This window comes from Paenibacillus sp. VTT E-133291, from assembly GCF_002264395.1.
Lineage (GTDB): Bacteria > Bacillota > Bacilli > Paenibacillales > Paenibacillaceae > Paenibacillus_AQ > Paenibacillus_AQ nitricinens.
In genome coordinates, this window is record NZ_NFVA01000045.1 from 1 (window position 1) to 55,506 (window position 55,506).

Consider the following 55,506-nt stretch of genomic DNA (forward strand, 5'->3'; position numbering starts at 1 on the left):
ATAGTGTGAAACTTATACTTTCTTATATTTGAAGAAACGGCTTAGTCGCCCTTATAAGGACGTCACCCGTTTCTTCAAGAAATATAAGGTTCGGTCAGACGAAAATTAATGATCAAATTTTGATCAAATTACATAATACAATGTTTGACAAAGGTTGAACAGACTTCATTCCTTGCCTTAGCTGCCAAAAATTCTTAGAGACAGCTGTACAAATGTTCTCGACATTTCACTAGCCCAGCCTGCAAGCGGATCAATTGTAAACGTCCGTAGCCCAGGAATAAACAGAATTAATAAAAAGAGGAATACAGCCCATTGTTCAAATTGCTGTAATTTGCCGCGGATCGAACGTGGGGCAATATCTTCCACAATCCGATAGCCATCCAGTGGCGGCAGCGGAATAAGATTGAACAGAAACAGAAAGAAGTTCCATTGAATGAAGGTACCAAAGAATAAGTATACAGCCTCGAGCATGCGATCATTCGAGATATTATCCAGAACTCCAGTTGCCGCAAGTGCACCGTAGATTATAGCACCAATAATTCCTAAGAGCAGGTTACTGATTGGTCCCGCAGCCGACACGATGACTCCCATAAGACGAGGACGACTAAAGTTATCGCGGTTTACCGGAACCGGACGCGCCCAACCGAAGCCAGCAACTAGCAGCAGCAAAATACCAAAGAAATCGAAATGAACAGCAGGGTTAAGCGTCATGCGGCCAAGTAATCTTGCTGTTGGGTCCCCGAACTTATTCGCGAAATAAGCATGACTGAATTCATGTACTGTAAAAGCAATTAAAATTGTAATGAGCAGGAAAGGAAGCTGATCTAAATCTACTCGAATTATACTTTGCAATATATCCATTTTTACCTCTTTCCGGCTGTAAATGCCACCCAATCTTCTTCACGGGATATTTCAATAATCTCAAAGCCAGACGCTTTCAGCGCGTTCGCCACAAGTCCTTCTTTATCTTTATATATACCTGAGGTAATGTAGAGGCCTCCAGACTGAAGCGCGCGGTATACATCATCCGTAAACAATACGATGATTTCCGCCAAAATATTCGCAACTACAATTTGTACAGGTAATGTCACGCCAAGGCTGCCTTCTTGCTCTTGCTTAGCAGGAACGGCTCCTTCTAGTGAGTGACCAGGTCTAGCGGATGGCCACATCTCTCCAGCCGCTGTATCAGCTACACCTTCCCCGCCCAGCAGCGACAGAAGATCGCTCTCTTTTACCGTTATGGACGATTCAAGCTTGTTAAGGGCTACATTCTCCCGTGCACTTTCCACAGCCACCGGATCTAAATCTAAGGCCAATACAGATTTTGCACCTAGCAGCATCGCACCTACAGCCAGAATTCCTGAACCTGTACCGACATCGATAACTTCTTCACCGCCGCTAATATTCTTTTCAAGTGCACGGAGGCACAGAGCTGTTGTAGGGTGAGTCCCAGTACCAAATGCCATGCCAGGGTCGATCTCAATGATGGCTTCATCCGGACTCTCAGGCGTATATTCCTCCCAGGTTGGTTTAATGGTGAGACGCTCCGATACCCGCAGCGGTTTGAAATATTGCTTCCAAGCATGCGCCCATTCGTCTTCATCCACAGTCTTCCAAGAAATCAACGCTTTGCCTGGATCAATCCCGTACTCATGTAATTCGGCTACCCGTGGAGTCAATTCTTCTATAACAGCATCCATATCTGTGGAATCGGCATAATAACCCTTTATGACCGCTTCCCCTTCTGGAATATCATTCAAAGGTTGGTCGTACAATTCACCGTAACGTGTATCCCGTTCTTTATTCAGTGTGCCGGATTCCTCGATAGAAACTCCACCTGCACCAGCTTCATATAAAAAATTCGAAATCATTTCCTGTGCTTCTTCTGTTGTATGTATCGTCACTTCATGCCATAACATCTTTATGTAATCCTCCTAAAAGTTTTGTGAGCATTTGCTTCATTGATTTACTTCGTGCAAAACTGACTTCGAAAGCATAGGCTTAGTTTTGTGAAGCATTTGCTTCATTGATTTACTTCGTGCAAAACTCGCTTCGAAAGCATTCGCTTCATAGTATAACATTTCTTCTTGGTGTAACGCCAAACTACAGCTCAACGATCTGCGACGTCCTCTTTACACCTACAAAAGCAGTTGAGCGAATGATCATCCACCATCCCCGATGCCTGCATAAAAGCATAGCATATTGTAGTACCCACAAACTTCATGCCTTTCTTCTTTAACACCTTACTCATCTCATCAGACCGAGACGTCGAAGCAGGTACATCTGCACGAGTCTTCCAATGATTGATAGTTGGCACACCTCCGATAAAGCTCCAGAGATAATCCGCAAAGCTTCCATATTCCTCGCAAATTTGCAAGTATACACCCGCATTACGAATGATAGAATCAATTTTCAATCGATTTCTAATAATCCCGGCGTCACTCATTAGCTCAGCAATTTTTGCCTCATCGTAATGGACAATCTTTTCCGGATCAAATCCGTCAAAAACCTCTCTGAAACGCGCTCGTTTTTTTAATACCGTGTACCAGCTTAGCCCTGCTTGCATCCCTTCCAGCATAAGTAATTCAAACAGCTTGCGGTCATCGTACAGAGGTTTGCCCCACTCCTCATCATGATAGGCGATATATAGAGGATCATCATTGACCCAAGCACAGCGAGTGACTTCCATCCTGTTTCTCTCCTTTAATTATGCTTATGCATAGCTGAACCTTTACATCATCTATTCACTGTAAACGAAAAAAAGGGAAGAACACAAGGTTCATCCCTAAAAAAGTTACTATTTTCTATAAGCTTACGTATTGCCAACCTCTTAAGGCTGGATCTGCACTCTCGTCTCTTTTTCCGGATCATCAGTGGTGTAGTAGAAGTTATAAATAGAAGCTTCTGTACCTTTAAAATCCTTATAAACATCAATCGCCTTGTTGTTTCCATCGCCAGTGAAATTAACGGTCACGGGCTTACCTAGAATACGTTCTTTCCCCAGTCCGATATGGGTCTGATTAATACCACCAAAGCGAGTATCATCACTTCCAGTTTCTACATAAAGATCGGCTCCCTGCATATAATACGTCCACTTCACAGGGTATCCGCCAAGTTGCTGGATAATTGTCTGTTTCTTTTGAGAGATGTTTGTTAAAAGAAGTGGTATTTTATCATCATTATTTTTGGTAATTTTATAGCTGCCATGCTGGGTCACCTTATATTTAGCAACAAAGGTAATCGGCGTCTCTTTCGTAATTTCAAGATCAACTGGCCGCTCAAAACGAAGCACTGTCAATTCTGGCTCTCCTTCTGGAGATCTCCAGAAATCACCCTCCAGCGACTTGCCTTCTACTTCAAGAGCAGACTTTTTGTAAGGGAAATTGTCGCCTTTCTCTTTACTTCGAATTGTGATTCGAATTTGAGTAGGTGTCAGTACCATTTTCTCCAGCGTGTAGTCAGTTTCGCCCTCTTCTAATGGCAGATTTAATGAGGTATTTATGGTTCCGCTCTCCATCTGCTTTTTACTTAATTGAAGATCGAAAGCCAACGGCCCCTCAACATTTTTCTCTTGCTTCATGTACTGAAGTTTATAAGTGAGCTGACCACTGGAAACATCTTCGGCTTTAAAATATTGCTGTGCGGTATATTCCCCATTTTCTCCTGGTGCACCGAAAGTACCTCCGGGCAGCGAATTTATTAGCGTTCCGTTTTTGTACCCGACAATAGTTGGATTTGTCCATTCTTTTGCTTCTGGCTGATCAAAAATAATCGCTGATGAGAATAACATTTTTTCTTGTCCTTGGGTAAAAGGTTTCACCTCTATGCTGCGCATTCCTTCCTGCCCAATCGGAAAATTCTGTGTCTCCTGCGATCGGATATCCAACGCTAAATCTAACTCCTGTGTGCTAAAGGCTTGCAGATTATCTGCAACTAATTGGACATTCACGTTGTTCTGCTTCGGCGTCCAATCACTTTCAAAATATCCGTTGTAAAGTTGATTTTTTTCATCCCAAAGCACATAACTGAATTCACTAGGATTACTCGCCCCATCTGCGTCCTTCAAGGTCATTCCTTTTACATTCCAAATTTCATTTTCCAAGCGTTTTCCTACATCCATAGTGAATAAGATGACCGTCCGATTCTCATCCACAATAGCTGTATGTAGCTTCAGCGTTACTCCATCCAGCGTCACCGATTGATCCAGTTGTTGTCCGAGATTTTGGGCCAGTGCAGCTTGAACGCCACCTCTCCCATGGAGCATATTATCCCAATTATAATGTACTGCCGCATATACAGGTGCCGCTGCAATAAGCACTGAAAATGAAGCAACCACCGCTATTTTACTCCAGTTTCTCCCTCTATTCTCGCTACCATTGATCATCCGAGCTTGTATGGGAGTCATTGTACTCCCTTCTTGCTCTAAGCGTCCCCACATGCTTTCAAAATCCGGATAAGGCACGCCTTTATCTTCATTTAATCGATGCTCCAGCATATTTTCCAACTTTTTCAAAAGATTCGCCCTCCTTTAGTTCAACTTCAACCCCAGCCTCTTGCAGGATTCTCCTCATTACCGTTAACCCTTTATGCAGCCTTGATTTGGTCGTTCCAAGTGGAATGGACAGCATATCCGAAACTTCAGCCAGAGTGAAATCATGCATATACCTGAGCGTGATCACCATTCTAAGTTTGATAGGAAGCTGACTCATATATTGCGCCCACTCGATTTCCGTCTCACGCTGCTCAATCTGCTGCTCCACAGTTGTTACTACCGTTTTGTTAAAGAAATGCAGATTGTCCGTTATCTTTTGCTGCAAAGAACGCTTCCGTTTCAAATGATTGAGGCAATGGTTAACCGTTATTTTCATAATCCAAGCCTTCAAATGCTCCACGTTCTCACGATTCGTGCGAAATACGGTAATGAACACATCCTGCGTCAAGTCCTCTGCATCCGCCGCGTCATGCAGCATATAGTAGCAGGTTCGATATACATCCTTGTTGTAGGTTTCGAATAACTCCCGGTTAGTCTCCAACTCATGCGCCCTCCTTTCTGTTCTGTGATATCTATATGACAACCAATCTTTGGAAAAGGTTCGTTTTTCCGAGCATAAACTATCGCTACCTTTTTTGACATAAAGGAATTAGATAAGATTATAAACCCTCATCTCAAAAAGTTAGATGTTAGAAGCTAGAAGCTGTCCATAAAAAATAGGAAATACATACAAGCTATTAATTTAATCTTGAATATAAATATTACAGTGACATTTTATAGTCACTTATTGCGAGATTCGCACATCCTTCTTACAACAAAAAACATATTAAATGGAGGAAAGATAATGACTCTTTTAACTACTGGCCCCATAGAAAACAATGTCAATTCAGAAAACAACACCAGACTAACACAACAGGCCACAGTCAAAATTGACAATTGGAGCGGTCAGGATGCATCTACAGTTTTAATTGAAGGCTATTACATGAATGAAGAAAGAGTTCAATATGTCTGTGATCTTCTAAAAGTGATGCCCCATCAAGTGATAACTAGAAACTATTTTGCTGACTTTGATGCCTTCGAGTTTTTTTCACAACCGAAGATTTGCCAACCAACCCCATCCAAATATCATTCTGGGGAAAGGATAGCACGGAGAAACTAGTAGCTCCCCATCGACTGGTATCATCAGAATTATCAGGGTATGTTGGGGCTACTGGCGCTACCGGAGACATCACCAATCATCGATACATGATTCCTGTGTTGATTGTTAACAAAATCGGCTAACTCCAACAAAAAATAGGGTCAGTCTCCCGTAAGTAGGAGATTGACCCTTTTTCTTATATCTCACAAATTACATACAACAGACTAAACAATATTCATAACCTCTCGTGCTTGTGTATCTAAATCCTGGGCTGAAGAGGAAATATTCTTGAAATCATCTAATGCGATTTGAATCTGCTGTTGACTATCTTCTATATTTTCTTGTACCTGGTTTGTTCCTTTGGAGATCTTTTCGATTTCCAGCGTGATCGCATCCACACTATCTTTCACTTGAATGATCGAATCCTGCACCATGGAAGATAGCTTCCTAACTTCTTTTGCCACCACATCAAAACCTCGCCCAAACTCCCCGGCATGTGCCGCTTCAATTGCTGCATTAAGCGCTAAGAGTTGCGTTTGCGAAGCAATATTACGAATCGTTTGTACAATACCCTGAATCGATACCGCTTGTTTCTCCAGATTCGCTAACGTCTGTGTATTTTCGATCGATACTTCGGCAATTTTGTCGACACTCAGTAATAGTTCTTGACTGCGTTCAATCCCTTTCTCAGCTCTTTGATTCAGGTTGTCCGACATCTCTTGCATCCGCTGCACCACAACACTCATGTTATTTTGACGCTCCGTGATATTAGCCGCTATCTTGGATACGCCAATGACCTGTTCATTGTTTTCATCAAAGACTGGCATATATGTAGCTTCCAACCATACCGCATTTCCTTTTGCATCCATCCGTTCGATTTTATCCTGAAAACTTTTCCCTAAAAAAAGATCTTGCCAGAACAACTCATAGCCCGGGCTATTTACAAAATGAGAAAAGCAAAACTCTTTGTGGTGCATCCCATACATCTCTTCTTTGCTATACCCCATCGAACTAGCAAAAACTTCATTCACATAAGCCACTCGTCGATTAAGATCAAACCTGATAATCGCTAAATTTTTTTCTAAAGATCGGACAACAAGCTCATCGGTAACTCCTTGAGAGTGTACCATTCCCATATAATAATTCCTCCTGAATATCAATAAGTTATTCGCGTCATCTTGAAGTATATTTGATCAATTATACGCGCTTATTACGCAGAGAGTAATACATCATTTTTATTAAGCTGAAATTAATTCGTAATTAAAATAGACCAATGACGAGCGGGTATTACTCCTTTCTAATAGTTTGATCCCTGAAATAATCCTAAGTGATGATACTCAGGGAAAACCTCCTTATAATTTCTACCAAATTAAGCCTTTTTCTAGATATTAGAGATTTAGATGTAATAACAAAAACCCCAGCCGTAATTCCAGCCAGGGTTCGAACCAGTGCCTATTCTTTTTATGTACATTTCCTTATTTATTTCTTGGGTCCGTAATCTCCCATTTTGATGCCCCACACCGAATCCTTCTGATGGGCAGCAGCCTCCTTTAAACTTGGAAGTCTTACATCCAGAGGAGAATGCCGTTCCAAATACATCACAAAGGCCTGGCGAAGCCCAATCTCAGCATCCAATTTATTAAGTTCGTTCGGGTGTTTCTCCATCTCCGCTAATTCTACTTCCCAACGGTATAAATCGCTTGCCTCAGATCGTTCCAGCCGAACTTTTTCAGTTAGCTCCCGCAGCTCACGGTAGGCCTGTTTTACTTTTGAAGAGTACAGTTGCTTCTGATTCATAAAAGTTAAGAATGCGATAAGCAGTGCTAAACCTATCCATAAAATAACGTTGTCCATATTCTCCCCCCTGCTTGGGCTATTCTCTTAATTATACACACCAGTACGCAAAAATACCCCACAATGTGAGGTATCTGCCCTAACTTTAGCATCTATTCTTTTTTCATAATTTCATGCAGCTGACGTTTGTCTGCTTCTAGAGCCCGGGCCTGGGCTTCGATATCCTCCAGATCTGCCTCCGCTGCTGAAAACTCTACGTCCTCTGCCTTCGCCTCGTACAGCATTTTCATCTTCTCGGTCTTTGAGAATATTTGCGAGTTCTCTCTATCCATAGTATCGATCGTCTCCCTTCTTATTAAGAAAATTATTATTCAAATCATCCCGCCTGCTTCTTCAATTAAGCGTAATGCCTGATCATAGGACTCCGAATTCAAGATCACCGTAAGTAAAATATCTCTACCCGTCGGTCCTCCATCTCCGCCATGACTCATCCCACTGGCGCTGGTATCAGCAGCAGCTAGTATGCCTGTGTGTGCACGCTCAGCAGTCATGGAGTCCATTCTGGCAACATTGCCTGTCACTGGGTTTACCCCTGAGCTAAAGCTCGTGCCTCCATATCTACTGAAGCGATCAACGGAAATTTCAATGGCCCGAAGTGCACGGAGCTTACGAGCGACACCCTCCGCTTCTTCAGGACTTTTAAAATAAGCCAAAATAGATCTTTCCGACATCTTATCCCCGCTCTCGCTTGAAATTCAGATATCTGTTGCATTCCTTTATATTGTCTTCATTTCACTTCTTTTATGCCCTTTTTTTCTCATACTCCACTTATTTACTGGGAATTCGACATTTTCCTCGATGCTTCCCTGCAATATAGTACTAAAGTTGTATATTCGATTTGAAGTTATAGCTGTAGAATAAATTTAATTTTCATAATTTTTTACATTTTACGCTGAGGAGGAGAACTACTGATACACACTGCAATATAAAAATTCATTTGGGAGGATGAACTTATTTGAAACGTACCTTTAAACACTCTATTCAAAAATTTGGTATTGGGGCGGCGAGCTTCGGACTGGCTGTTTCTGTCCTTTTTCCATCTGCTGCATTTGCGAACTCATCCCTTGAAACATCAACTAACCTAGCTAATAATGTACAGTCTCAAAGTGTGACGCCTCATAACTACGCGGGTGTGCTCAAAGGTTCAGCACCAGTATCCGTGATCGTGGAATTAACTAATAAACCAGTCAGTGTGTATGAAAATGAGGCAAAGACTTCTTCTTTACGATCCTCAGTCTCCTTACAACGCAGTAAAATTATCTCGGAGCATAAAAGCTTTATTTCCTCAGCGCAGAAAATCGATGCCGACATCGGTTTTGAATACAGTGAAATTTTTAACGGATATTCCATTACTCTGCCAGCCAATCAAGTAAACAAGCTGCTAGAGCTTCCGGGCGTTGCGGCTGTTTATCCAAATGATGAAGTACATGCGTTAGCAGACAGTGTTGAGGTAGCAACTTTGCCTGTTACACGTTCCTATTCAGACAGTGGCAATCTTATAGGCGCGGATAAACTACATGCATTAGGTTTCACAGGAGAAGGGGTACAGGTAGCGGTTGTCGATACCGGCATCGATAAAAATCACCCTTTATTAAAGGGTAATTATAAGGGCGGTTACGATGCCTATGATCAGGATAATGATCCGTCAGAAACAGCTCCTGATGCTAACTTCCCTCCAAAAAATGGTAGCCCATATGAAACCTCGCATGGCACTCATGTAGCCGGTACAATATTGGATGTTGCACCTGAGGTGGATTTGTACGCGTATCGCGTACTTGGCCCTTACGGTTCCGGTCCAACAGCGGTTGTAATCGCGGGTATTGAGAAAGCGGTCGCTGATGGAGCCGATATCATTAACCTCTCGCTGGGCTCTGATGTCAACCAAAGCTATTCCGCAAGCTCAATCGCAATAGACAACGCCATAAAATCGGGCGTGAATGTTGTTGTTGCCGCCGGTAACGCTGGACCGGATGTAGGAACATTGGGCGAACCTGCTGGATCTCAACTCGCGCTAAGTGTAGGCGCTTCTACTACCCCAGTGAATACCCCATTCTTTAATATTGGCGATGTTAAAAAAATCCCAGGGACATTAGCCACTTATTCCCCAGATTTAGTTGATAATATCGCTGGTAGTAAGATCGTTTACGCTGGTCTTGGAGCTACTTCCGATTACACAAATTTGGATGTCAAAGATAAGGTAGTCCTTGTCGATCGAGGTGTGCTGAGCTTCGGAGATAAATCTCTAAATGCCAAAGCAGCTGGAGCCAAGCTTGTCCTAATTGCCAATAATGCTGCTGGTGAAATCAGTCCCACCCTCGGTGCGCCCGGGAATTACATTCCTACCTACGGAATTACTCAAGAAGATGGCAAAGAGATAAAAACTCAGATGAAGGCTGCTAAAGATATAATCAGTTACTATATAGCGCTTGAAGTAAATCAGTTAGCTAATTTTAGCTCTATGGGTCCTGGGATGCCGGATTATCTAATCAAACCTGATGTTGTTGCGCCAGGGGTCAATATCAACTCGACGATACCTAGCTGGACTGGGGATTACGAACATGCTTATGGCTTAAAAAGCGGAACCAGTATGGCAACCCCACATGTTGTAGGAGCTGTCGCTTTGCTATTGAGTGAAAACTCTAACCTTAAGCCAAATGAAATTAAAGCACTGCTGATGAACAATGCGGATCCTATCTTCAAGCGTAATGGAGATGCTTACTCTTTGTATCAACAAGGTGCCGGATTAATTAATTTGGAGAAATCAGCAAAAGCTGAATCTATTGCTAAAGTCGGGGAGAGCTTAATTAGTGGTCTTCCAGGTACTGTAGAAATCCCTTATTACACAGGTTCCTTGTCCTTTGGCCTGCTCCCAAAAGGGGCTAGCGTAACGAAATCAGTTTATGTAGAGGACTTTAAAGAGATTGGATCAACCTACACGCTGTCCACCGAATGGCTTACAAAAGCGCCTGGTGACATTAGTATTAATATTGCACCAAAAAGTATTACCTCAGGTGTAGATCATTATGCACAATTTACACTGAAGGTATCTGATACTGCAAAAGAGGGAGCATATGAAGGTATCCTGTTCCTAACCTCTGATACAGAAACTCTTCGCCTTCCCTTTAATGCACTTGTCGGCGATAAATTCAATTTAGAGCCTGTTAATCAGCTTTCTTTTGAAAGTCCACAGATTTCTCCTAATGGCGATGGACGCTCAGACGACACCACCCTTACCTTCTCTGTCAATGAAGAACTGGATGGCATAAGTTTCGTAGCCTCTCCAATAGATGCTCCTGCAACAGTTTTAGGTGAAGTTTATTCTATTGATGAAAAGGTTTATCGTGGCGTATACGAGATTCCAAATTGGAATGGAACTTTAACAGACCTGGAGACTTCCGCCAAGTCTACTTTAGCAGATGGTCACTACTACATCACGCCTGTGCTTCCTAATGGGCAACTGCTCAAGAATCAAAAGATCAAGTTCACAATTGATACGGAGAAGCCAATCGTTTCCGGCATCACACTTGAGGAGTATGAACGTGAGGCGCCAACCGATCCTGGTGCAGCTCAAATCAGCGGTTTTATTGATGATGACCTCATGGCCTATTATATTTCTAATACACAACCTATTGGAAACTGGTTTACCGTGTACGCCGAAGGTAAACATTATGATGGGAATACTTATAAATTTGGCGGTGTGATTGCAAATAACGGTGCTTTTTCCATTGACGTTCCTGTTAACGAGGGACTTAATGAGTACAAAATCTATGTGGTTGATAAAGTAGGTAACGGCGCGGACGACGATGATTATGCTCAGCGACTGCTTTATAGCACAGGAGATGGTATTTTCAATGTAACTCCGTCTCTATCTGCAGCTACCATTGATGAGGGGCAACCGGTAACCATTGATCTTGGGTATTCCGTGACAGATGAGGTTTATGGCTTCTATGGGGCTTCATTCGCTGTCATCTACGATGGTTCTCTCGAAACACCAGCGATCCAGCCAAGCGTACAACTGGCAACGTATCAAGAGGAGAATTTCTATGGTGTTCCACTTACAGAATTCTCAGAAACCTATAAGCTAGGAGACGGCCGCAAACTGACACAGTATAGTGTTAATCTGTCAGGTGGTGCTTATCATGGCTCAGGCTCACTAGGCAAAATAACCTTCAAACCATCTAAAGCGGGAAAATACGACTTGGAGCTGTACGATGTACAGGTCTGGAATGATGCTACAACATCAACGATCCCATCTGGTTTGAGAACGGTAAGCGTAACTGTTAAGACAGCTGAAACGCCGACGCCAACACCTACACCTACACCAACAGAGTCACCAACACCAACTCCGACATCAACATCAACACCATCAACTGATTCGTATGTCCCTACAGCAACCAGTGCTCCCGCTTCTGGAATCGCATTGAAATCTGGGAAGCTAGTAGAGACTGCAGATCCAGTAGGTGGCAAGCCTTCTGCGGTGTTCAACATTTTAGACACTGCACTTGCAAATTCGATCCAGAATGCAAAAGATAAAACTTCTGTACTTGATCTTAGCGATGTAAGCTTCAATAAATATAGCCAAGTTGTTATTTCTCTTACTCCGGCCCAAGCCGAGCAGTTAAAGAAATCGGAGAATGCACTCCGCCTAAACGGTAGTGGGTTCAATGTACTTATTCCAGCGGCGACTCTTCCGGATTTCATCAACAGCAACGGCTTGACCCTTACGATTAGCCTGACAGATGCGGGCAATACAGCAGTTTTAGCAGGTAGCTCAGCAGCAATAAATATCGGTTCTTCTATTCTCACCATCAAAAATGGTTGGACAACCGGAAAGCCGATCATCCTTCAGCTTAATCTAAAAGCCGCCAGTCTACATGATGCTCGAAAGACTGCTGCTTATGTAGAATCAAAAGATCGTAAATGGTCCTACCTGCAACCTGGTTCTATCAATAAAGATGGGATTCTACAGTTTAACGTTACTGGTGATGGTTCTTACAGCGCAGCATCCAGAAATATAAGCTTTAAAGATATTGGCACACACTGGGCTCAAACCGATATCGAGGTCCTTGCTGCCCATAGTATCATTGCTGGCAAAGGAGCCGATGGCAGCTTTAAGCCTGCCGACACCTTAAATCAGGCAGAGCTTCTAACGCTCTTCGACCGTCTACTTGGAAAAGGTGACACTTGGAATACTCGCATCAAGGAAAGCGGATCTCGTGATGTGCTGACCCGCGAGGAAGCAGCTCTTATCATTGCTAAGGCCCTTGGTGCAGATCTTACAGTAGCCAAAACACCTTTAAGCTTTAAGGATGCCGACAGCATCGCTGCGGAAGCACGCAACGCTGTAGCCTATGCTGTAACCAAAGGTTATCTCAAAGGTGTTACTGCAGATAACTTCAATCCACAAGGTACTCTGACTCGTGCACAAGCAGCAACGATTCTGAGCCGTGTGCTCGAGGATCTACGTTCTTCGAACAACCTCTAGTTGCACTTTAAAAGAAAGAATCCCAGCAGGCATTGGCTGCTGGGATTCTTTCGTCTTTAGGTCACATTTCTTCCTTGCCGATCCGATGCCACTATCGGACTGCATAGTCGCTATTCGCCTGAAAAGCACCAATAATAAACACTTTTTTGGGCAATAGCTGCACTGGACGATAAATTCGCTAATAACGCCGTCTGGGTCCGATAACCTGTGCAGATAATTCAAAGTAGATAGTTTGTTAAAAAACCTGGAACACAGCCGGGCTTTACTGAGGTCGGGTTACTGGTGCGGGTGCGGGGTCCTGAAGTTCAGTCGGGTTTGCCGGGTTTGCGGGCTCGTAGATTTTCGCGGCTTCTAGCACCTTCTTAAAGGCGCTACATGAAATTGGTAAGTCGTCTCTACTAACCAAAAAAGCAGAGCAGCGATCCCCAAATAACGAGGGGATCGCTGCTCTGCTTTATTTTTATTTACTCAACTAATTAAATTAGAAATATCAGTCCCCGCGGAACGCACGCTTCACACGATCAAAGAAGGATTGCTCATGCTCATGAGTGTTTTCTCCATTTAGAGCGGCGAACTGTCGCAACAAATCTTTTTGCTCGTCATTCAGCTTGCTAGGAGTCACAACAATGACCCTAACATGCTGGTCGCCTTGGCCAGATCCACGTAGACGTGGAACCCCTTTGCCTTTGAGACGGAAGAAAGTACCGGTCTGTGTTCCTGCAGGAATCTTCAGCTTCACTTTTTCCGTTAAGGTAGGAATCTCAATCTCATCGCCAAGTGCGGCCTGTGCAAACGTAAGTGGAACCTCGCACATAATATCATCGTTCTCACGCACGAAGAAATCATGCGATTTAACACGGATAACAATATACAAGTCTCCAGCAGGACCGCCACGTAAGCCGCCTTCGCCTTCACCAGTCATGCGCAGCTGCGCGCCGTCATCGACACCGGCAGGGATACGCACATGAATCTTACGTTGCTTCTTAACTTTACCCTGTCCGCTACAAGTCGTACATTTTTCTTTAATAATCTTACCAGTACCACTGCAATGCGAACATGGACGACGATTACGCATCTGTCCAAGTGGTGTATTCTGTACGAATTCCTGTTGCCCACTACCATGACAAGTGGAACAAGTCTCTGGTTTAGTACCCGGTTTAGCCCCGGAGCCGTAGCAGGTATCGCAAGTTTCTGTACGTGGGATAGTAATATCGGTTTCTTTACCGAATACCGCTTCCTTGAATTCAATGGTCATGGTGTACTGCAAATCTCCACCGCGCTGTGGTGCGTTAGGATCACGACGTCCGCCGCCGCCAAAGAACATATCAAAGATATCGCCTAGTCCTCCGAAGTCGCCGCCACCGCCGCCTCCGAAGCCGCCCATACCTTGATTAGGATCAATATGGCCATATTGGTCATATCTAGCTCGCTGTTGTCCGTCGCTAAGAACATCGTAAGCTTCTTTTACTTCTTTAAACTTAGCTTCAGCATCATCTGCTTTATTCACGTCTGGGTGATATTGGCGCGCCAATTTCCGGTACGCTTTCTTCACCTCGTCGTCTGAAGCATCTCTACTGAGGCCAAGCACTTCATAATAATCGCGTTTATCTGCCACTGCTTTCACCTCCGTACGTTACATACTCAAATTCCTAATTCTCTGTCAAAGAAACCATTATACGATAAAACCCCAGGCTCTGACCATCCAGTTCCAGCAGATGTTTATTCTTACAATATCAGAAGGCGCATTCGCGAAGAGTGTGCAAACTGATATTACAAAAGGAAAGTCAAAACACGGGATGACCCGGTTTTGACCTTCCCTTCTTAACTATATAAGAATTTATCAGTTACGCCCTATACACTTATCGTTTAAGGTTACCCTTGATTCTTATCTTCGTCAACAACCTCATAATCAGCGTCAACTACATTGTCTTTCTTAGGAGCGCCTTCAGCAGCTCCAGCGCCACCTTCAGCACCTTGCTCTGCTTGAGCAGCTTGTTCGTACAGCTTCATGGACAACTGTTGCACAATCTCAGTCAATGCTTCTGTAGCTGCATTGATTTCTTCAAGATTGTCAGTTTCAAGAGCTGCTTTCACTTTATCTTTAGCTTCATTAGCTTTTTCAACCTCAGAAGCATCTGCTTTATCACCAAGATCTTTGATCACTTTCTCAGTGGAATACACGAGTTGGTCAGCGCTGTTCTTCGCTTCTACCAATTCTTTACGCTTACGGTCTTCCTCAGCGTGAAGCTCGGCATCCTTCATCATTTGTTCTACTTCTGCGTCGCTCAGACCGCTGGAAGAAGTGATAGTGATCTTTTGGCTCTTGTTCGTGCCTTTATCAGTTGCAGACACATTCACGATACCGTTGGCATCAATATCGAAAGAAACTTCGATTTGTGGTACGCCACGTGGTGCTGGTGGAATCTCGTTCAGCATGAAGCGTCCCAATGTTTTGTTGCCATTCGCCATTTGACGCTCACCTTGCAGCACGTGAATCTCTACGCTAGGTTGGTTGTCAGCAAAGGTCGAGAATACTTGAGATTTACTTGTAGGAATCGTAGTGTTACGCTCGATCATCTTCGTAAACACGCCACCTGCAGTTTCAATACCGAGGGAAAGCGGAGTTACGTCGAGCAATACAACGTCTTTTACTTCACCAGTCAATACACCCGCTTGAACAGCAGCACCCAGTGCTACTACTTCATCTGGATTCACACCTTTGTGAGGCTCTTTACCAGTAAGTTTCTTGATAGCATCTTGTACCGCAGGGATACGAGTAGAACCGCCTACCAGAACGATTCTAGTAAGGTCTGCAGGCGTCATGCCAGCATCAGACAAGGCTTGACGAGTAGGTCCCAAAGTACGTTCAACTAGACCAGTAGTCAGCTCATCGAATTTAGCACGAGTAAGGTTGATCTCTAAGTGCTGTGGTACTCCGTCAACAACTGTGATGAACGGAAGAGATACAGTAGTTGTCAGTACGCCTGACAATTCTTTTTTCGCTTTTTCAGCAGCATCTTTCAAACGTTGTACAGCCGATTTATCTTTGCTCAGATCAATGCCTTGCTCTTTCTTAAATTCGGATACAAGGTAATCCATAACCACTTGGTCAAAGTCGTCGCCACCAAGTTTGTTGTCACCGCTTGTAGCTTTTACTTCGAAGAAACCATCGCCCAGTTCAAGGATAGATACGTCGAACGTACCGCCACCAAGGTCATAGACAAGGATCGTTTGATCTTCAGATTTCTCAAGACCGTAAGCCAAAGCTGCAGCAGTTGGCTCGTTCACAATACGTAGAACTTCCAAACCTGCAATTTTGCCTGCATCTTTAGTAGCTTGACGCTGGCTGTCATTGAAATAAGCAGGAACTGTGATAACAGCTTGAGTAACGGTTTGGCCAAGATATGCCTCTGCATCGGATTTCAGCTTTTGCAGAATCATTGCTGAAATTTCTTGTGGAGAGTATTCTTTACCATCGATGCTTTCTTTATGGTTCGTACCAATATGGCGTTTAATCGAGCTGATCGTACGATCAGGGTTAGTAATTGCCTGGCGTTTAGCTGTTTCACCGACGATACGTTCGCCGTCTTTCTTAAAACCTACCACCGAAGGGGTTGTACGCGCGCCCTCTGGGTTTGGAATTACAACGGCTTCGCCGCCTTCCATTACGGCAACGCAAGAGTTCGTGGTTCCTAAGTCAATACCGATAACTTTACTCACAATAATTTGCCTCCTCTAAAGGTATATGGAGCATTCGCTCATTAAAATAATAAAATATTTAAAAATTCGGTTGGTACCGATGGCGGACAGATACTGCCCGTCCTATATATACAGATTACATGCTGACTTTGACCATAGCAGGACGAAGGACTCTATCTTTCAGGAGATATCCCTTTTGGACCTCTTCCGTTACGATACCCTCTTCGTACTCCTCGCTCTCCACCTGCATAATAGCCTGATGGTATTCAGGATTAAAAGGCTGGCCTACTGTTTCCATAGCCGTAAGTCCCTCGGACTTCAATACCCCATCTAGCTGACGGAAAATCATATCAACACCCTTAACGAAAGCTTCGGACTCAGGGCTACTAGGAGTAGTGACTAACGCACGCTCGAAATTGTCCAGTACTGAAAGCAATTCAGTCACGAGCTTGGAGGTGGCATATTGAGCCAACTCTTCTTTCTCCTTCTGAGTACGACGACGGAAGTTATCAAAATCAGCCTGCGCACGCAGCGCACGTCCTTGATATTCGTCAGCGAGATCCTGCAGACGTTTTACCTCCGCACCTGTGCCTGAAGCACCTTCACTAATTTCTTCTGTCGTAAATGAGTTGGTTTCAGAAGCTACATTAGCCTCAAGTTCCTCATTTATCAAATCATCTTTGAATTCATTAGCATCTTGAACTTGTTCCTTTTTCAAGTTGTCTTCACCTCCTTAAAATCATTCACGTAATCAATGTTGACTCTGTTCACTTATACCAGTGTGCCAGCATCGCTGTCAAATCTCGGGATAAAATGCCCAAGATCCCCATCACTCTTGCATATTCCATTCGTGTCGGACCAAGGATACCTATGCTCCCCAGTGCCTGCCCATCAAGAGAATAAGTGGCGGTGATCAGACTGCAGTTAGCGAACGCTTCATGATTGTTCTCCGTCCCTATTCGGACCTGGATACCTGTGCCGCCTGTTGTAGGGGCCAGCATTTTGAGCAATGTAGGCGTCTCTTCCAGCAGATCAAGAATGCTTTTCACCTTATCAACATCCTTGAACTCAGGCTGTGTAAGCATATTCGTGGCTCCACTAAGATAGATACGCTGCTCTTGATCACTTTCCAGCGCAATGTCCAGCACTTGCATTAATTCTTCATAATGTGAGATGTGACGCTGCATTTCCTCGCCAAGCTCGGAATACAGCCGAGTCTTCAGCTTATAGAGTGGTACATTGACCAGCTTACTATTCAGTAGGTTAACCACTTTCTCCATCTCGGAAACGGATATCTCCGGTGGAATGTTCACCGTACGGTTCTCAACTTGACCCGTACTTGTAACAATAATCGCTACAGCGGTTTTATCATCTAGTGGTAACAACTGAAAATGACGCAATGATGTATGAAAAACCTCCGGTCCCAGAAGGATGGAAGTGTAATTCGTCATATTGGAAAGAATCATCGCCGCATGTTGGATTACCTGCTCCATCGCATTCAGCTTCTCGGCAAAAAAAGCGCGGATCGTGCCCATCTCTGCCGTTTCGGCGGAATTCCACGGTACCAGATGATCCACATAATATCGGTATCCTTTATGGGAAGGAATTCTCCCTGCCGATGTATGAGGCTGCTCGAGATAACCCAAATCCTCTAGGTCAGCCATTTCATTTCGAATGGTCGCAGGGCTGTACCCTACATCACCCCGTTTAGAAATGCTGCGAGATCCTACCGGTTCTGCGGATGAAATATAATCATCTACAATTGCATTTAGTATCATTCTCTGGCGATCAGTTAACATGTTATCCCCTCCTATCGGCTGTTGGCTCCGATTCGTTAGCACTCGACTCAGATGAGTGCTAACCACTAATACAAAAATACCAAACTGACATTGACATTGTCAAGTGAGTTCAGCATCTTAAGTACTACTTTGTAGTTTTAAATCATAATCGATTACTCCTGTGCTTCCAATACTCCGTCTGTAGTAATACTGGCAGTATAAGTTGAGCCGTCCCATATTACCGCATTCTGTATAGATTCTGCAACAAATCTTAGTGGAACAAGAATGGTTCCGTTCTGCAGAAAGGATTGACCATGTAAAGCTCTAGCCTTACCATTATATATGACCTCACTGCTGCCCAACTTTAGTTCAAACTCCTTATTGCCCTTCACTCCTGATACGGTTTTGGTTTGGTTATTCCACTCATAAGCTATCCCTAATTTTTCACAAATCGTTCTAATCGGAACATATACAACTCCGTTTATATACTGGGGTTGGACAGAAAAATCCACTTTCTCGTTATCAATATTAATGGTAATAGGTTTATCCGCGGCAAAAGCTTGTATTGGTATTACAAAAATAAGCAACAGAGTTAGCAAATATACCGCAGTTTTGTTTGTACGACTCATCCTAATTCCCTCCATTCGATTAAGTAACCAACATTCAAAGGTTCATCATTACACTTATTCAAAAATATCCCAATCTAAAGTATAAAGTAGCACCATCTTTCTGTCCATTCATATAATCCATTCTACAATAACAGAAAAAACACCCCCAATAGTCGGATAACAGACTAATGGAAGTGCATTATATTCATAATAAGCGACTACACGCTCAGTTCAGCATCTTAAGTACTGCTATTTCATCGCAGGCATGCTGCTTTTTACAATTCACGCAATCTGTCCATACCTTTTCGGGAAAAATCTCTTTCTCCACGACTTCGAATCCATTTCTTAGAAAGAAATCAACGGCGTAGGTTAGTGCCATGACTTTAGGGATTTTCTGGTTTCTGGCTTCCTCCACCAACTTCGCCAAAATCATAGAGCCTATACCTTTTCCCTTACCCTCGTCATTCAAGCCGATCGAGCGAATCTCAACGAGATCATTCCCGAGCTTGAAAAGCGAACCACAGCCTACGAATCTACCCTCAATTTCGGCAATCACAAATTGATCGATCTGGCGAGTCAGCGCCTGCCTGGAACGGGGCAACATGATCCCGCGCTGTGCGTATTCTTCTATCATCAGATACAACGGTTCAACATCTTCTATCACAGCATTTCTGCAAATCACCTGTGCGTCTCCTGCTGGAGACGAATGGCGGATCATTTCCGTTTTGGCAAGCACTTTAATTCACCCCTCTGTTGATAATATGAATAAATATACAACAGAGTGAATTACAATTCAAGGGGTATTTTAAAATTAAGCTTCTGTCAGTGCGCCTACAAATTCCGCGAAAACATCGTTACCAAAAAGGATCCCTTGCTTGCTGAGTCGGTAGGCCCCCTCTTCATGCTCAAGTAAACCCGCATGCAGCATCTTATGCAAGGATTTCGCAAATACATCCTCTATTGAACGCCCAAATTGCGCCTGAAAAGCCTCATTAGAAACACCTTCATGCATACGTAAGCCAACCATCATAAAGTCTTCCATCGCTTCTGCTTCAGTGATTGGGTATGCGTCTAAACGAGGCAGGCCTTTGCGTGTTGCTTCAACGTAAGGATTTACGCCCTTAACATTAATATGACGCTGGCGACCCACATATCCATGTGCACCTGCTCCGAGACCATAATAATCTTCATTGCGCCAGTAAGTGATATTGTGACGACTCTCCATACCTGGTTTTGCGAAGTTACTGATTTCGTATTGGTTATAACCCGCTTCCTTCATAGATGACATCAACAAGAGATACATTTGCAGTTCATCTTCTTCATTAGGAAGAGGAAGTTTGTTCTTATTAAATAGGGTGTGAAAAAGAGTGTTCTCCTCCACCTTCAAGCTGTAAATAGAATAGTGGGGTAAATCTAGCTCGAGCGCCTTACGAATACTTTCGCCCAGCATCTCTACAGTTTGGTTCGGCAAACCAAACATAAGGTCAACCGACAGGTTGTTAAGACCAACTGCACGGGCATTCTCCAAGCTGCGGTATACATCGTCAACATTATGAATCCGGCCAATGCCCGTAAGGAGTTCGTTCTGAAACGCCTGAACACCAAAGCTCACCCGATTCACGCCGCCTTCTTTCATAACCGTCAACTTATCTCTATCCGTAGTTCCAGGATTTGCTTCCATAGAGAACTCGATATCTTTATCCCAGTTTGGGAAATGTGTCCGAACTGATTTTAGAAAATAAGCCATCTCATCCGGCTTCAGTACGGTTGGGGTGCCACCGCCGACAAAGATCGTTTTGATAACACCCGGTGGAGTATTCTTGACGGTCAGCTCCATTTCTCGATCCAAAGCCTCCAGATAATCCATAACCGGCTGATCCTTGAGAACGTAGGAATTAAAATCACAATAAAAGCACTTATTGGTACAAAAAGGAATATGAATGTATACGGCCTCAGGGGGACGGCCATTAGTATTCGTGGTCATTAGCTGTCTCCTTTATATAAAAATATCGTTTGACTAGTGTAATCTAAAAAACAAGAAAAGGGAAGCCTGACGGCTTCCCTCTAAGGGGCGCTCATTTATAAATGATCTCTATTTTAAAATACAAAAAAGTATAAGTTTTACGTTATCCTATATATTTTGTATTTCTCGCAGAAACGGATACCGTCCCTAAAAGGACGGCTAAGCCGTTTCTTCTTAATATATCCGCATTTCCACAAGCTCTGCACGTTCTCCTCCGTTAGTTTCATGAATAACGATCCGAACAGCGTCCGTAAGGACAGGCTTCTCTAAACGCTGTATGTTCTTCCGCCGATGATTGTCTTTGACGCGGAACATGACTTGCCACACGCCATCAATGAGCAACTCTACATCGTAAGCCTTTACTAGTTCAGGAATCACTAGAAATGGCGTTTCATGGTGATGTAAGTTAATAAGATCCTCATTAACATCATCGTTAAAGGTAAAATGAATTTCAGAGACTGAAGCAGCATCCGGCAGACGCGCCTCTAACCACTCCGTTCTACCAGCAGTCATCGGCTCAGAAACCCAGCTATGTGGCCCTGCAAAAGGCCGGACATACCCGTCAGTGACTTTGGATGCAGCATATGCGGATGTTTCAACCGCAAAGCAGAAATGCCTGCGTACAAGCTGTTTCATGCTCCACTCCATCACCGGCTGATCTGGCTGATGATCCTCCAGCGCTGAATCGACTACAGGTTTAACGCCTCGCTCAAATGTAATAACACCTGTGATTGGGGTTTCTGAAATATGCAATTGAATATGCTCATTAGCTCGAATAATAGCGAAGATATTACATTCGCCGATTGAACTCCACTGCTCCTCTTGTACTGGAACATCAATCCATTGCTGATCCCCAGCTTGTAGTATTACAACTTCAACCTGTCTACACTCTGCTGGAACGTAATTTTCCGCACGCCCAGTCGTCCATAGCTCAACGGTCAGCTCTGACTGAGAACTTGCTGACACAAGCAGCTTCAACCCCAGGATATTACCTTCAACCGGAAACAAAATTCCTACGTCATGAGAAAGCTCATAAGCTTCAGCTGGACGATCCAGTAATATGCCTTTCATCGTACTGGACGCATGAATCTCACTATTTCTCGCGAGGTCTAAAGGATCTTCGTTACGCAATCCAATAATCGAAGCATCTTGCTTTAACATCACCTGTTGCAATTCATGTATATGCTGCTTGCGAATTTCACGAGGGGATACACCTTTGATGACGGATAATGCTGCACCTGTTCCAGCCGCTTCACCCATGATCGCACAGGTCGCCATGACGCGAGTTGTTCCAAAAGCCACATGAGATGCGCTGATATTCCGACCCGCGAAAAGTAGGTTCCGCACATTCTTCGAATAGAGTGAACTAAATGGAATATGATAGATCCCATTCGCATGCAGATGCTTCGAGCCGCTCTCTTGTGCGTACATCCCTTGCGGTGGATGCAAATCAATCGACCAACCTCCGAATCCAATCCGGTCTTCAAATTCACGCTGCGCGAGAATATCATTTTGCGTTAGAATCGTGTCGCCAACAAACCGTCTGTATTCACGTTTACCCGGAATCGAGCCAACCCACTCCAGCGTCATATTTTCGGCATCAAAATGACCTGAATTTTTAATATAATCCCAAATCCCATAAATAACAGAGGATAGCTCATCACGTATTCGTTCATTCTCATCCACCGTATCAAGCTCACCGCCCCACTCAATCCACCAGTAGTGACAGCCTGAATCTCCACTCCGAATGACCCGACGGATCGGGATCGACGTTGTCGTGATATCCTTCGCGAACGATGGTGCAACATAACGTACCGGTTTTCCTGTATCCTGTGTATAAAACAATAATGTACTGCCTAATGTGATGTTATCAGGCACTTCTGGTGCCCATTCCTCATTAAATTCATGCCGGGCTTCACGTCCTAACCGGAAATCAGCCCCTGCTAGAAAGCCTACCAAACCATCACCCGTACAATCGATGAACGCCTCACTCTCGAACGTAATCAACCGCTCAGATCCCATCATCCAACCGATCACACTGCGAATCGTACGATCCCCTTCCTCACCTTCCGCTTCCACTTCGCGTACATCGGTATTTAGAAACAAGCTGATATTCGACTCTGCCTTCACGGCTTCGAGTAAGGTTAGATCCCATAAGTATGGATTTCCCTCCGGGTTCCGGTATTGATTCTCGATGAATAACTCACCCATAATGCCTGTCTCACGTGCATATCGATTTACACCATGTCCTGTTGCACCACATACCCATACCCGAACCTCTGAACTCGAGTTACCACCAAGTACAGGACGATTCTGCACTAGCGATACTGTTAACCCAAGGCGCGCTGCAGCGATCGCCGCGTTCATCCCTGCAAGTCCCCCACCGACTATTGTTACATCGGATTTAACCGTTTCTGTTCTCATGTTAAGTATCCCTCCTAAAGTTAGCCTTTCACAGCCGAACTTGAAATCCCTTGAATAATGTATTTCTGACCCACAAAGAAGATAATAATCATTGGAATTATCGCAGCCGATGAAGCAGCCATCATCCCGTTGTAGTCCACATTGTTCTCAAGAATAAAATTCTGCAATCCAAGCGGAATGGTATATAGCTTAGGACTTTGCAAGAATACAAGCGCATTCTCATAATCATTCCATTGCCAGGAGAAATCGAGGATAGCAAACGTTGCTATTGCTGGCTTCGCTAATGGCAGAATTAAGCGAAAAAATATTTTGTAATGCCCCGCCCCATCCAAAAAAGCAGATTCCGTAATTTCCTTAGGAATGCTCATGAAGAACTGCCGAAGCATAAATACACCGAAGATCGAGAACATGGCTGGCAGGATGAGCGCCCAATGCGTATTGTAAATCCCCACCCAGTTAAACATGATAAACTTTGGAACAAAAAGCACCTGAGGTGGGACCATCATCATCGATAGATATATGACAAATAGTCCATCTCGCCCTTTGAACGACGTACGTGAAAATCCGTAAGCGGCAAGGGCAGATAGAAACACAGCCCCCACAGTTCCAATCATTGAAATCTTAAGAGAATTTAAATAATAAGGAACAAAATCATGGCTTCCTGTCCACACCCGGATATGATTGCTCCAGTTGAGAGATGAAGGCAGCCATTTGTTAAACACCTCGGCAGGTGTCTGAAAGGATGTGCTGAGCATCCATAGGAAAGGCACAATCATAAATAGTCCTAGAATAAACATGATGATCGTTACTGGCAGTTTCACCTTCATGTTTCCTGCATTTTCATTCATACCGCCTGCTCCTTTAATTTATGGTTTCAGGGCCCCCGCAAAGCCCCACTTTATGGGGTCATTTAGTAATGAACCCAGCGCTTTTGGCCGATCCACTGAAAGACTGTAATGACGAGAATGACGGCGAACAAGAACCATGAAATGGCTGAAGCGTATCCCATATCGTAATAACTGAATGCTGTTTTATAAACGAATAGTGATAAGACCGTCGTACTTCCGCTAGGACCTCCAGCCGTAATGGCTTGAATAATCGAGAATGATTTCATCGTCATAATTAATCCGGTAATCATTAATAGGAAGGTTGTTGGACTAACAAGAGGCCATACAATTTTCCATGTTGTTTTGAAAGTGCTTGCACCATCAATCCGAGCAGCTTCCAGCTGTTCTGTCGAAATTTCCTGTAGTGCTGCTAAATAGATGATCATATTGTAGCCAAGCATCAGCCAGATTTGTACGATATCAATGGCATACATTGCGGTTTCCGTATCCGCAAACCAGCCTGGCGGCGATGTTATGCCAATCCAGCGAAGCATTTCATTGATGGGTCCCTGTGAAGGCTGAAATAACAGCATCCAGACAAATGCAATGGCTACTCCACTGGAGATATACGGTAGGAAGAACATTCCACGTAATATGCCTTTAAGATACACACTGCGGTTTAGAAATAGCGCTACAATAAAGGCGAGCACCATCGATACTGGAACCGATATCAGGAATATCACCGTATATTTGATCGAGGCATAGAAATTATCGTCATGGAACAACCGTTTGAGATTATCCAGCCCAGTAAATTGCCAATTCGGATTTGAAAATTGATAATTCGTAAACATGAGAACAAAGGAATAGATTGCAGGAATAATAAAGAATAAGAGAATACCAATCATATTCGGAAGAATAAAGGTCATGCCGATCCAGCCTTGTCTGTCCATCCAGCTTCTCCGCTTCACGGTATCGCCGCCTTTCGTATGCTGAAAAATGGGTATACGAAAGAGAAGAACGAAGAAATCTTCCTCCTTCTCTTTTGTGCTAACTATTTCATTATTTCAATAACTCTTGCGAACGGGTTTGCATATTCTTCATCGTGGTTTCAATATCTTGCTTATTTAAGAAGTATTTTTCATACTCTTCTTTACGTGCATCAATGGCTTGTTGAGTTACATTTAGCTGGAAGGATGGGAATTTGCCGAATACAATTTTATTCATTGAATCTGTATCATATTTGTCTTCCACACCCTTCATGAGAAGGCTCATTGCTTCCTTACTATCTACACTCTTAGAGGCTGGAATACGACCACCGCTTGCCATTGGCAGCATACCGCCATCCGCATACCATTTTGCGAACTCCCAAGCTGCATCCAGGTTCTTGGATTTCGCATTAAGAGCAAGCATGTCACCCACACCGCCCGAATATTTATAATCCTTTTGATCTTTATTCACTTTTGGAATCGCAGCGAACGCGGTTTTGAAATCATGCGGATAGTCTTTCAAGTTGTTCGCATTTCGGAAAATAAACTCACCTGCTGCCAGCATTGCCGCTTTGCCTTGCAGGAACATGGTATCAACCGGCATCTTACTGGTCAGTTGCTCGCCATATTCCGGTGTGGATTTGTCCACGAACATCATGTTATGCAATATTTCCAGGTGTTCTTTCCATAGATCATTCCCAAAGTTTGAAGTACCATCCGCCTGTTTCACACCCATTCCAGCAAGCGTACCGTCCATCGTTGTTGAGAAGGAGGAATCTGCCTGCAATAATCCGTACACACCAGGCTTTGTCAGCTTCTTCGCATACTCCTCAAGATCTGACCAGGTCCAGTCCACCGCAGGAATCGGTAATCCTGCTGCATCCAGCATATCTTTGTTCAACCATACAAACGCCATATTTTTCTTTGTTGGAATCCCATAGTACTTATCATTGATTTTCCACATCGCTGCGTCCTCGCCGATCTGGCTGTCGATGTCATAATCTGTTTTCGTGCTTAGATCCAAGGCAACGCCTGCATCCATACGTTTCTGTAAATGAGCAAGATCGTAGTTCATGAAAAGGTCTATGTTTTGATTGGTCATCAAGGCAGTGTCCAGCTTTAAGTTTCCAGCATCGTCATTTACATTACGGATATACTCGACTTGAATGTCTGGATGATCTTTATTCCAGTTATCAATTACAGCTTGAGGCCCGGCTTCTGCAGGAACGGCCCCCCACATCGTAAGCTTTATTTTCTCCTTTGCTGTTTGTCCATTTGCACTGCCCTGCGCATCATTACTTCCACTAGTACCACAACCAGCCAGCATCGTACCTGCTAATAAGACAGAAAGCACTGCAGGAACCCACTTTTTCTTCATCGATATCTTCCCCCTTGGAAGGATTATGTGTTGTGCTCTACGTCTATAACTTTATCATCAGAGCGGATTCTGGGGGATGAACTACATTTGGGAAACTATAGAACGTTTTTTGGTTCTTTGCGAAATTCATTTGGCGTGACGCCACACCACTTTTTGAAAATTTTAATAAAATAATTATCGTTCTCAAAGCCCACCTGCTGACCAATCTCACTAATCGTTAGCCTCGTCTCGGCAAGCAGCATTTTTCCAGCCTGAATACGCCGCTCTTGGATATAATTCGTCAACGTTTTCCCTGTCTTTTTCTTGAATAAGTCACTTATATAGCTGGCATCCATTCGTATCAGCTCTGACATGGATTTGAGCGAGATGTCCTCAGAATAATGCTCTTCAATGTAAGCAATTATTTTGTTCATCTCCACATGGTCTGTCGGTCCCGTTTGTTGCTTCTCAGGAAACCATTTATCTGCCTTCTTCATCTTCACCATTCGCTCCAGCTCGGCATGAACCTTATCCATGGTCTGCTTCAAACCTTGTAGATCTAAAGATAGCTTCAGAATGTAGTCCGAAGCTCCAAATACGATTGCTTGCCGAGCGTATTCAAATTCACTCAATGCGGTCAACATTACAAATCGGCAGTCGAAGCCTTCCTCTCGCGCAACTTGAAGGAGCTTCACCCCATCCATCACTGGCATATTGATATCCGTCACTACCACATCAGGTCGAAGCTCACGAATCATTTGTAAGCCTGCTTCTCCATTCTCCGCCTCACCTATAATTTCAAACGGGATTCCAGCCTTTAAGAATAACTTCCGTATACTTTTAACCGCGGGTTGTTCATCATCCACAATTAACGTTCTCCACATGTGAGCTTACCTCCATCGTAAGGTTTTGAAATAAGAAGTGGAAAATGGATAATCACTTCAGTTCCTGTGTCTGATGATACAATATCCATGCCTGTCCGTTGATTCTTGAACAACAGCTCTAAGCTCTCCCTAATATTCTGAACACCGATTCCTTTTCGTTTCCGTGCAGCCTTATTCAGCTGTGCTCTCTCTATCCCCATGCCGTTATCTTTAACCTGCAGATATAGTTGTTGTCCAGTCACCTTAGCGGAAATATCAATTTTCCCTTGTTTCACAGACTGACCGAAGCCGTGAATCAAGCTATTTTCAATTAAGGGCTGAAGACAGAATTTAGGGATTAATGCGTATTGCAGCTCCTCGTTGATATCATATTGAATCTCAATCCCATGTCCGAAGCGTTGCCGCTGAATCTCCATGTAAGATTCAATCAGTACGATCTCATCCTTTAACAGAATCAAATCCACTTCCGTATTTAATGTTGTTTCCAATATTTTGCCTAGTGCAACACAAATTTCATAAATTTCATCATCATCTTTATCTAAGGCGATACTCTTTATCGTATTCAATGTATTTAGTAGGAAATGCGGGTTCATCTGCGAGAGCAACACCTGAAATCGAACGAATTGCTTCTGTTTTTCTTCAAGCTGAAGTCGCTGCAACAGCTCATTTAAATCATGAATCATTATATTGAAACTCTGAGTCAGCGCAAGAATCTCTCCCCGCCCTTGCTCGGGTAATTTCATTTTGAGATTCGTTTTAGCGGTCATCTCCATCTTCTTCTGCAGCTTCTTTAGCGGCACTGTAATCGTCGATGATATAAAATAAGTTAATAGAACAAATAGCAGTAGTATGACTCCAAATACAGCAAAAAATCGTTGCTTCTGCTTGTACACCTCAAGAAATAGCTGATCTAGCTGTACCTTTTTAACGACATAACCATTCAACTCTTCGATGTAGCTGTATGTGTATAAGCTTTTCTCCTTCGGATCGATGATGGATGCCGCACGCTCTTTCTGCCGCTGGTTGGCGCTCTTCACAATACTCTGCGCAATATCAGGTGAAAAGGTCTCATCCTTATCCGGATTAAGCATCACTCTCCCTGAGGCATCGAGCAGAAAAAAAGCCCCTTCCTGCTTACTCCCTAACGTTGATCTAGTAAACCACTCCTCATAATCGATACTTAGTCTTGCATAGGCATAAATGTTAAAACCATTATCACGCATAACCTCATAGAGACTAAGCATTTTCTTACTTGTTGTACTTTCCCGGACTACATTATTCTTGTCATTCGGATTCCATATATATCGATTCGCTCCTTCTCGCTTCAATGCTTGAACCCAATCCTCCGATTGGATTTCGTCGTAGCTCAAGGTTTCCCTTGGCATAAAGGAAGTGTATGCGTTTCCATGAAGGTCGATTAAAGTATAATATACCGTCGCTCCACTCATGAAGAATGTATTTTCAATCGCTCCAAACTTGTTTTCAACGAGCTTTTTTCTCGTGATTTCATCAGATTGCTCGGGATTCTTCATTATCGATAAAATCGTTGTATCTTGTTCAAGTAATGACCCAGTTTTCATAACGAGACTCATGAGATCAACAAAACCATTCTTAATCCCAATAAGCTGCTCTATGTTCTTCGTTTCCGCATTATCCTGAAGCATTTGTTCTGTCTCTTTGAAGTTATACAGAACGAGCATGGCAATGGGTGATAGTACTAACAGTAAGAAAGCTAACAAAATCCGATTCTTAAAGGTACTTGGCGTAAGTTTCAAATATAATCGCTTCAAACGAAAACTCCCCTTACATTTTTTGTGCATACACTTCGTTTGATAATTTTTCAAGCCGCAGCTCTCGCGCTATCTTTTTGTCTTCACCAAAAGCGGCTCTTCTCCCCTTTTATTCTAAACTTCTCCTGCTAAAAAAAATAGAGCCGGGATTACCTCCCAGCTCTACCTAATCTTATTCTTTTATTAGAACGTATTCCATTTCGTTACCTCATCCACGGATAGTCGAACCGTAGGACGCCCAGGCTTCGCAGCCTTACCCAGCGCTATCAACATAATATTCTCATAGCTTACGGGTACATTAAAGGCTTCGTTTAATTTCACTGCATCATAGCCACCCATTGCCACGGTATCATACCCCTTCGCACGTGCGGCAAGCATCAGTTGCATACTTACTAATCCACCATCAACATGAACGATCTTCTTCAAGGTTTCCTCGCTCATACTACGGTAGCCGTTATCTACTGAATTGATCATCATGGTCTTCACTTCATCTGTCATAAAACCCGCTTCAACCGAGCGTGAATAAATTTTTTCGCCTTCATTAAACCACTCCAAATCACCGAATACGGCAATAACCGCAGAGGCATCTGCAATCTGCTGCTGATTATAAGCGATAGGAAGTAGCTTATCCTTCAAATCCTGCTCATCAATAACCAGGAACCGCCAAGGCTGCAAGTTGCTAGAGGATGGCGATGTGATCGCTACTTTCAGAATATCTTCAATTTCTTCTTTCGAAATTTTGACGGCTGGATCATAATAACGTACAGAACGACGATCCTCTAATACCGTGAAAAAATCCTGTTGTTTCTCAACCTGTGTAGACATATAAATTACTCCTCCAATATTATCTTTACTGTGTCTAATTTATCACAGTTAAGACCTACGACCTTAACTGTGTTATATTACGCACAGTATATTCCTGATAAGTTAAACTGTCAATAGAGCTCATAAGTTCGCTCTAGCAAGTCCAGAATCGTATATCTCTGCAATGTATTGTATATACTTTGGTCCATTTCTTCAGTCAGCTCTTCAATAATAGACTTCATCTTAGTTCCAAATAAATGTTCCCCTGTTGCATCTAACATGATCTGACAACGTGTTTCTGCAATCTGAAGTGCATGGTATACTTCCCCGAGCAAAATGGTCTCCGCAGGACGGCTTAACTTATATCCGCCATCACGTCCTTCACGCGTTTCAAGGATGCCAGCACCTGCTAAGACAGATAGAATTCGTCGCAGAAGTGTCGCCTCGGATTGAATCGATCCCGCAATATCATTACTCGTGCACGTTGTATTCTCCTTGGCAAGGATCACCAACGCTTGAAGCGCTAAGCTAAATGTCTTATAGGTAGAGGGGCAGGATTTAATTTGCTTCTTGATAGATGACTGATCTTGCATATTCCCTTTTCCTCCTTCGGCAGTGCGATATTCCCCTGCATTTTATCGTAAACATTGCCTTGTCGCAAGCCTTCAAATAAGAAAACTCCCCCACCATTTCACCTTTCCGGTGGGTATACGGTGGGGGAGACTTCATCCTGGATGCTCCAGATTTGTTATTCGTCGATTTTCAGTACGGCCATGAATGCTTCTTGTGGTACCTCGACACTGCCGACTTGCTTCATGCGTTTCTTACCTTCTTTTTGTTTCTCAAGCAGCTTACGCTTACGCGAAATATCACCGCCGTAACATTTAGCAAGTACGTTTTTGCGCATCGCCTTAACGGTTTCACGCGCAACGACCTTCGTACCCACAGAGGCTTGAATCGGCACTTCGAACATTTGGCGAGGGATAATCCCACGTAGTTTCTCACAGATGATACGACCGCGGTTGTATGCACGATCACGGTGAACGATAAAGGACAAGGCATCAACCTGCTCATTGTTAAGCAAGATATCCATCTTGACCAGATTCGAACGACGGTACCCGCAAATTTCATAGTCGTAGGATGCATAACCTTTTGTACCTGATTTCAACTGATCAAAGAAATCATAAACGATTTCAGACAGTGGGATCTCGTAAGTAATCGTTACACGGTTAGTATCAAGATACTCCATATTTACGAACTCGCCACGTTTGTTCTGACACAGCTCCATTACAGTACCTACAAAGTCGTTAGGCACGATGATTGCTGCTTTAACATAAGGCTCTTCAATGTAGTCAATCGTTCCGATTTCCGGATAATGTGACGGGTTGTCAATTTGAATCATTTCGCCATTGGTCAGCATGATTCGATAAATAACACTCGGTGCAGTTGTAATCAGCGGCAAATTGAACTCGCGCTCAATCCGCTCTTGAATGATCTCCATATGCAAGAGTCCAAGGAATCCGCAACGGAAACCAAATCCAAGCGCGCTCGAGCTTTCCGGCTCAAAGCTTAGCGAAGCATCATTCAGCTGGAGCTTCTCAAGTGCCTCACGAAGATCGTTATAATCGGAGGTTTCAATAGGATATAACCCGCAATATACCATCGGGTTGATCTTACGGTAGCCTGGTAGCGGCTCAGCAGTAGGATTCTTTGCGTCAGTGACAGTATCACCGACACGGGTATCTCCAACATGCTTGATCCCAGCTACGATAAATCCAACATCCCCGATGTTCAATTCATCGACAATGGTCATACGCGGCATAAATGCACCAACTTCAATGACCTCGAAGGTCTTCTCCGTTGCCATCATCTTAATCTTCGATCCCGCACGGATCTTCCCGTCCATTACGCGCACATAGACGATAACACCTTTGTAAGGATCGTAATGAGAGTCAAAGATCAACGCTTTAAGCGGCTCTTCTGAATTACCGGATGGCGCAGGAACCTGCTTCACCACCTGCTCCAGAATTTCCTTGATCCCGATACCGGCTTTGGCAGAGGCCATTACCGCTTCACTGGTATCCAGTCCGATAACATCCTCAATCTCCTGCTTTACCCGGTCTGGGTCAGCGTTTGGTAGATCAATTTTGTTGAGGACAGGCAGAATTTCCAGGTTGTTATCCAGCGCAAGATACACATTGGCAAGCGTCTGTGCTTCAATCCCTTGTGCCGCATCTACTACGAGCAACGCGCCTTCGCATGCTGCAAGACTGCGGGAAACCTCATAGGTGAAATCGACGTGCCCCGGTGTATCAATCAAGTTGAGATAGTATTCTACACCATCGTCTGCACGATAGGTTAAACGTACGGCTTGCAGCTTGATTGTGATACCGCGTTCGCGCTCCAGATCCATCTGATCGAGTACCTGTTCCTGCATTTCACGCGTGGTTAGTGCCCCCGTGTATTCCAAAATGCGGTCAGCTAGTGTCGATTTACCATGGTCTATATGTGCAATAATCGAGAAATTGCGAATTTGTTGTTGTCTTTTCTGAACGTCAGTCATTCCTTACCCCCACAGACAGCCTGATATTAATCCACTTATTATAACAGTACAAGCTTACTCCATCAATCCCGCCCTTACGTAAAACAGAAGAAACAGCTATTCACGTACCCGTGAAATAACTGTTTCTCCTGAAATCATTGTGATTCTTCCGCAGAATCGAACAATGAGACTACCCAGCGTATGCCCTTCTGAGAAGCCTGCTGCAAAAGGCCTGCCGTTTTATCCGCTATCACATCGACTGTCGGCTTTTGTTCCTCGGGAATCAGAATCTGCTCCGGAGTTTTCGTATTATCCCCATCTACCACTTGCTGAGGAAGATCTTCAGTTGGCGCAGGATTGCTATTCTGAGGCAATGGAGAAACAGGCGTATATGCACCTGTGATAGGGTCGATCACCATCGGAACATACACATAAGTCTGCCCACCTTGTGCAACCCCATTCTTAATCGGCTGAGATTGCATGCCCGTCACTTGACTGGTTGGCGTAGTCGATAGGTCGGTCCAGCCTGGCAGCAGCTTAGAGACGGTTGCGCCTCCGCTGCCACTGAACTGCATACCTAACAGTATGCCAACCCCTGCCCAAATACCGACCATAACCAGTTTTTTACCGAAACGAGACATGTAATCCACTCCTTCTTAAATACTTGGTAATAAGGTTGTTTATTCTAATGAAATATCTATAGCTTAAGAAGCTCCGTTCGACTTTTGAGGTGCTGTAGCATTTACCTTCTCCGAGTCATGACTGCTCCAGTACACATCCGCAATAGCATCTGCCAAAATATCAGCCGTACGCTTTAATTCCTCTGCTGTATTATCAATACCGCCCACTTCAATCAAGACACTATTAGGTGAGAGGGTTTGGTTGTACTCCCCGTTGTTTCCTTTACCCGCAGCTTTTCCCCATATTCCGCGAGATATTCCTGGGTAACTCTTTTCAATCGTTTGATGAATCTTGTTTGCAAACTCTTCGTTCTTCTTCCAATCTTTATTCGCATGTCCAATAATAAAATACACCTGAGCGTAACTTTTCCCATCAATCGTTGCAGTTGTTTTGCCGTGACGCTGTGAGTCGCGGTGAATGTCGATAAGTTCACTCATTTCTTGATTTGTGCTCATCGCTGATTTAACCAACATTCGGGAATACTTATAGGAAAAATTCCAGTTATAGTCGGCAATTTTAGTTGGAAAATCATCTTTGGCATGAACGGTACCAATTCCGCGTTGTTCCAATCTTTTCGTAATATATGATCCTACCAGCATTACATTTTTAGAAGAAACTGCCGAGCTTGGATTTTCGTTCGCTACGCCTAGTAGAGGGTTAAAGGCCTCCCGTGGATGTGAATGATAGATAAGGATCCGTTTAACCGAGGTGTCCTTGGGATTATCTGTCTCGCTTTGCGGATCACTCTTATCCGTACCTCCTGCAGCTGCTGATGGCTCAGGAGATGGAGCTATCGTCGCTTCAGGCTGCTGTGCTGGGGGATCTTCAGGCTTGTCCACTTCGTTTGGAGCAGACGGATCAACTTCTTCCCCGCCCTCAGCAAGTTCATCCGTTCCCGGATGATAGTCAACAGGTGCTCCTGTAGAGCCGCCTGAGCCTTGTCGCAAAAGAAATGGATCATCCGCTGCCAAGCCTGGCACTTCACGAGAGACTAAACTCTTCGGATCACTTGGATTCACACTGGTCAGCAATTGAAATACAAAGGAAGTTACTTTTTCACCTGAAAAAGCGGAAGGCTCTTTCCCCTGCGGTAAATGCGGTACTTCCATCCCCAACAGCTCCATGAAAAATCCACTGGATAGCGAGGCCGCAAGCCCCTTCATAGATGGAATGGGTGAAGAGTTCAACTTCTGTCCGGCCAAACCGCCAGCTCCAAGCAGCATAAAAAATACTAGCGAACCTCCGGCGAGCAGCAGCATCGTTCTTCCCAGCGATAAAGCATCCAGCACTCTTCCACGTAAACGGCCGATGTTCCAAAGCTGAAACCATTTTTTATTCATTATATTTATGTCCTCCTCCAGCCCTCTGTAATCTCTTATACTCCAAATCTATGAGCGAAAGAGTAGTAGTAGAACCGTAAATGAGAGAATTGACATAAAGCCCGCACAGGATACTGTACATCAGCATCCCGCCGGACTGTGTGCTAGCTATGATTCAATTAGTGGGTATAAGCGCCAACATTCTCAGGATCGACCGCATCATGTAGCGCCGCATTAAGGCCACTCGCAACAATATTAGCGATGCCTTCAATAAATTCATCGATTTCCTTAGGGGTAACGATCAAATCATGTCCAAGCGGCTCCAGTACTTCCTTCACTAGTGACAGTCGCTCTTGCTCGGAAATATCGTCCAGCATCCCCATGATTTCCTTAGTATGACCCGCTCCTTTGCCAAAATGATTTTTCATCATCTCCAGCACATTATTTACAATGGTCGAAGCATAGCAAACGGTAGGAACACCGATAGCAATACAAGGAACACCCAGAATTTCCTGTGTCAATCCGCGCCGTTTATTGCCAATCCCCGAACCAGGGTGAATACCGATATCGGCAATTTGAATTGTCGTATTGATCCGTTCCAGTGAACGGGATGCCAGCGCATCAATGGCAATGATGAGATCCGGCTTGGTACGATCCACGATCCCCTGTACAACTTCACTCGACTCGATACCGGTCAACCCTAACACCCCTGGAGCAATAGCACTTACCTTACGGTAGCCTGGAGAGACCTGATCCGGCACGAGCTCATAAAATTGCCGAGTAATGAGCGCATTCTCCACCACCAGCGGCCCCAATGAATCTGGAGTCACATTCCAGTTTCCCAGTCCAACGATCAGTACAGATGCATCCTTACCAATCCCAATCCTAGTCAGGAAGTCCTCGAATTCGCGAGCAAAGACTTCAGCTACTTTTTGCTGCAAGCCCGTATCTCCACCGCGCAATGCCGGCACCTCAAGGGTGACATAATTCCCAATCGCGCGACCTATCGCCTGTGATCCGGCAGCGTTAGCCACACCAAGCCGGGTAACTTTTATCCCATCAGACTCTTCCACTTCTTCGTTTACACCAGGAATTGACGTCCTTTGTGGCCCTTGAGCCATTTCCTTCGCCTCTAACGCCAAGTCCGTGCGTACCGAATATAGCTGCAGATCCGGTTCCATTGTTCCAGCCTCCTAAAAGTTTTGTAAGCATCGCTCCATTGAATTACTTCGGGCAAAACTTGCTTCGTAAGCGATACTTAGTTTTGTGAGCAGACGCTTCCCTTGAGTTACTTCAAACAAAAACTCAAATTGCAAGCTTCTGCCTATGCTCTTTTGTCGATAGTGTGCGAGAGAAAGCCCTTGTTTATGCAGGTTAAAATGGTTTAATTTGAAAGCTTTAAGTATTGCTTTTTACTACCGGTCATGCTAAACTATTTTAAGTTGTGAATCATTTGATAATGATTTCGAATGTCTTACAGGAGGTGAATGCAATGCCAAATATTAAATCCGCGGTTAAACGCGTAAACACGAACGAAAAACGCCGTGCACTGAACGCTTCCCAAAAATCCGCGCTTCGTACAGCTGTGAAAACTGCTGATGTAGCACTGACAGGTACGGAAGTTGAAACTGCTCAAGCTGCTTTCCAAGCTGCTTCCAAAAAGCTGGACAAGGCCGTAACTAAAGGTCTGGTTCATAAAAATGCGGCTGCCCGCAAAAAATCCCGCTTGGCGAAGAAATTGAACGCTCTTAAGGCTCAAGCCTAGGACGACATTCATAATGAGCAATTGAAGAACCTGACCGCTATGTTTCATACGGTTGGGTTTTTTTGTGCCTACTATTCTATAAATATAAGTAATAGTTTCCTCCTTTTAGACGTTAGTTGAATGAAAAAAACCACCTTAGAAAGGTAGTTTTCTTGAACGATCAACTTTTCTCTTTTTTCATTTCATAATAGTGATTCGTCATAAAGTTATCCACTACTTAGCTCAAGTACCTAGCCGTAACATAAACAACTCCAGACCAAGCACTTTATCTATAGCTCCTGTCTTCATTTTATAATCCAGATCAGCCAGTGCACTTAAAATTTGACGCAGACGTTCACTTGAGAACTTGTGGGCCTGCTCCCCTGCAAGCTTTACTGCATAAGGATGAAGTCCGATCTGTGAGGCAATCTGACCTTGCGAATAACTATGAGCTGATAAATCCTTCACCTGCAAAATAATCCGGAACTGCCGTGCAATCAGCGCAGCAATCTTAATGGGTTCTTCCCGCTGCTTCAACAGCTCATACAGCGTATCAAGCGCCTTATCTAGACGCAGGTTAGCGATATCCTCTACAAGCGTAAACACATTTTGTTCCGTTCCGCGATGCACCAGACTCTCTACTGCTTCTGCGTCTACGGTTCCGCCCTTACCAGCGAACAAACATAGCTTGTCCATTTCCGCGGATAAGCCCTGCAAACCTGTCCCCGCATTAGTGATAAGAATCTCTGCGGTGCCAGATGCCATCGTACAACCTCGCTCACGAATCCCTTTCTCTACCCAGCGCAGCAGTTCTTCTGCCCCTAGCGGGTTGAAAGCTAATACCGTACCCGCTGTTTTAACGGTCTTCACAATTTTCTTACGCTCGTCCAGCTTGTCATTATTCACCATAAAGACAATCACACTGAAATCTACAGGATGCTGCAAATAATCACTTAAAATATCTATACGATGCTCAAGTTTGGCATTTTCTTTTCCCGCTGTAAATAAAGATGCGTCCCGCACCAGCAATAATTTACGTTCTACCATAAAAGGTACAGTCTCTGCTTCTTCTATCACAGCCTGCACCGGCGTCTCCGAGAGATCAAAGGGAATAACTGCGAAATCACGATCCTCTTTAGCAATTAGCTGGTCTTCCAGCAATGCCGCAAATTCATTCATTCGAAATTTTTCACTGCCGTACAAAAGGTACAGCGGCGAGATTTTCCCTTGTTTGATTTCTTTTATCGCCGTTTTGGCATCCATTCCGCCACTTCCTTTTCCATTCATCTAGCCCAATTTGCCCAGATTCCTATTGTAGCAAAAAAAACGACATAAATGCACATGCAAAAACGGAGAAACTCTGGCAGCCATGGCCAAAGCCCCTCCGTTTAAGCGGCGCATCTATATAAACGCCGGAGTGAGAAGCCCTAGAAACTTCCCATCCGACGGTCATACCGATGTTCTTCAAATCCTATACTTTCTAGTTCCTGTCCGGTTGCTATAGTATATTCTGAAACTCCTAAAAATGTTCCAGCCTCAAATTAATTTGTTGACGTTGAAGACGGAGTCTTCGATGGTGTCGCCCCAGGTGTTGTAACCGGCGTTGAAGAAGCTGCTGACGCTTCCTGTACAGTGTACACCTTAGTGGTATTCACACCATCTTTCTCCGTCACATACGTAAACTGCGAGCTATCCGCCGACCATTCTCCAGAAATCCAATTTCCTTCTAATGGATAAGAAGTCACTGCTGTCCTATCTTCCACCGAAGCTTCGGGTGAATTCTTATAAATAACAAGCTGTAATCCAACAAACTCAACGGCATAATGCCCATCAGGGGAAGTCCAAGTCTGCACATTAGAATCATTGGAATCACTAGAAATGTTAAAGCCCATAACCTCTCTCCTAAAATCATTCGCACTATCTAATGATTCCTCCGTAGATGGCGCTGAATCAGCTGCGATCCTTTTATCTATAGAAGCAGGTTGATCCTTCTTATCCGCTTTGGGCTGATTATTACTGCCAGCACTAGTATCCGGAGTTTGAACTTTCGTTACAGTATCCGGCTTCGGCGTCATAATCTTCTCCGTAGGTTTGGGCTTCACATTATTTGTTGGTTCCGGTACCGATCGTCCTCCAGATCCAGCATTAGTTTCTGTTGGAGAAGTCGGCATCGACGCAGGGTCTACCGGCCCCATCGCTCTATCTAATGCAGCGTTATCCTCATTCACATCAGGAGCAGCTGGTAGAGCCCCCGAATCGATTCCGCTATTAGCAGGCGCTGCCTCATATGAATCAGCAGAAGTAGAGGCTTGCGATTCAATAGCCATATTATCAGCACTATCGCTGGTCGCTTTACTACTATCCTGCATCATTTGTTCTACCTCTGCCCCAGGCATTTTATCCGGCATATTAAAAATAGCGATCCCTAATATTACGGCAGCTGCGATAGCTCCAATGCCTGTCCGTGCTGCTATAGAGGTTCCCTTGGAAGGTTTACCGCGGGAGCTTTCACGTGAAAATGGAACTACAACTGGTTCCTCGGTTCTCACAGCGCTTTGTTCACGGCTGCTTCGATCCAATTCTGCAAGCTGAGGTAAAATAGAGTCAACCAGACTAAACGGGGGTTTCACGTCTGGCAACTGCTCCAATTCTTTGGAGAGAAGTGTCAGCCGCTCAAAGACTTCCGCGCAGGAAGGACAATTATCGATATGACGGAACATCTCAACAATCTCATCTTGGCTCAAGTCTTGGTCTATATAGCGGTGCATCCATTCCATCACCTCCGCGCATTTCATCCCGATACACCACCTTTCTGGTACTCCTGAAGTCTATTCTGCAGCTGCTGTCTGGCCCTAAACAGATATGATTTCACTGTATTCAAAGGCAAATCCAGGCAGTCTGCAATCTCGTTGTAAGAAAAATCTTGTAAATAGCGCAGGACGATGACTGTCCGATGATGCTCGGGCAATTGATCAATCGCTTCACGTATATCCTCAGCTAAATAAGAAGATAGAACCTCACGTTCCACATTGTGTTTATCCTGAAACACCATTTCATGCTCATCAATAGAAACTGTAGGTTTAGTTCTTCTGAATTTATCAATGCAAATATTGGTAACGATTCGCTGAACCCACGTTTTGAACTGGGCCTTTTCCTCATATGAACCGATTTTGGTATAAACCCGGATCAAGGCCTCCTGAGATGCATCCAGCGCATCTTGTTCATTATGCAAAATGTAGAAGGCGGTTTTATATACATGCCCTTCAATTTCTCGCAATAGGGTGATTAGAGCGTCGCGATCGCCCGCTTGAGCGGCTCTGATGAGTCCCTGCTCCACCACGAAGGTTCCCCCTCTCTATGCAATCTTACTGACGCGCAAGACTGCGAATTTGTTGCAACCCTGTAATTAATATTTTTAGAATACCAAACTTTTCTAAGAACGTCATGTTAAGCCATCTTTTATAAAGCGCAATCGCACATTTCATAGCATTTCACAGTCAATAATTCCTACTAAGCATACAGGGGAAACTTCAATCATTCAAATACTCTTTTGAATAACTTTATAACAAAAATGACACAAGTATAAACGCCTTCGGCATCGCAATATGGCCGGCAAGCGTTTAGGTAAGAAATATCTCCCATTTCCAAAAGAAACGGCTTATCCTCCTGTCGGAAAAGAAGCCGTCAGTAAACAAGAAATAACCTTAGAATCGAGCACATAACTCTATTTATATAACACAATCTTGCAGAGCATGAACACTGCGTAGTTGTCCCTAGTTTCATCATCCACAACATACGCCTCTCCATTCTCAAAAATATGAGGGTTATTGTAATTCCGCTCTAATCTATAGATCTGGCCCTCCGTCACCTTACAACCATGGAATGCCGACGCAATTTCTACGTATTCCGCATCCTCTTCATCAGCTGCAAGATACAGCTTTTTATCATGATAAGCAGGCATATACTCACTCCCGGTCCGATAATAAACCATTCCAATTCGTAGACGTCAGTCAAACATCATAACTCTTCTACTTTATAGTTTATTGCCTTTGTCCTCATTCTATACTTTATGAAAACATATAATGTAAGAAAATCTGAATGTCGGAAAATAAGTATACAAAAAGGTTGTACGGCTGACATGTGTCAGCTATACAACCTTCAATAAATCTATTTATTCGAAATTAAGAAACATACCTGATCAAATACCTTTTATCTCTTTAAATTTTGCCACATACTGAGCCGCAAGATCGGTAATCTGATCGTATCGTCCATCCTTCGCAGGTGCAGTCAAATTGCCCCCGATACCTACTGCTATACAGCCGTTGGCAATCCACTTTTCCATATTATTCAGATCCACGCCACCTGTTGGCATAATGTTCACATGTGGCATAGGGCCTTTAACCGCTTTCACATAATCCGGACCAAACGCACTGCCAGGGAACAGCTTAAGCACATCCACACCAAACTTCAATGCTTCCTTCATTTCATTTAATGTCATGCAGCCAGGCATGTACGGAATCCCATAAAGATTACACATTTTAGCTGTCTCCGCTTCAAAAGAGGGACTGACCACAAATTCCGAGCCTGCAAGAATGGCTATTCTCGCCGTTAATGGATCAAGTACAGTTCCTGCTCCAATCACTGCGCGATCTCCGTACTCCGCTACCAATCGTTTAATCGCCACATCCGCGTCCGGAGTAGTAAAAGTTACCTCAATATTATTCAAACCGCCTTCGATACAAGCAACGGACATTTTAAAAGCTTCCTCAGCACTATCAGCACGAATTACGGCTACAACTCCAACGGACGCCACATTCTGCAATACTTTCATTTTCTTCATCAGTAGACTCCCTTTCTCTTGGTACGATCGTAGATGAATATGAAATACTAATTTAGATAAACTTTTTTTATTAAATTTACTAATTAAAATGATATAATCTATAATCAGATAGTAATAATAATACGGTTAACAGTCAATACATTTTTATGGATATAGAGATTTTAATTTATAAAAATGACCAATAAGCACTTGTTTTATAAGGATTTATTAATGATTTATTTCCTTTTATCCAAAACACCTTTTGGATTAAAAATCATTCTTTTATTGTACAAAACCGATTTATGTGATAATTTCAAATTATACATCATTATACTGGGATAAATTCATTACCCTAGGAGGAACTCAAATGAGTAAACAGTTAGATGCCGTCACTTTCGGGGAGCCGATGGCGATGTTTTATGCGAATGAAACGGGTCCCCTGCATGAAGTGTTTTCGTTCTCCAAAGCGTTGGCAGGTGCCGAGAGCAATGTAGCTACAGGCTTATCGCGCTTAAATCACCCTACAGGTTATGTTACGAAGCTTGGCGAAGATAACTTTGGTCATTTCATTGCGCAAGCAATGAAGAAAGAAAACATTGATACCGCCAACATTACTTTTACTAAAGAAAATTCAACGGGTATGTTAATCAAATCAAAGGTTGTTACTGGCGATCCTAAAGTCGAATACTTCCGCAAAAATTCCGCGGCCTCCAAGCTTAGTCTGGTTGATTTTGACGAGGCATACTTTAATGCTGCAGGACATTTACACGTAACAAGTATCTCCGCCGCCTTATCCAAGAGCTGTCATGAATTCTCTGTTCATGCTATGGAGTTTATGAAGCGACAAGGAAAGACGGTCTCTCTCGATCCAAATCTGCGCCCTAGCTTATGGCCGGATACAGAAACAATGGTGAAGACGATCAATGATCTGGCTACACGCTGTGACTGGTTCCTTCCAGGACTCGGTGAAGGCAAGATTCTTACAGGTCTAAGTACGCCAGAAGAGATTGCGGACTATTATCTGGCGCGTGGCGTCAGCTTAGTCGTCATCAAGCTCGGACCTGAAGGCGCTTACTATAAATCCGCGGAAGGAGAAGGTTATGTAGACGGGTTTAAGGTAGAGCAGGTCGTTGATACCGTAGGTGCAGGTGATGGGTTTGCCGTTGGTGTAATCAGCGCAATGCTGGAAAAGCTTCCGATTGTTGAGGCCGTCAAACGCGGCAATGCGATCGGTGCGTTAGCCGTCATGTCGCCTGGCGATATGGATGGACTTCCGACCCGTGAGGAGCTTGCGAAGTTTATGCAGCAGGAGGTTTAAGCACATAGATTTGAGTCAGCTTTCGCAACATAATCTCTGTAAACTTCTGTAATTCTCATAAATAGCTGAACGCAACCAAATCTACACAACATAGCTGTACTCTATACAACTATATCGAGTCAAAATCGTTTCTTCTCGCCTTTAATTGCACTTTATACATTTAACAACTAGGTCAACATCGCTGTCAGCAATTTCCCGCAGAAATAACTGCACAAAATACAATTAAACTCTCAATTCAGGAAGCACAAACTAAAATAGTTGCAGAAAGTACAATTAACCATAAGAAGAAACAACAACGTTGCAGCCTTATAATCTAGCAGCTCGGGAGTTTTATTATTAAAAAATGCCGTCTCACAGTTGATCTGTGGAACGGCATTTTTTTGTGCTTCTATAGCTTGTAATCAGTTATATAACTTCACAGATTGCCCTTGTTGCAAGGACGGCGGGAATCGATAGGTGATTGGAACGGAAGCACCCTTGTCCTCAATACAAGAGAGTATAATCTTAGCGGCTTGCATGCCCATTTCGTATGCAGGCTGACGAATCGTTGTAATGACTGGATTATAAATTTGCGCGAATTCCGCATCATCTATACCGATGACAGACAATTGTTCCGGAATAGCGATCGCATTTCGATTCGCATATTTCAAAATCTCTGCTAGCGTGATATCGTTCGTAGCCAATAGCGCTGTCGGAGGGTCCGGCAATGCTAAAAGGCGCTTCAGTCCTGTAGCTAATTCTTCTTTTGGCACACTACAGATATATTCCTCACGCAGAGGTATGCCGGCTTCTTCCATCGCTTTTTTATAACCACTGATCCGCTCTTTACGAGGGGTAATCGCATGTTCACCTAATGGAAGGGATACGAGAGCGATTCGCTCATGTCCTTGCTGAGTCAGCTGCCCCACACCTATCTTGACCGCCATTTCATTGTCGAGCAGCAAACTCTGTGTGGTGATTCCATCTACCAGACGATCCATAAACACTAGCGGTAAGTCAGACTCGATCAGCCGACTGTAAGCAGACGGATCGTTCCCTGTCGGAAAAATAATTAAACCGTCCACCTGTCGGGCGACTAAGGTTTCGACGTACTTACTTTCTTTTTCCGCATTCTCATCGGCATTGCATATGATTACTTGAATCCCGTGTTGCTGCAGCTCGTTCTCGATCGCCCGGATACACTGAATAGACAGCGAATAATCGATATTAGCAACGATGATTCCGACCATATGCGTCCGATTCTGTTTCAGACTGCGCGCAAGTCCATTCGGTTGATAATTGAGCTCCTCGATCACAGCCTCAATCCGATTCTTCGTCGCTTCACTCATATATTTAAAACGTTTGTTCAAAAATTGGGAGACTGTACTCTTCGACACTCCCGCTTTTTGAGCCACATCATCAATCGTTAGCTTCTTCATCTCTTCGGCTCCACTCTTCTCAAAAGAAAATTACTTTATCAAAAAGTATAGCTTTTATTGGGTGAATTATCTACTAAGGAGTCTGACTCATAAATTCCTGATACAGCTCATTTCGTTGCTCTTCTGATAAAAAGGCCCAATCTTCATCTATCCATCCTAGCCCACCCTTCACAATAATATCCGCTTTGCGCAGTACCCCATCCACTTCATAATCCATGGTTAATGTTTCTCCCTTAATCTCTTTAAACCCTTTGGTTGTTGCAGTTGATCGAATGCTTAAGGTCTCTAGATCATAAAGCACTGTTTTGTCTTGGTATGTCTTATCTACCGGGTATTCTAGGTAACTTATTACGAGATATTCATTCTCCTTATCCACAGCGAATAAATACTTGTAGCTTAACAGTGTTTCATCAAAGTTCGTAAGATCCGTCGGTACCACAGTTTCTCCAGCCATTGCTTTTTTAACATTAAGCATTGAAATTCTACCATTCTCCGGTTTGTCTGAACCTAAAGTTCGCGTGGAGGAACTCAGCAGGATATAATCTCCCGCTCCATAGAATCCATTCATATATTGATAAGTACTTGCACTTCCAGCATAAAGAGGAAATGTATAAATCCTAGTAGCCGAAGAAGCCGATAGCTCCGTCTGGTCCTTCGAGCTCAGGTAAAGGGTGAACGGTTCTGTAGGATGTGTGTACTTTGGCTTCTTGTAGTCCACCATCGGGGGGGGCGGCGACCAAAGGATTCCCGCTGTTGTCTCAACGGCATATGCTTTAGTCTTATCTCTGCTCATTGGCAAAGGCATGTAGTATTTCTTACCGCTAATCTCAAACTCTGCTGGACTTGTCGGAGGCTCTGACGCTTTGTCATTAGTAACAGGAGTAGAAGAAGGTAGTATCGCTGCGGCTTGTGACTGCACCGATGAAGATTGAACTGGACCTTGGTTCTTCCATGCGCCTATAGGCAAGTTAAGTGCACCTATCAACAAAATCATAGCCACACTGGTCAGTAACACACTTTTGTTTATTCGATAACGTCCGCGACTTTTATTTTTTAGCACAGCAGCCTGCTCAATCCGCATCATCAGCTCAGGTGTAAAGCCATCTTCAATAAAAGGTCTTTTGCCTGCTTGCGCATACCAATCAGTCTGTCCGATCATCACTGGATTACTATTATCAGCTTTGCCTTTCATTCTCTCTCCTCCTTCTGAATGGCTTGCTTAACCTTCTCCCTCGCTCGCGCGAGTCGAGATTTCACAGTCCCTTGTGGTACATTCAGTAAATCGGACATTTCGCCGATCGATAGTCCATACTGAATATCCAGTACAAGCACCTCTCTATTCTTATCTGGCAGGGTCATAATAATTTCCCAGATTCGGTTCGCATACTGATTGCTGAGCGCTTCTCTTTCTGCAGACGGAGCATTTACAGTAACAGGTTGATCTCCAAATGGTATGAATCTGCGCCAAAAGCTATTTTTGCTCCAGCTGAAGGCTGTATTTCTAGTAATCGTGAGCAGCCAGGTCTTCATCGACGATTGTCCCCGGTACTTCCCCACATTTTTATATGCCTTCAAAAATACTTCTTGGCTAATATCATTCGCTTGCTCACGGCTTCTAGTTAAGAAAAAAGCATAATTCCACACATCCGATCCATACGCCTCCATCATTTCCCGCAAGGTCATTTCGTACGCATACGCTTCTGCATATGGCATATCTTCGCTTAGCATGTTTCGTCTCACCTCTTGCCTAATATGACTTTCCAAACTTGAAAAAGTTCCCTATAAAATAAATAATTAGGTCATATATTACTTAACCGTATATTCTCTATATCTGTCTATTAAAAAGCACCACCGATGAACGTCTAAACGTCATCGGTAGTGCTCGGATATCTGATAGGGCTGATCTGAATCTTGATTGTTGCTCTCTTTGTAAGTTTGTCGCCCGTAATCGGAGGATAATGGTCAACCCTGCTTTTCTCCGGACTCGGATATATCTATAAAAAGCGTTCTATTGCATTTCGTGCAATAGAAATTGATTTTTCAACGCCATAGAGAGTATCTGTTGAACTTCATGCAATAGATACTCTTAAAATCCACAGAAATAGGCGCTTTTCCTCATTTTGAGTGTACAAAGTACAACAGAATGAAGATCCCGCTATCTTGGAGTGCGTTCTATTGCACAAAATGCAATGCCTCCACCAACTTATATCGCACTTCAACCCCCTCTGCCCGCACCCGCATCTGTATTTCCCCCTGCTGATCCGTCCGGAAAATAGATGCTTGGTTATCTTGCAATCGCTCCAACACCTCAGCTTTCGGATGACCATACAGATTATTAACACCCGCTGAGATCACCGCTGCTGCAGGCTGCCAGAATTTTAACCAAGCTTCGCCAGTGGATGTCTTGCTCCCATGGTGAGCCACCTTCAACACATCAATGACAGGTCCAGTGCTGATCCCCTTTTGCTTAGCCTGCTCTACAATCTCCTCCTCGGCTTCCAAATCCATATCTCCGGTGAATAGAAAGTTCCTACCATTCATCTCTAAGCGAAAAGCTACCGAATCGTGGTTCTGCTCTTCCAGTAGAGGAATGCCATTCTGATAAGGATTACCCGACGCTTCTCCACCCCTTCCCTCCGGCCATAAAAAGGACAGCTTCGTCTTATCATCCGGGGAAAGGGTCATTCCTTGATGCACAGCATACAACTGAACATCCCTCTCTAGCGCAGTCCGCATCATCCCCATATAAAACTCGCGATCAACTATTGTCCCATTAAAAAGCAATGCCGATACCGGAATCTCTCCCAACACGGCTTGAAGTCCTCCGGCATGATCCTGATCTCCATGTGTCAAAATAATGACATCTAAACGGTGGATACCACGTTTTTTCAGCAGAGGAACCAGCACTTTAGCGCCAACCTCGAACGGACTTCGGCGAACGCGCCACTCTTCTTTTTGACCAAAGTTTAAGGTTCCGCCACCGTCCACTAGAATATGTGCTCCGCTCGATGTAGTGATGAGAATGCTGTCGCCTTGTCCAATATCCAGATAACTAATTGTACCTCTGCCTGCTTGACCGTCCGACTGATAACCCCAATACAGCAGCATCCCCAGCCCAACTGCCAACAGTAGAACAATCGCCCCGCTCCAGCGTCCAACCTTGGAACCATCAATAGCAAACTGTGAATTCCCCACTCTCCCAAACCCACCGTGACTGTTCACAGGTAAACCAGCCTCCGTTAATGGTCTCGTCTCATCCTCCATATATTGCGGTGCAGAACGAGCTTCCTTTCTTAGCTTGGCAACATACAGCAGACCATACAATAAAACATAGTACACCCCGATCCACAGCAGTGAAGGTGAGCCCCAAATCAAAACTCCACCGGCAAATTTATTGATCCATTCCACAGCGAAAAAAGTAAAGTTATTCAGCAGCTCCGTAACATGCGCCAGTACGTATGCAGCATCTTCCCACAGTCGTCCAAGCAGTAGTGCAAGCGTCCCTAGCGGCAATACTACAAAGGTAATCAGAGGTACAAAGACCAAATTGGCGACAAAGGATAGTAGCGAAAACTGATTAAAATAATAAATCGTGAGCGGGAAAGAAACTAATTGGGCCACTAACGTCACAGAGACCGCACCTTTAAGCCAGCGTGGCAGTATGCTCAAAAGAGGATTCATAAGCGGAACGTAAACCATTAAGCCAAGGGTCACCAGAAAAGACAGCTGGAAGCTGACACTGAGCAGCATATAAGGATTCCAGATCAACATAACCAGTGCCGATGCCGCCAAAATATTCAGTCCATCCTTCAGCATCCCAACTCGTGCAGCGAGCAGGGCAATCATACTCATCAGCCCCGCACGCACAATGGACGGGCCCGCACCCGACAAGAGGACATATACAGGAACAAGTATGAAGGTGAGCGTTAGTGCCGTCTCTTTTGGCAGCCGTAAGCGCCTGAACAGAAATAAAAGAACACCTACATACACCGCTACATGCATACCTGAAATGGCGAGAATATGCGTTAAACCAAGCTGTGAGAACTGTTTAAAGGTATCCGGATCAAGATCATCCTGCATCCCAATGATTAAGCCCTTCATATACCCAGAGTGACGTTCTTGAAAAAGTTGATCCAGCTCTGCCCCAAGGGCCATCCGCGCGCTATCATTTAAGCGAAAAACCGTTAACAGACTCCATGAATCTGGCACGGTTACCCTTACATTTTCCGCCCCCTGCCCCTTCAATAGCCAATGAATCTTCTTCGTATGTAAATAGGCACGATAATTGAAGCCTCCAAAATTACGCGCTACTGCCGGCTCTTCCAGCACGCCATTAAGCAGCACCTCATCCCCTCTTCGCCACTTCGCAGCAACAGTAATTTCATCCTCGGCCAGAAGTTTGATCTGCACTGCGATTAACTCACCCTCTACCTTTTCATCCTGCTCTTCCACAGGATCAGATGCTTTTTCATCTCCCTCTGCAAGCAGGTTCATATGTGAGAGCTTCATTGTAAAATCAACCCGATCCCCATCCCGTTCCACAACGGAAATGATCATGCCTCTAGCTTCCACGGGACTCCCATTCAGCTCTGCAATCGTGCTGCCCAGCGCTTCAGGTATTCCGCTAATATTTCGAGCTTCGTTCCACTTCCAATATCCAGCCGCTAAAGAAATGGATAAACACAACACGGCTATGTATTTCCAGCTTACTGTTCCCCACACCCTAAGACTCACCAGTAAAAGTATTAATCCTGCCCACGCCAATAGCAGTCCGCTCCCTGAGCTTAAGCAAGCCGCTGCGCTTCCAGCCACCCAACATACTGTAAAGCTTAACAAGGGTCTTTCCTTCACGTGCCCATCCCCCTTTCACAATACTGGATACAAAAAAAGAACCTCTGCATACGCCATAAAAGCGCACGAGAGGTTCTTCCTCAAGCCATCTTATTAAATTGGTGTTATACAGATCTGCTATTCCGATACTTTGATCATCGTTTCACTTGGCGGCTCATAGTTCTCCAATTGGCGAAATATGATACCCTTGGCAGCCATCATCGCTTCAACCTTTTCCATATCCTTACGGTAAGGTCGGTAATACACGATTTCCACGATACCACTGTTCGCCAGCATATTGGCGCAGGTCCAGCAAGGCTCATCTGTCACATAGACGGTACTGCCTTCCCGATCGATCCGGTCTGTAAATAGCAAAAGATTCTGTTCCGCATGAATCGTGCGAATACAGCGCTGTTTCTTCACCATTGTCTCTACGCCATCCACGATTTCCATTTCATATTGCTCCGAGAGCATACAACCTGCCTCTGAACAATCAGGTACACCCATTGGCGCCCCGTTATACGCTGTTCCTAGCAGCTTCTTGCCTTGTACCAGCACAGCACCTACATGTCGGCGATTACAGCGTGAACGAGTGGAGACCATGCAGGCAATGTCCATGAAGTAAGTATCCCAGTCTTTACGATAAGCAGCAGTCATAATCAATCTCCATATCCTTCTAAATAGTTGTTAACTATTGTAACACATCCCCGCAAGTATTCACTAGGACAACGGTTGTAGCACATTCAACAGTACCTTCAATACCCTTATATCTTAAAATATTACTAAAGGCTTTAGCTTTTCCAGCATTTTGGGCCCGATCCCCTTCACCTTCCCCAAATCTGACAGACTACGAAAAGCCCCTTCACGGTTGCGGTACTCGATTATAGTCTGTGCCTTCTTCTCTCCGATGCCCGGGAGATCCATCAGCTCCTTAGCACCCGCAGTGTTCACATTTATTTTACCTTCCTGTGAAGCGACTGACGTGGTAACCTCAAGCGCCTCCAAAGCATTCTCTCCAGTAACCGTTGTCCCTTTTTCATCTACTGGAGTTGGAACAGCATGATCTGCTTGTGCAGTATCCTTCACCTTTTGAGCAGCATCAGACTTATCACTAACTTCAGCCTTTCCGGCACTATCAGTTTTCCCAGAAGCATCAGTCTTCCCAGTGGCTTCGGCTCCCACTGTAACTTTCCCAGCACTTTGCTTATCTACCTTCGTCTGCTGGCCTCCCACTTTGCCCTCTGTAGCCGAAGCTTCATCTGGCTCAGCGACTCCAACCGCTTGTTCCATGCTTCCATTCAAGGTCTCCCATCCGGCAATGCCGGAATCCCCCTTACTCCCAGCAGCCCATAACAGTCCACTACCTAGTAAAGCTACAGCCACTCCGAGCACTATACTCCCTTTATTCAAAATGCACTCCCCCTCACGAAAATTCGTCCTATACTTTTTTGTGAATCTTCATACATTCCTTTAATTGGAATTCCCTTTAATAATTCATACAAAACCTGTCATTTGTCCAAGGCTATCCTGCATACATATAACGAAGAGAATTCATGTCAGTTAGTAAAAAGCAATGCTAGAAAGGAGGAACCACAGGTGAAAGTAGGATTTATCGGAACAGGCAGCATGGGCAGCCTGCTGATCGACGCCTTTCTTTCTTCCGGAGCGCTAGAACCGTGTGATGTGCTTGCCAGCAACCGCAGTCTGAATAAGCTACTGGAGCTTGAGAAGCGTCACCCCGGCATTTCCATTTGCGGAAGCAATAGGGAGACAGCGTTAGGAAGTGATATCGTTTTTTTATGCGTAAAGCCGCTTGAATTTAAAACATTAACCAATGAGATCGGCTCATGTCTCCGGAGTGAGCAAATCGTCGTATCCATTACAAGTCCAGTTCAATTGCATCATCTGGAATCCGCTTTGCCGTCCAAAATCGCTAAGATTATCCCAAGCATTACGCACTGCGTCAAGAGTGGGACTTCACTGTGCATTTTTGGCAGCAGGCTTAATAAAGAAGACAGGCTTGTACTGCTACAGCTATTGTCTTTCATAGGTGTCCCCTTAGAAATCCAAGAGGCACATACCCGAATCGCTTCTGATTTCTCCAGCTGTGGACCTGCGTTCTTAAGCTATTTCATTGAGCGCTGGATTGAAGCAGCTGTTGAGGCCACTGGAATTGAAGAGTCATTAATCAGCCGACTTGCTGGTGAAATGCTGCTGGGTACAGGAAAATTGCTGACAGAAGGTGAGTTTACCCCGCAAGAGCTTCAAGAACGGGTCGCTGTTCGCGGCGGCATTACCGCAGAAGCGTTAAACCACTTACGTACCAGTCTAGATGGTGTATTTGAACGCCTCATCACGACAACGCATGATAAATATGATGAGGATGTTATTAAGCTTGATGAACTATTCGGACATGACACTATTAATCAAGGTCCGAAATAACGTTAGAACAACAAAGCCCGCAGCACGGATTTCTCCGATGCTGCGGGCAGAATTGCGTTCTTCGCTTAACCCACTACAATATTTACAAGCTTGCCAGGAACCGCAATAATCTTGCGTACGGTTTTACCTTCTACAGCTGCACTTACATTAGGAAGTGCCAGCGCATGAGCTTGCATTTCTTCCTGACCCATATCCAGCGGAATCAATGCGCGTTGTACGATTTTACCATTCACCTGAATAACGATTTCAACCTCAGCATCAACTGTCCATGCTTCATCATAAGTTGGCCAAGCCACGTAGCTGATGCTTCCTTCATGACCAAGCAGTTGCCATAGCTCTTCAGCAATATGCGGTGCCAGTGGTGACAACATTTGCACAAAATGTTCGGCAGCTTCATGGGACAACGTTTCTTGCTTGTAGGCATCGTTAATGAAAATCATCAACTGGCTAATCGCCGTATTGAAACGCAGATGCTCGAAATCCTCAGTAACTTTCTTAATCGTTTTGTGCCAAGTACGTTTGAACTCTTCCGTACCGCCATCTGCTGTGATTTTGGAATTGAGCTTACCTTCCTCATTCACGAACAGGCGCCATACACGGGACAAGAACCGGTGAACCCCTTCAACACCCTTTTCATTCCAAGGCTTGGTTGCTTCCAGAGGGCCCATAAACATTTCATAGACACGCAGTGTATCTGCACCAAAAGCTTCAACAATCTCATCAGGGTTGATGACATTTCCGCGTGATTTACTCATTTTTTCATTATTATTTCCAAGAATCATACCTTGGTTAACCAGCTTATGGAAAGGCTCTTTCGTTTCTACTACGCCGATATCATAAAGCACTTTGTGCCAGAAACGTGCATAGAGCAAGTGAAGCACGGCATGCTCGGCTCCACCAATGTACAGATCCACTGGAAGCCATGCTTTTTGCTTCTCTGGGGAGCACAGCTCTTGATCGTTCTTCGGATCAATGTAACGCAGGTAGTACCAGCAGCTGCCCGCCCATTGCGGCATGGTGTTGGTCTCACGGCGAGCCTTCATACCAGTCTCAGGATCGATCGTTTCCACCCAATCTGTTACATTGGCAAGTGGAGACTCCCCAGTACCCGATGGTTTGATCGCATCTACATCAGGCAGTACCAGCGGCAGCTGATCAACCGGAACAGTCTTCATTGTACCGTCTTCCAGATGCAAAATTGGAATCGGCTCTCCCCAGTAGCGTTGACGGCTGAACAGCCAATCACGCAGACGATAGGTTACTTTACCTTTACCTACGCCCTTCTCTTCCAGCCTAGCAATCATCTTCGCAATTGCTTCTTCATTCTTAAGGCCATTCAAGAAATCAGAATTGACATGCGGTCCGTCTCCGGAATATGCCTCTTCTTCAACGTTGCCACCTTGCACGACTTCCACGATATCCAGGCCGAATTGTTTAGCAAATTCCCAGTCGCGTGTATCGTGACCTGGAACCGCCATGATCGCACCCGTTCCATATCCGGCAAGTACATAATCTGCAATCCAGATCGGCGTCTTAGCACCATTCACAGGATTGATTGCATACGCACCCGTGAATACACCGCTCTTCTCTTTAGCCAAATCTGTACGTTCAAGATCGCTCTTATGAGAAGCTTTCACACGATATTCTGCAATCGCTGCACGTTGTGCTTCTGTTGTAATGGCATCAACCAGTTCATGCTCTGGTGCTAATACGCAGTAGCTCGCTCCGAACAATGTATCTGGACGTGTTGTAAACACAGTCAGGCTAGCGTCGTGACCTTCAATTTCAAAGTTCACTTCTGCACCTGTGGATTTGCCAATCCAGTTGCGCTGCATATCCTTAATGCTTTCAGACCAATCCAGCTCTTCCAGATCTTCTAGCAGACGCTCAGCATATTCAGTAATTCTCAGAATCCACTGACGCATCGGTTTGCGGACAACCGGATGTCCTCCGCGCTCACTTTTACCGTCAATAACTTCTTCGTTGGCAAGTACTGTACCCAGTGCCTCGCACCAGTTAACAGGTACTTCTGCTACATAAGCCAAGCCTTTGTTGTACAACTGGATGAAAATCCACTGCGTCCATTTGTAATAATCTGGATCTGTAGTGCTGATCTCGCGATCCCAGTCGTAGGAGAAACCCAGCGATTTGATCTGACGACGGAAATTATCGATGTTCTTATCTGTAAAATCACGTGGATGCTGACCAGTATCCATGGCATACTGCTCTGCAGGAAGTCCAAAAGCATCCCAGCCCATCGGGTGCAGCACGTTAAAACCACGCATCCGTTTGTAACGGGATACGATATCCGTTGCTGTGTAGCCTTCTGGATGACCTACATGCAGTCCTGCACCTGAAGGGTAAGGGAACATATCCAGTGCATAGAAATTCGGTTTGGTTGGATCTTCACCTGTCTTAAAACTTTTGTTCTCATCCCAGAACTTTTGCCACTTGGGCTCAATAGCCTGTGCCCGGTAACCGCCGGCAGGTATACTGTTTGTTTGATTGTCGCTCATTGTCTGCTCCTCCTTGGAGTGTTACTACTTAGATTTCTTAACCAAGCATAAACTGCCATCGGCATCCTTATAAGGACGGTAAGCGTTTATGCGAGAAATATAAGACATGAAGTATTTCGTGAAACCTATACCCTCTTATATTTACAAAAAAACCTCCCATCCCTAGCGTATTATCGCTAGGGACGAGAGGTTATAATTCCCGTGGTACCACCCTAGTTAGCGGCTGAATATACTTTATTCTGCCACTCACTTTGCACCCTTTAGCGGGGGTGAGGCGACGACGGTTCACCTAGGACATCCATTATATCTAGTGGATATCCTGAAACTTGCGCCGTTACTCCGAGGTGAGTTCACTCCGTTCCGTTAACCGGCTCGCACCTTAGTGCCGGCTCTCTGCAATAACGGTATAGAATTAATACTCCTCATCATCGATCAACTATATATACCGACTGTTCATCAGTAATATTCCCCAACATTATATACAAAACTGTTGACTATAGTCAATGTTTTACCCTATTTACACGGGCTTTCGTTTGATTAAATACGTCATAAAGTGTTGAATAACGACTTTTGCAGCCGCGAAGAACGGTACAGCAAGGATAAGTCCGATCATCCCCGCCAATTCACCGCCAACCAGAAGTGCAAAAATAATGAGCAGCGGATGCAAATGCAGCTTCTTTCCCACCACCTGAGGTGAGATTATGTTACTTTCCACGATTTGGCACACTGTGTTAACCACTGCAACCAACAGCACTAAACGGAAAGAAACCGTCGAAGCCATTACAATGGCTGGTGCAGCCCCCAAAAAGGGACCCATATACGGAACAATATTGAACACTGCCACCACACTCGCAAACAATAAAGCATATGGCATTCCGATGATGGCATAACCGATATAAGCAAGCACACCTATAATAATGCAGACCAGAAACTGTCCACGAATGTAGTTGCCGAGTGCATCATCGATATCTTTTAACAAAGTTACAATCGACTTACGGCGTGCGCGGGGCAGACAAGACACCACCGTCCGCTCAAACACATCAAAATCCTTCAGAATATAGAACACTAGAAACGGTACAATGAAAGCATTGAACAGCACATTAATCGTTGTCCCTATATTATCGAGAAAATTAGAGATCCCTTCGGCGAGACGACTTTCCAGTTGAAAAAACCAGTTGTTCATCCCCATTTCGACCCCGGGCGGGATTAGTCTAGAATTCATATGTCGCATCAGCCCCTGGGCTTGCAGCGTCATCTCTGGCAAATGTTCATTCAACTCTTCAAGCTGCTCGATAAACATCGGGATAAGGTTAATTGCGATCACTGCAATCGCCGTTAGGAATACTGCATATATAAGTAGAACAGCTACACTACGCGGCATCTTCCGGCCGGCAAGCATACTAACGACGGGATTCAGCACGTAGGAAATAATCATAGCTGCCAGAAATGGAGCAAGGATTGCCTTCAAAAATACAAATATCCCCTGCAGCATTGGACGAAGCAACCAAACAAAATACAAAATGATCAGGGAGAGCAGCACTCCGATCATCCAGCGGAACCACTTACTTTGGGACCATTGCTCCATGAGTGTACCCTCCTGCGACTGTAGCCTGGACTAGCTTCGTAAATAAGTATATGTATGGCCGCAGCAAAATAACCATCAAGCACACAAAATAACCCCACAAAGTGAGGCCTGTGCTTCGATGCTGATTCAGGTACTTTGCGGGG

Annotated in this window: 46 protein-coding genes; 5 read left to right on the forward strand and 41 right to left on the reverse strand. The window is 44.3% G+C overall.

All coding sequences use genetic code 11. The features are described 5' to 3' along the window. Positions 1–177: 177 nt before the first annotated feature. The 5 genes from CA598_RS17950 to CA598_RS17970 form a co-directional block, all read right to left on the reverse strand. Positions 178–861, reverse strand: a complete 684-nt coding sequence (locus CA598_RS17950; RefSeq protein ID WP_094874822.1) for a site-2 protease family protein — start codon at positions 859–861, stop codon at positions 178–180. A gap of 2 nt (positions 862–863) precedes the next feature. Next, on the reverse strand, positions 864–1,919 hold the full coding sequence (prmA, locus tag CA598_RS17955; RefSeq protein ID WP_094877358.1) for a 50S ribosomal protein L11 methyltransferase: 1,056 nt from the start codon (positions 1,917–1,919) through the stop codon (positions 864–866). Positions 1,920–2,110: 191 nt separating this feature from the next. Then, entirely contained in the window at positions 2,111–2,689 is a 579-nt protein-coding gene (locus CA598_RS17960) for a DNA-3-methyladenine glycosylase I (RefSeq protein WP_094877359.1), read from the reverse strand. A 141-nt stretch (positions 2,690–2,830) separates the two neighbouring features. Continuing rightward, the gene (locus CA598_RS17965; RefSeq protein WP_094877360.1) at positions 2,831–4,513 is read right to left on the reverse strand and encodes a DUF4179 domain-containing protein; all 1,683 of its coding nucleotides are present in this window, start codon (positions 4,511–4,513) and stop codon (positions 2,831–2,833) included. Further along, a complete protein-coding gene (locus tag CA598_RS17970; protein ID WP_094877361.1) occupies positions 4,473–5,033 on the reverse strand; it encodes an RNA polymerase sigma factor in 561 nt (186 codons plus the stop codon). Before CA598_RS17970 ends, CA598_RS17965 begins: the two co-directional genes overlap by 41 nt. A gap of 303 nt (positions 5,034–5,336) precedes the next feature. Here CA598_RS17970 and CA598_RS17975 point away from each other — a divergent pair, with 303 nt between their 5' ends. Continuing rightward, positions 5,337–5,651 carry a hypothetical protein gene (locus CA598_RS17975; protein ID WP_094877362.1) on the forward strand — a complete coding sequence of 105 codons (315 nt, stop codon included), beginning with the start codon at positions 5,337–5,339 and terminating at the stop codon, positions 5,649–5,651. A gap of 203 nt (positions 5,652–5,854) precedes the next feature. On the opposite strand, the gene CA598_RS17980 is transcribed toward CA598_RS17975, so the two are convergent. From CA598_RS17980 to CA598_RS17995, 4 genes are all read right to left on the reverse strand, one after another. Next, positions 5,855–6,766 (reverse strand): methyl-accepting chemotaxis protein, encoded by a 912-nt coding sequence (locus CA598_RS17980; protein WP_094877363.1) that lies wholly within the window; start codon positions 6,764–6,766, stop codon positions 5,855–5,857. A gap of 343 nt (positions 6,767–7,109) precedes the next feature. Then, complete coding sequence (locus CA598_RS17985) at positions 7,110–7,484, reverse strand: hypothetical protein (protein ID WP_094872723.1); 375 nt, start codon at positions 7,482–7,484, stop codon at positions 7,110–7,112. Positions 7,485–7,576: 92 nt separating this feature from the next. Beyond that, positions 7,577–7,756, reverse strand: a complete 180-nt coding sequence (locus CA598_RS17990) for a YfhD family protein (protein WP_042130382.1) — start codon at positions 7,754–7,756, stop codon at positions 7,577–7,579. 39 nt (positions 7,757–7,795) lie between these two features. Beyond that, the gene (locus CA598_RS17995; RefSeq protein WP_094877364.1) at positions 7,796–8,155 is read right to left on the reverse strand and encodes a hypothetical protein; all 360 of its coding nucleotides are present in this window, start codon (positions 8,153–8,155) and stop codon (positions 7,796–7,798) included. A gap of 284 nt (positions 8,156–8,439) precedes the next feature. Here CA598_RS17995 and CA598_RS33350 point away from each other — a divergent pair, with 284 nt between their 5' ends. Continuing rightward, entirely contained in the window at positions 8,440–12,969 is a 4,530-nt protein-coding gene (locus CA598_RS33350; RefSeq protein ID WP_094877365.1) for a S8 family serine peptidase, read from the forward strand. Positions 12,970–13,459: 490 nt separating this feature from the next. Here CA598_RS33350 and dnaJ read toward each other — a convergent pair whose 3' ends face one another. The 19 genes from dnaJ to gpr all read right to left on the reverse strand — a co-directional run bounded on the left by dnaJ (position 13,460) and on the right by gpr (position 35,872). Then, the gene (dnaJ, locus tag CA598_RS18005; protein WP_094872718.1) at positions 13,460–14,584 is read right to left on the reverse strand and encodes a molecular chaperone DnaJ; all 1,125 of its coding nucleotides are present in this window, start codon (positions 14,582–14,584) and stop codon (positions 13,460–13,462) included. Positions 14,585–14,841: 257 nt separating this feature from the next. Then, the gene (gene dnaK, locus CA598_RS18010) at positions 14,842–16,689 is read right to left on the reverse strand and encodes a molecular chaperone DnaK (protein ID WP_094872716.1); all 1,848 of its coding nucleotides are present in this window, start codon (positions 16,687–16,689) and stop codon (positions 14,842–14,844) included. 115 nt (positions 16,690–16,804) lie between these two features. Beyond that, positions 16,805–17,386, reverse strand: a complete 582-nt coding sequence (grpE, locus tag CA598_RS18015) for a nucleotide exchange factor GrpE (protein ID WP_094872714.1) — start codon at positions 17,384–17,386, stop codon at positions 16,805–16,807. A 49-nt stretch (positions 17,387–17,435) separates the two neighbouring features. Further along, the gene (gene hrcA / locus CA598_RS18020) at positions 17,436–18,467 is read right to left on the reverse strand and encodes a heat-inducible transcriptional repressor HrcA (protein ID WP_042191003.1); all 1,032 of its coding nucleotides are present in this window, start codon (positions 18,465–18,467) and stop codon (positions 17,436–17,438) included. Positions 18,468–18,619: 152 nt separating this feature from the next. After that, a complete protein-coding gene (locus tag CA598_RS18025) occupies positions 18,620–19,075 on the reverse strand; it encodes a copper amine oxidase N-terminal domain-containing protein (RefSeq protein WP_179283699.1) in 456 nt (151 codons plus the stop codon). Between the two features lie 205 nt (positions 19,076–19,280). After that, positions 19,281–19,772 carry an N-acetyltransferase gene (locus tag CA598_RS18030; protein ID WP_094872736.1) on the reverse strand — a complete coding sequence of 164 codons (492 nt, stop codon included), beginning with the start codon at positions 19,770–19,772 and terminating at the stop codon, positions 19,281–19,283. Between the two features lie 93 nt (positions 19,773–19,865). Continuing rightward, a complete protein-coding gene (gene hemW / locus CA598_RS18035) occupies positions 19,866–21,038 on the reverse strand; it encodes a radical SAM family heme chaperone HemW (protein ID WP_094877367.1) in 1,173 nt (390 codons plus the stop codon). Between the two features lie 213 nt (positions 21,039–21,251). Continuing rightward, positions 21,252–23,501: an FAD-dependent oxidoreductase gene (locus tag CA598_RS18040; RefSeq protein WP_094877368.1), complete on the reverse strand. Its 2,250-nt coding sequence runs from the start codon at positions 23,499–23,501 to the stop codon at positions 21,252–21,254. Between the two features lie 20 nt (positions 23,502–23,521). Next, the gene (locus CA598_RS18045; RefSeq protein ID WP_094872704.1) at positions 23,522–24,349 is read right to left on the reverse strand and encodes a carbohydrate ABC transporter permease; all 828 of its coding nucleotides are present in this window, start codon (positions 24,347–24,349) and stop codon (positions 23,522–23,524) included. Between the two features lie 62 nt (positions 24,350–24,411). Further along, a complete protein-coding gene (locus tag CA598_RS18050; protein WP_256990537.1) occupies positions 24,412–25,296 on the reverse strand; it encodes a carbohydrate ABC transporter permease in 885 nt (294 codons plus the stop codon). A gap of 91 nt (positions 25,297–25,387) precedes the next feature. Further along, the gene (locus CA598_RS18055) at positions 25,388–26,692 is read right to left on the reverse strand and encodes an ABC transporter substrate-binding protein (protein ID WP_094872701.1); all 1,305 of its coding nucleotides are present in this window, start codon (positions 26,690–26,692) and stop codon (positions 25,388–25,390) included. A 95-nt stretch (positions 26,693–26,787) separates the two neighbouring features. Beyond that, positions 26,788–27,555, reverse strand: coding sequence for a response regulator transcription factor (locus CA598_RS18060; protein ID WP_094877370.1), 768 nt, complete (start codon positions 27,553–27,555; stop codon positions 26,788–26,790). Continuing rightward, on the reverse strand, positions 27,540–29,345 hold the full coding sequence (locus CA598_RS18065) for a cache domain-containing sensor histidine kinase (RefSeq protein ID WP_256990539.1): 1,806 nt from the start codon (positions 29,343–29,345) through the stop codon (positions 27,540–27,542). The genes CA598_RS18060 and CA598_RS18065 overlap by 16 nt, the downstream gene beginning before the upstream one ends. A 183-nt stretch (positions 29,346–29,528) precedes the next feature. Further along, a complete protein-coding gene (locus CA598_RS18070; protein WP_094872697.1) occupies positions 29,529–30,170 on the reverse strand; it encodes a nitroreductase family protein in 642 nt (213 codons plus the stop codon). A 110-nt stretch (positions 30,171–30,280) separates the two neighbouring features. Continuing rightward, entirely contained in the window at positions 30,281–30,742 is a 462-nt protein-coding gene (locus CA598_RS18075) for an Rrf2 family transcriptional regulator (protein WP_094872696.1), read from the reverse strand. A 155-nt stretch (positions 30,743–30,897) separates the two neighbouring features. Beyond that, positions 30,898–32,712 (reverse strand): translation elongation factor 4, encoded by a 1,815-nt coding sequence (lepA, locus tag CA598_RS18080; RefSeq protein WP_036677511.1) that lies wholly within the window; start codon positions 32,710–32,712, stop codon positions 30,898–30,900. A 134-nt stretch (positions 32,713–32,846) separates the two neighbouring features. Beyond that, positions 32,847–33,332: a hypothetical protein gene (locus CA598_RS18085; protein ID WP_094877371.1), complete on the reverse strand. Its 486-nt coding sequence runs from the start codon at positions 33,330–33,332 to the stop codon at positions 32,847–32,849. A gap of 63 nt (positions 33,333–33,395) precedes the next feature. Then, the gene (locus CA598_RS18090; protein ID WP_094877372.1) at positions 33,396–34,712 is read right to left on the reverse strand and encodes a stage II sporulation protein P; all 1,317 of its coding nucleotides are present in this window, start codon (positions 34,710–34,712) and stop codon (positions 33,396–33,398) included. 158 nt (positions 34,713–34,870) lie between these two features. Next, on the reverse strand, positions 34,871–35,872 hold the full coding sequence (gene gpr, locus CA598_RS18095; RefSeq protein ID WP_094877373.1) for a GPR endopeptidase: 1,002 nt from the start codon (positions 35,870–35,872) through the stop codon (positions 34,871–34,873). Between the two features lie 311 nt (positions 35,873–36,183). On the opposite strand from gpr, the gene rpsT reads away from it, so the two are divergent. Next, entirely contained in the window at positions 36,184–36,456 is a 273-nt protein-coding gene (gene rpsT, locus CA598_RS18100; RefSeq protein ID WP_042130412.1) for a 30S ribosomal protein S20, read from the forward strand. A 222-nt stretch (positions 36,457–36,678) separates the two neighbouring features. Here rpsT and holA read toward each other — a convergent pair whose 3' ends face one another. The 5 genes from holA to CA598_RS18125 form a co-directional block, all read right to left on the reverse strand. Next, entirely contained in the window at positions 36,679–37,698 is a 1,020-nt protein-coding gene (holA, locus tag CA598_RS18105; RefSeq protein ID WP_094872689.1) for a DNA polymerase III subunit delta, read from the reverse strand. Between the two features lie 278 nt (positions 37,699–37,976). Then, positions 37,977–39,230 (reverse strand): zf-HC2 domain-containing protein, encoded by a 1,254-nt coding sequence (locus CA598_RS18110; protein WP_094877374.1) that lies wholly within the window; start codon positions 39,228–39,230, stop codon positions 37,977–37,979. After that, positions 39,227–39,775: an RNA polymerase sigma factor gene (locus CA598_RS18115; protein WP_036677530.1), complete on the reverse strand. Its 549-nt coding sequence runs from the start codon at positions 39,773–39,775 to the stop codon at positions 39,227–39,229. The genes CA598_RS18110 and CA598_RS18115 overlap by 4 nt, the downstream gene beginning before the upstream one ends. 384 nt (positions 39,776–40,159) lie before the next feature. Beyond that, a complete protein-coding gene (locus CA598_RS18120) occupies positions 40,160–40,396 on the reverse strand; it encodes a hypothetical protein (RefSeq protein WP_042191032.1) in 237 nt (78 codons plus the stop codon). A 237-nt stretch (positions 40,397–40,633) separates the two neighbouring features. After that, positions 40,634–41,275: a bifunctional 2-keto-4-hydroxyglutarate aldolase/2-keto-3-deoxy-6-phosphogluconate aldolase gene (locus CA598_RS18125; RefSeq protein ID WP_094872686.1), complete on the reverse strand. Its 642-nt coding sequence runs from the start codon at positions 41,273–41,275 to the stop codon at positions 40,634–40,636. Between the two features lie 346 nt (positions 41,276–41,621). On the opposite strand from CA598_RS18125, the gene CA598_RS18130 reads away from it, so the two are divergent. Continuing rightward, a complete protein-coding gene (locus CA598_RS18130) occupies positions 41,622–42,572 on the forward strand; it encodes a sugar kinase (RefSeq protein ID WP_094877375.1) in 951 nt (316 codons plus the stop codon). 401 nt (positions 42,573–42,973) lie between these two features. On the opposite strand, the gene CA598_RS18135 is transcribed toward CA598_RS18130, so the two are convergent. The 6 genes from CA598_RS18135 to CA598_RS18160 all read right to left on the reverse strand — a co-directional run bounded on the left by CA598_RS18135 (position 42,974) and on the right by CA598_RS18160 (position 50,230). Next, positions 42,974–43,990, reverse strand: a complete 1,017-nt coding sequence (locus CA598_RS18135) for a LacI family DNA-binding transcriptional regulator (RefSeq protein ID WP_094877376.1) — start codon at positions 43,988–43,990, stop codon at positions 42,974–42,976. A 73-nt stretch (positions 43,991–44,063) separates the two neighbouring features. Further along, the gene (locus CA598_RS18140; protein WP_094877377.1) at positions 44,064–45,182 is read right to left on the reverse strand and encodes a hypothetical protein; all 1,119 of its coding nucleotides are present in this window, start codon (positions 45,180–45,182) and stop codon (positions 44,064–44,066) included. Further along, positions 45,179–45,718 (reverse strand): RNA polymerase sigma factor, encoded by a 540-nt coding sequence (locus CA598_RS18145; protein WP_094877378.1) that lies wholly within the window; start codon positions 45,716–45,718, stop codon positions 45,179–45,181. The genes CA598_RS18140 and CA598_RS18145 overlap by 4 nt, the downstream gene beginning before the upstream one ends. A gap of 444 nt (positions 45,719–46,162) precedes the next feature. Continuing rightward, positions 46,163–48,841, reverse strand: coding sequence for a ComEC/Rec2 family competence protein (locus CA598_RS18150; RefSeq protein ID WP_094877379.1), 2,679 nt, complete (start codon positions 48,839–48,841; stop codon positions 46,163–46,165). 117 nt (positions 48,842–48,958) lie between these two features. Then, the gene (locus CA598_RS18155; protein ID WP_042191041.1) at positions 48,959–49,477 is read right to left on the reverse strand and encodes a deoxycytidylate deaminase; all 519 of its coding nucleotides are present in this window, start codon (positions 49,475–49,477) and stop codon (positions 48,959–48,961) included. A gap of 114 nt (positions 49,478–49,591) precedes the next feature. Further along, a complete protein-coding gene (locus CA598_RS18160) occupies positions 49,592–50,230 on the reverse strand; it encodes a ComEA family DNA-binding protein (RefSeq protein WP_094877380.1) in 639 nt (212 codons plus the stop codon). 186 nt (positions 50,231–50,416) lie between these two features. Here CA598_RS18160 and comER point away from each other — a divergent pair, with 186 nt between their 5' ends. Next, entirely contained in the window at positions 50,417–51,262 is an 846-nt protein-coding gene (gene comER / locus CA598_RS18165) for a late competence protein ComER (RefSeq protein WP_094877381.1), read from the forward strand. A gap of 65 nt (positions 51,263–51,327) precedes the next feature. Here comER and leuS read toward each other — a convergent pair whose 3' ends face one another. Together leuS and CA598_RS18175 are read right to left on the reverse strand one after the other, a co-directional pair. Further along, positions 51,328–53,778: a leucine--tRNA ligase gene (leuS, locus tag CA598_RS18170; RefSeq protein WP_094877382.1), complete on the reverse strand. Its 2,451-nt coding sequence runs from the start codon at positions 53,776–53,778 to the stop codon at positions 51,328–51,330. A 517-nt stretch (positions 53,779–54,295) separates the two neighbouring features. Further along, on the reverse strand, positions 54,296–55,363 hold the full coding sequence (locus CA598_RS18175; protein WP_042191048.1) for an AI-2E family transporter: 1,068 nt from the start codon (positions 55,361–55,363) through the stop codon (positions 54,296–54,298). Between the last annotated feature and the right edge of the window lie 143 nt (positions 55,364–55,506).

Bases quoted from the DNA above. Each gene is read 5' to 3' on its own strand.
- CA598_RS18090 (WP_094877372.1), bottom strand. From the start codon at position 34,712: ATGAATAAAAAATGGTTTCAGCTTTGGAACATCGGCCGTTTACGTGGA.
- CA598_RS17975 (WP_094877362.1), top strand. From the start codon at position 5,337: ATGACTCTTTTAACTACTGGCCCCATAGAAAACAATGTCAATTCAGAA.
- CA598_RS18110 (WP_094877374.1), bottom strand. From the start codon at position 39,230: ATGAAATGCGCGGAGGTGATGGAATGGATGCACCGCTATATAGACCAA.
- CA598_RS18085 (WP_094877371.1), bottom strand. From the start codon at position 33,332: ATGTCTCGTTTCGGTAAAAAACTGGTTATGGTCGGTATTTGGGCAGGG.
- holA (WP_094872689.1), bottom strand. From the start codon at position 37,698: ATGGATGCCAAAACGGCGATAAAAGAAATCAAACAAGGGAAAATCTCG.
- CA598_RS17985 (WP_094872723.1), bottom strand. From the start codon at position 7,484: ATGGACAACGTTATTTTATGGATAGGTTTAGCACTGCTTATCGCATTC.
- CA598_RS18140 (WP_094877377.1), bottom strand. From the start codon at position 45,182: ATGAAAGGCAAAGCTGATAATAGTAATCCAGTGATGATCGGACAGACT.
- leuS (WP_094877382.1), bottom strand. From the start codon at position 53,778: ATGAGCGACAATCAAACAAACAGTATACCTGCCGGCGGTTACCGGGCA.
- lepA (WP_036677511.1), bottom strand. From the start codon at position 32,712: ATGACTGACGTTCAGAAAAGACAACAACAAATTCGCAATTTCTCGATT.
- CA598_RS17990 (WP_042130382.1), bottom strand. From the start codon at position 7,756: ATGGATAGAGAGAACTCGCAAATATTCTCAAAGACCGAGAAGATGAAA.
- CA598_RS17960 (WP_094877359.1), bottom strand. From the start codon at position 2,689: ATGGAAGTCACTCGCTGTGCTTGGGTCAATGATGATCCTCTATATATC.
- CA598_RS18045 (WP_094872704.1), bottom strand. From the start codon at position 24,349: ATGAATGAAAATGCAGGAAACATGAAGGTGAAACTGCCAGTAACGATC.
- CA598_RS18025 (WP_179283699.1), bottom strand. From the start codon at position 19,075: ATGAGTCGTACAAACAAAACTGCGGTATATTTGCTAACTCTGTTGCTT.
- CA598_RS18075 (WP_094872696.1), bottom strand. From the start codon at position 30,742: ATGCAAGATCAGTCATCTATCAAGAAGCAAATTAAATCCTGCCCCTCT.
- hemW (WP_094877367.1), bottom strand. From the start codon at position 21,038: ATGACCACGAATACTAATGGCCGTCCCCCTGAGGCCGTATACATTCAT.
- CA598_RS18175 (WP_042191048.1), bottom strand. From the start codon at position 55,363: ATGGAGCAATGGTCCCAAAGTAAGTGGTTCCGCTGGATGATCGGAGTG.
- CA598_RS18030 (WP_094872736.1), bottom strand. From the start codon at position 19,772: ATGATCCGCCATTCGTCTCCAGCAGGAGACGCACAGGTGATTTGCAGA.
- rpsT (WP_042130412.1), top strand. From the start codon at position 36,184: ATGCCAAATATTAAATCCGCGGTTAAACGCGTAAACACGAACGAAAAA.
- CA598_RS18060 (WP_094877370.1), bottom strand. From the start codon at position 27,555: ATGTGGAGAACGTTAATTGTGGATGATGAACAACCCGCGGTTAAAAGT.
- CA598_RS18145 (WP_094877378.1), bottom strand. From the start codon at position 45,718: ATGCTAAGCGAAGATATGCCATATGCAGAAGCGTATGCGTACGAAATG.
- CA598_RS18040 (WP_094877368.1), bottom strand. From the start codon at position 23,501: ATGAGAACAGAAACGGTTAAATCCGATGTAACAATAGTCGGTGGGGGA.
- CA598_RS17980 (WP_094877363.1), bottom strand. From the start codon at position 6,766: ATGGGAATGGTACACTCTCAAGGAGTTACCGATGAGCTTGTTGTCCGA.
- hrcA (WP_042191003.1), bottom strand. From the start codon at position 18,467: ATGTTAACTGATCGCCAGAGAATGATACTAAATGCAATTGTAGATGAT.
- CA598_RS17995 (WP_094877364.1), bottom strand. From the start codon at position 8,155: ATGTCGGAAAGATCTATTTTGGCTTATTTTAAAAGTCCTGAAGAAGCG.
- CA598_RS18125 (WP_094872686.1), bottom strand. From the start codon at position 41,275: ATGAAGAAAATGAAAGTATTGCAGAATGTGGCGTCCGTTGGAGTTGTA.
- CA598_RS18130 (WP_094877375.1), top strand. From the start codon at position 41,622: ATGAGTAAACAGTTAGATGCCGTCACTTTCGGGGAGCCGATGGCGATG.
- CA598_RS18120 (WP_042191032.1), bottom strand. From the start codon at position 40,396: ATGCCTGCTTATCATGATAAAAAGCTGTATCTTGCAGCTGATGAAGAG.
- gpr (WP_094877373.1), bottom strand. From the start codon at position 35,872: ATGGAACCGGATCTGCAGCTATATTCGGTACGCACGGACTTGGCGTTA.
- CA598_RS18055 (WP_094872701.1), bottom strand. From the start codon at position 26,692: ATGAAGAAAAAGTGGGTTCCTGCAGTGCTTTCTGTCTTATTAGCAGGT.
- CA598_RS17950 (WP_094874822.1), bottom strand. From the start codon at position 861: ATGGATATATTGCAAAGTATAATTCGAGTAGATTTAGATCAGCTTCCT.
- prmA (WP_094877358.1), bottom strand. From the start codon at position 1,919: ATGTTATGGCATGAAGTGACGATACATACAACAGAAGAAGCACAGGAA.
- CA598_RS18070 (WP_094872697.1), bottom strand. From the start codon at position 30,170: ATGTCTACACAGGTTGAGAAACAACAGGATTTTTTCACGGTATTAGAG.
- CA598_RS18135 (WP_094877376.1), bottom strand. From the start codon at position 43,990: ATGAAGAAGCTAACGATTGATGATGTGGCTCAAAAAGCGGGAGTGTCG.
- CA598_RS18155 (WP_042191041.1), bottom strand. From the start codon at position 49,477: ATGACTGCTGCTTATCGTAAAGACTGGGATACTTACTTCATGGACATT.